The organism is Kitasatospora sp. NPDC001683 (genome assembly GCF_053596495.1).
On the sequence record NZ_JBSFGK010000064.1, the window covers coordinates 1 to 45,772 of the forward strand.

The 45,772-nt window shown below is 73.4% G+C and carries 38 protein-coding genes, 1 tRNA gene and 3 pseudogenes; 26 read left to right on the forward strand and 16 right to left on the reverse strand.

Translation table 11 applies throughout. The features are described 5' to 3' along the window. The first annotated feature begins 344 nt into the window (after window positions 1-344). The 8 genes from ACWCYO_RS28455 (at window position 345) to ACWCYO_RS28490 (ending at window position 9,725) form a co-directional block, all read left to right on the forward strand. Entirely contained in the window at window positions 345-1,538 is a 1,194-nt protein-coding gene (locus tag ACWCYO_RS28455) for an ROK family transcriptional regulator (protein WP_270143392.1), read from the forward strand. A gap of 96 nt (window positions 1,539-1,634) precedes the next feature. After that, the gene (locus tag ACWCYO_RS28460; protein WP_449785787.1) at window positions 1,635-2,990 is read left to right on the forward strand and encodes an ABC transporter substrate-binding protein; all 1,356 of its coding nucleotides are present in this window, start codon (window positions 1,635-1,637) and stop codon (window positions 2,988-2,990) included. A gap of 24 nt (window positions 2,991-3,014) precedes the next feature. Then, window positions 3,015-4,013, forward strand: a complete 999-nt coding sequence (locus tag ACWCYO_RS28465) for a carbohydrate ABC transporter permease (protein WP_270143393.1) — start codon at window positions 3,015-3,017, stop codon at window positions 4,011-4,013. A gap of 45 nt (window positions 4,014-4,058) precedes the next feature. Beyond that, entirely contained in the window at window positions 4,059-4,958 is a 900-nt protein-coding gene (locus tag ACWCYO_RS28470) for a carbohydrate ABC transporter permease (RefSeq protein WP_449785788.1), read from the forward strand. A gap of 38 nt (window positions 4,959-4,996) precedes the next feature. Beyond that, the gene (locus ACWCYO_RS28475) at window positions 4,997-6,277 is read left to right on the forward strand and encodes a 6-phospho-beta-glucosidase (RefSeq protein ID WP_449785810.1); all 1,281 of its coding nucleotides are present in this window, start codon (window positions 4,997-4,999) and stop codon (window positions 6,275-6,277) included. Window positions 6,278-6,387: 110 nt separating this feature from the next. Then, window positions 6,388-7,407 (forward strand): N-acetylglucosamine kinase, encoded by a 1,020-nt coding sequence (locus tag ACWCYO_RS28480; RefSeq protein WP_449785789.1) that lies wholly within the window; start codon window positions 6,388-6,390, stop codon window positions 7,405-7,407. A 205-nt stretch (window positions 7,408-7,612) separates the two neighbouring features. After that, window positions 7,613-8,224, forward strand: a complete 612-nt coding sequence (locus ACWCYO_RS28485; protein WP_270143396.1) for a hypothetical protein — start codon at window positions 7,613-7,615, stop codon at window positions 8,222-8,224. A 394-nt stretch (window positions 8,225-8,618) separates the two neighbouring features. Continuing rightward, window positions 8,619-9,725 (forward strand): hypothetical protein, encoded by a 1,107-nt coding sequence (locus tag ACWCYO_RS28490; protein ID WP_449785790.1) that lies wholly within the window; start codon window positions 8,619-8,621, stop codon window positions 9,723-9,725. Between the two features lie 210 nt (window positions 9,726-9,935). Here the strand turns inward: ACWCYO_RS28490 and ACWCYO_RS28495 are convergent, their stop codons facing one another. Together ACWCYO_RS28495 and ACWCYO_RS28500 are read right to left on the reverse strand one after the other, a co-directional pair. Continuing rightward, on the reverse strand, window positions 9,936-10,592 hold the full coding sequence (locus ACWCYO_RS28495) for a response regulator (RefSeq protein WP_449785791.1): 657 nt from the start codon (window positions 10,590-10,592) through the stop codon (window positions 9,936-9,938). Next, window positions 10,589-11,887 (reverse strand): sensor histidine kinase, encoded by a 1,299-nt coding sequence (locus ACWCYO_RS28500; protein WP_449785792.1) that lies wholly within the window; start codon window positions 11,885-11,887, stop codon window positions 10,589-10,591. The genes ACWCYO_RS28495 and ACWCYO_RS28500 overlap by 4 nt, the downstream gene beginning before the upstream one ends. A 134-nt stretch (window positions 11,888-12,021) precedes the next feature. Between ACWCYO_RS28500 and ACWCYO_RS28505 the strand changes: the two genes are divergently transcribed. Both ACWCYO_RS28505 and ACWCYO_RS28510 read left to right on the forward strand, forming a co-directional pair. After that, window positions 12,022-12,933 (forward strand): ABC transporter ATP-binding protein, encoded by a 912-nt coding sequence (locus ACWCYO_RS28505; protein ID WP_449785793.1) that lies wholly within the window; start codon window positions 12,022-12,024, stop codon window positions 12,931-12,933. Further along, window positions 12,930-13,772 carry an ABC transporter permease gene (locus tag ACWCYO_RS28510; protein ID WP_449785794.1) on the forward strand — a complete coding sequence of 281 codons (843 nt, stop codon included), beginning with the start codon at window positions 12,930-12,932 and terminating at the stop codon, window positions 13,770-13,772. Before ACWCYO_RS28505 ends, ACWCYO_RS28510 begins: the two co-directional genes overlap by 4 nt. Before the next feature lie 12 nt (window positions 13,773-13,784). Here the strand turns inward: ACWCYO_RS28510 and ACWCYO_RS28515 are convergent. The 4 genes and pseudogenes from ACWCYO_RS28515 to ACWCYO_RS28530 all read right to left on the reverse strand — a co-directional run bounded on the left by ACWCYO_RS28515 (window position 13,785) and on the right by ACWCYO_RS28530 (window position 16,417). Next, window positions 13,785-14,349, reverse strand: a pseudogene (locus ACWCYO_RS28515) (DUF4291 domain-containing protein). 49 nt (window positions 14,350-14,398) lie between these two features. Beyond that, on the reverse strand, window positions 14,399-14,962 hold the full coding sequence (locus ACWCYO_RS28520; protein ID WP_270143408.1) for a hypothetical protein: 564 nt from the start codon (window positions 14,960-14,962) through the stop codon (window positions 14,399-14,401). Between the two features lie 40 nt (window positions 14,963-15,002). Continuing rightward, on the reverse strand, window positions 15,003-15,581 hold the full coding sequence (locus tag ACWCYO_RS28525) for a hypothetical protein (RefSeq protein ID WP_270143410.1): 579 nt from the start codon (window positions 15,579-15,581) through the stop codon (window positions 15,003-15,005). A gap of 71 nt (window positions 15,582-15,652) precedes the next feature. Next, window positions 15,653-16,417, reverse strand: coding sequence for a tyrosine-protein phosphatase (locus tag ACWCYO_RS28530; RefSeq protein WP_270143411.1), 765 nt, complete (start codon window positions 16,415-16,417; stop codon window positions 15,653-15,655). Between the two features lie 390 nt (window positions 16,418-16,807). On the opposite strand from ACWCYO_RS28530, the pseudogene ACWCYO_RS28535 reads away from it, so the two are divergent. From ACWCYO_RS28535 to ACWCYO_RS28570, 8 genes and pseudogenes are all read left to right on the forward strand, one after another. Then, window positions 16,808-16,960: pseudogene (locus ACWCYO_RS28535) on the forward strand (transposase); the annotation flags it as partial. A gap of 19 nt (window positions 16,961-16,979) precedes the next feature. After that, window positions 16,980-18,095 carry a PucR family transcriptional regulator gene (locus tag ACWCYO_RS28540; RefSeq protein ID WP_270143412.1) on the forward strand — a complete coding sequence of 372 codons (1,116 nt, stop codon included), beginning with the start codon at window positions 16,980-16,982 and terminating at the stop codon, window positions 18,093-18,095. A 206-nt stretch (window positions 18,096-18,301) separates the two neighbouring features. Then, window positions 18,302-19,075 (forward strand): hypothetical protein, encoded by a 774-nt coding sequence (locus ACWCYO_RS28545; RefSeq protein WP_449785795.1) that lies wholly within the window; start codon window positions 18,302-18,304, stop codon window positions 19,073-19,075. A 156-nt stretch (window positions 19,076-19,231) separates the two neighbouring features. Next, window positions 19,232-21,247 carry a flotillin family protein gene (locus ACWCYO_RS28550; protein ID WP_449785796.1) on the forward strand — a complete coding sequence of 672 codons (2,016 nt, stop codon included), beginning with the start codon at window positions 19,232-19,234 and terminating at the stop codon, window positions 21,245-21,247. A 30-nt stretch (window positions 21,248-21,277) separates the two neighbouring features. Next, window positions 21,278-25,990: a DNA repair ATPase gene (locus ACWCYO_RS28555; protein WP_449785797.1), complete on the forward strand. Its 4,713-nt coding sequence runs from the start codon at window positions 21,278-21,280 to the stop codon at window positions 25,988-25,990. Window positions 25,991-26,069: 79 nt separating this feature from the next. After that, window positions 26,070-26,843, forward strand: coding sequence for an ABC transporter ATP-binding protein (locus tag ACWCYO_RS28560; protein ID WP_270143420.1), 774 nt, complete (start codon window positions 26,070-26,072; stop codon window positions 26,841-26,843). After that, window positions 26,837-29,398 (forward strand): FtsX-like permease family protein, encoded by a 2,562-nt coding sequence (locus ACWCYO_RS28565; RefSeq protein ID WP_449785798.1) that lies wholly within the window; start codon window positions 26,837-26,839, stop codon window positions 29,396-29,398. The genes ACWCYO_RS28560 and ACWCYO_RS28565 overlap by 7 nt, the downstream gene beginning before the upstream one ends. A 340-nt stretch (window positions 29,399-29,738) precedes the next feature. Then, on the forward strand, window positions 29,739-30,593 hold the full coding sequence (locus tag ACWCYO_RS28570) for a class I SAM-dependent methyltransferase (RefSeq protein WP_270143424.1): 855 nt from the start codon (window positions 29,739-29,741) through the stop codon (window positions 30,591-30,593). On the opposite strand, the gene ACWCYO_RS28575 is transcribed toward ACWCYO_RS28570, so the two are convergent. The 7 genes from ACWCYO_RS28575 to ACWCYO_RS28605 all read right to left on the reverse strand — a co-directional run bounded on the left by ACWCYO_RS28575 (window position 30,577) and on the right by ACWCYO_RS28605 (window position 37,528). After that, window positions 30,577-30,735 carry a hypothetical protein gene (locus ACWCYO_RS28575; RefSeq protein ID WP_449785799.1) on the reverse strand — a complete coding sequence of 53 codons (159 nt, stop codon included), beginning with the start codon at window positions 30,733-30,735 and terminating at the stop codon, window positions 30,577-30,579. The two genes, ACWCYO_RS28570 and ACWCYO_RS28575, sit on opposite strands and share 17 nt — an antisense overlap. Window positions 30,736-30,964: 229 nt before the next feature. Then, on the reverse strand, window positions 30,965-32,626 hold the full coding sequence (locus ACWCYO_RS28580) for an FAD-dependent oxidoreductase (RefSeq protein ID WP_449785800.1): 1,662 nt from the start codon (window positions 32,624-32,626) through the stop codon (window positions 30,965-30,967). A gap of 58 nt (window positions 32,627-32,684) precedes the next feature. Further along, window positions 32,685-33,599 (reverse strand): AurF N-oxygenase family protein, encoded by a 915-nt coding sequence (locus ACWCYO_RS28585; protein ID WP_270143430.1) that lies wholly within the window; start codon window positions 33,597-33,599, stop codon window positions 32,685-32,687. A gap of 358 nt (window positions 33,600-33,957) precedes the next feature. After that, window positions 33,958-35,214, reverse strand: coding sequence for an RNA polymerase sigma factor (locus ACWCYO_RS28590; protein ID WP_449785801.1), 1,257 nt, complete (start codon window positions 35,212-35,214; stop codon window positions 33,958-33,960). Then, the gene (locus ACWCYO_RS28595) at window positions 35,211-35,573 is read right to left on the reverse strand and encodes a YciI family protein (protein ID WP_270143433.1); all 363 of its coding nucleotides are present in this window, start codon (window positions 35,571-35,573) and stop codon (window positions 35,211-35,213) included. Before ACWCYO_RS28595 ends, ACWCYO_RS28590 begins: the two co-directional genes overlap by 4 nt. 280 nt (window positions 35,574-35,853) lie before the next feature. After that, the gene (locus ACWCYO_RS28600) at window positions 35,854-36,846 is read right to left on the reverse strand and encodes an RNA ligase family protein (protein ID WP_449785802.1); all 993 of its coding nucleotides are present in this window, start codon (window positions 36,844-36,846) and stop codon (window positions 35,854-35,856) included. Window positions 36,847-36,889: 43 nt separating this feature from the next. After that, on the reverse strand, window positions 36,890-37,528 hold the full coding sequence (locus ACWCYO_RS28605) for a TetR/AcrR family transcriptional regulator (protein WP_449785803.1): 639 nt from the start codon (window positions 37,526-37,528) through the stop codon (window positions 36,890-36,892). Between the two features lie 105 nt (window positions 37,529-37,633). On the opposite strand from ACWCYO_RS28605, the gene ACWCYO_RS28610 reads away from it, so the two are divergent. Further along, complete coding sequence (locus ACWCYO_RS28610) at window positions 37,634-39,037, forward strand: amidase (RefSeq protein WP_270143438.1); 1,404 nt, start codon at window positions 37,634-37,636, stop codon at window positions 39,035-39,037. 69 nt (window positions 39,038-39,106) lie between these two features. On the opposite strand, the gene ACWCYO_RS28615 is transcribed toward ACWCYO_RS28610, so the two are convergent. Then, window positions 39,107-39,901, reverse strand: a complete 795-nt coding sequence (locus tag ACWCYO_RS28615; RefSeq protein ID WP_449785804.1) for a flavodoxin family protein — start codon at window positions 39,899-39,901, stop codon at window positions 39,107-39,109. Between the two features lie 134 nt (window positions 39,902-40,035). On the opposite strand from ACWCYO_RS28615, the gene ACWCYO_RS28620 reads away from it, so the two are divergent. The 3 genes from ACWCYO_RS28620 to ACWCYO_RS28630 all read left to right on the forward strand — a co-directional run bounded on the left by ACWCYO_RS28620 (window position 40,036) and on the right by ACWCYO_RS28630 (window position 42,188). Beyond that, on the forward strand, window positions 40,036-40,935 hold the full coding sequence (locus tag ACWCYO_RS28620) for a LysR substrate-binding domain-containing protein (protein WP_449785805.1): 900 nt from the start codon (window positions 40,036-40,038) through the stop codon (window positions 40,933-40,935). A 55-nt stretch (window positions 40,936-40,990) separates the two neighbouring features. After that, entirely contained in the window at window positions 40,991-41,206 is a 216-nt protein-coding gene (locus ACWCYO_RS28625; protein WP_449785806.1) for a cold-shock protein, read from the forward strand. A 319-nt stretch (window positions 41,207-41,525) separates the two neighbouring features. After that, window positions 41,526-42,188 (forward strand): DUF4097 family beta strand repeat-containing protein, encoded by a 663-nt coding sequence (locus tag ACWCYO_RS28630; protein WP_449785807.1) that lies wholly within the window; start codon window positions 41,526-41,528, stop codon window positions 42,186-42,188. Between the two features lie 48 nt (window positions 42,189-42,236). On the opposite strand, the gene ACWCYO_RS28635 is transcribed toward ACWCYO_RS28630, so the two are convergent. Together ACWCYO_RS28635 and ACWCYO_RS28640 are read right to left on the reverse strand one after the other, a co-directional pair. Then, complete coding sequence (locus ACWCYO_RS28635) at window positions 42,237-42,422, reverse strand: hypothetical protein (protein WP_449785808.1); 186 nt, start codon at window positions 42,420-42,422, stop codon at window positions 42,237-42,239. 497 nt (window positions 42,423-42,919) lie between these two features. Then, window positions 42,920-43,003: transfer RNA gene (locus ACWCYO_RS28640), tRNA-Leu, on the reverse strand. A 253-nt stretch (window positions 43,004-43,256) separates the two neighbouring features. On the opposite strand from ACWCYO_RS28640, the gene ACWCYO_RS28645 reads away from it, so the two are divergent. The 4 genes and pseudogenes from ACWCYO_RS28645 to ACWCYO_RS28660 form a co-directional block, all read left to right on the forward strand. Next, the gene (locus ACWCYO_RS28645; RefSeq protein WP_449785809.1) at window positions 43,257-43,679 is read left to right on the forward strand and encodes a hypothetical protein; all 423 of its coding nucleotides are present in this window, start codon (window positions 43,257-43,259) and stop codon (window positions 43,677-43,679) included. Window positions 43,680-43,926: 247 nt separating this feature from the next. Further along, window positions 43,927-44,823, forward strand: coding sequence for a LysR family transcriptional regulator (locus ACWCYO_RS28650; protein ID WP_270143450.1), 897 nt, complete (start codon window positions 43,927-43,929; stop codon window positions 44,821-44,823). Window positions 44,824-44,863: 40 nt separating this feature from the next. Next, entirely contained in the window at window positions 44,864-45,130 is a 267-nt protein-coding gene (dmpI, locus tag ACWCYO_RS28655) for a 4-oxalocrotonate tautomerase DmpI (protein ID WP_270150950.1), read from the forward strand. A 453-nt stretch (window positions 45,131-45,583) separates the two neighbouring features. Further along, window positions 45,584-45,772 (forward strand): annotated as a pseudogene (locus ACWCYO_RS28660) (AMP-binding protein); the annotation flags it as partial.

Genomic DNA, 45,772 nt, shown 5'->3' on the forward strand with positions numbered 1-45,772 from the left:
CATCGGCCGCGACGGCGAGGTGCGCCTGTCCGACTTCGGCCTCGCCATCGAACTCACCGGCACCCACGGCCACTGCGCCCCCATGGGCACCCCCGCCCCATGTCGTTGGGTGTCAAGCGGCAATGGGTTGGTCGTGGGCGTGGTGTCTTTGATGTGCCACCCCCTTGTTCGAGGAGGGGCCGCCCCCGCTCCGGCGGGGCCTCGGGTTGCCGGTAACGCTTCGGCATCCGACGGTTCGGCGGGCATTGACACCCCGCCGAGGGGGACCGTACGGTCCTGTACCAAGCGACTGGAAAGTTTCCTAACAGTTCACGTCGATCGGTCGGGAGGGGAGGATTCCGGGCATGACCAAGAGCACCGCCAAGGCTCCCCTCGCCGGCACCCCCAGCCTGTTGCGCGCCATCAACGACCGCGCCGCCCTCGAACTGTTGCTGGAGAACGGGCCGCTGTCCCGTACCCAGATCGGGGCGCTGACCGGGCTCTCCAAGCCCACCGCCTCCCAGCTGCTGGCGCGGCTGGAGGCGGCCGGGCTGGTGGTGCCGGTGGGTACCACCGAGGGTGGGCCGGGGCCCAACGCGCAGCTGTACCAGGTGAATCCGGCGGCCGGCTACGTCGCCGGGGTGGACGTCACCAACAGCGGGATCAGGGTCGCCGTCGCCGACATCACCGGCGGCACGGTGGCCGAGCACAGCGTGTCCACCAGGGGCGTACCGGCCGCGGAGACCGTGCCGGGGGTGGCCGCCGCCGTGGCCGAGACGGTCCGCGTCGCCGGGCTGCCGGCGGGGAGCCTGCGCACCGTCGCGATCGGCGTCGGCGGAGCGCCGGATCCGGTGACCGGCAAGCTGCACTACGCCTCCCACCTGCCCGGTTGGCACTCGCCCAGACTCGTCGAGGAGCTGACCGAGGCGATCGGCGCGCCGGTGTCGATCGAGAACGACGTGAACCTGGCCGCGGTCGCCGAGCAGGTCTCCGGCGCGGCGGCCGGCTTCGAGGACTTCGTCCTGCTCTGGGCCGGGGCCGGCGTCGGCGCCGCGATCGTGCTCGCCGGGCGGCTGCACCGCGGCTTCACCGGCGGCGCCGGCGAGGTCGGCTACATGCCGGTGCCCGGCTCACCGGTCGAGTGGGACGCCCGCCGCCGCAAGTTCGGCGGCTTCCAGGCCCAGGTCGGCGCACCCGCCGTCCGGGCCCTGGCGCGCGAGCACGGGCTCGGCGCGCCCAGCGCGGAGGAGTCGATCGCCAAGGCCCTGGAGACCCCGGGCGCCGGTGACGCCTTCCTCACCGAACTGGCCGGACGGCTCGCCGTCGGACTGTCCGTGATCGTCGCCGTGGTCGACCCCCAGCTGGTGGTCCTCTCCGGCGCGGTGCCGAGCGCCGGCGGAATGCGGCTGCGCGCGCTCGTCGAGGACGAACTGGCCCGGATCTGCCTCGCCCGTCCGGAGATCCGCAGCAGTGCCCTGCCCGGCTCGCCCGTCCTGCTCGGCGCCCTGCAGCGTGCCCTCACGGACGCCCGCGAGTCGGTCTTCTCCACCCACTCCTGATCCACTCCCCGCGCTCCTGCACCCACCGCTCCCCGACCCCCTACGCGGGCCACGAGGCGATGACGCCTGCCCGCGCACCCCCAGGAGGACCTCGAAGTGCACCCCACCACCTCCCGCAGAGGCCGCCGCACGATCGCCGCCGTCGCCGGCGGCGCAGTCCTGGCCCTGTTCGCCTCCGCCTGCACCGGTTCCAGCGAGTCGGGCGGCAGCGACGACTCCGCCAGCGGCAAGGACGTCACCATCACCTTCTGGCACGGCTGGAGCCAGGACAGCGAGGTGAAGGCGATCAACGACACCATCGCCGCCTTCGAGAGGGCCCACCCCAACATCCACGTCAAGCCGGTGGGCAACGTCGCGGACGACAAGGTCAACCAGGCCCTGCGGGCCGGCGGCGACGACGCGCCGGACGTGGTGTCCTCCTTCACCACCAACAACGTCGGCATGTTCTGCTCGACCAAGGCCTTCGTCGACCTCAAGCCCCAGCTGCAGAAGAGCGGCATCGATCCGGCCAGGACCTTCCCGGCCGCGATGCTCGACTACACGCGGTTCCAGGGCAACCAGTGCTCGCTGCCGCTGCTCGGCGACGCCTACGGGCTGTACTACAACAAGAAGGCCTTCGCCGCGGCCGGGATCGCGAACCCGCCCAAGACCTTCAGCGAGTTCGCCGACGACGCCAAGAAGTTGACCATCGCCGACGGCGACTCGTACAAACAGCTCGGCTTCATGCCGCTGTACCACGGCTACGAGTCCACCACCGAGCACTTCCTCGGCCAGTACGGCGCCACCTACTTCGGCGCCGACGGCAAGTCGAACCTCGCCACCGACCCCAAGGTCGCGGCGATGCTCAACTGGCAGAAGGGCCTGGTCGACCAGCTCGGCGGCTACGCCAAGCTGGACAAGTACCGGGCCACCTTCGGCGAGGAGTTCAGCGCCAAGAACCCCTTCCAGACCGGCCAGGTCGCGATGGCCATCGACGGCGAGTGGCGCACCGCCTCACTCGCCGAGAACAAGCCCGACTTCGACTGGGCCACCGCGCCGTTCCCCGTCCCGGACGACCAGGCCGCAAGCTACGGCCGCGGCTACCAGACCGGCACCATCGTCGGCATCGCCAGCACCAGCAAGAAGCAGGCCGCGGCCTGGGAGTTCGTCAAGTTCCTGACCACCGACACCGACGCCGTGGTCGACTTCGCCAACGCGATCCACAACGTGCCCAGCACCTTCGACGCGCTCAGCTCGCCGAAGCTGGTCAGCGACCCCAGCTTCAAGACCTTCCTGGACGTCGCCAAGAACCCGAACTCGGGCACCACCCCGGCCAGCGTCAACGGCGGCGGCTACATCGTCTCCCTGCAGAACCTCGGCTACGACATCGAGTCGGGCAAGCAGACCGACGTCCAGGCGGGCCTCGCCGCCACCGCCAAGCAGATCGACACCGACATCGCCCAGGCGAAGTAGCGGGAACGGCCCACGGAGCTCCCCATGTCACTCGCGTTCGGCACCCGCAAGGGCGCTGGGGCGACCACCCCGGCGGCGCCCGCCACGCAGCACCTGCTGCGCCGGAAGCGCCGCCGGGAGACGGCCCGCACCCTCGCCTTCCTCTCCCCCTGGCTGATCGGGGTCAGCGTCTTCTTCGTCTACCCGCTGGTCTCCACCGCCTACTTCTCCCTCACCCAGTACAACGGCTTCGGCGCCCCGGCCTTCAACGGCCTCAAGAACTGGGACTACGTCCTCGACGAGCTGCCGACCTTCTGGCAGGGCCTGCGCAACACCCTGTGGCTGGTGCTGGTCATGGTGACCCTGCGGGTCGCCTTCGGCCTCGGCATCGGGCTGCTCATCACCAAGGTCAAGACCGGCGCCGGCTTCTTCCGCACCGTCTTCTACCTGCCCTACCTGGCCCCGCCGGTGGCCGCCACGGTCGCCTTCGCCTTCCTGCTCAACCCCGGCACCGGCCCGCTCAACCACCTGCTCGGCGAACTCGGGCTGCCGCAGCCCGGCTGGTTCGCCGACCCGGACTGGTCCAAGCCCGCGCTCACCCTGCTCGCCATGTGGGGCATCGGCGACCTGATGGTCATCTTCATGGCCTCGCTGCTGGACGTCCCCCAGGAGCAGTACGAGGCGGCCGAACTCGACGGCGCCGGCCCGTTCCAGCGGTTCCGGTACGTCACGCTGCCGAACATCTCGCCGATCATCATGTTCGCGGTGGTCACCGGGGTCATCCAGACCATGCAGTACTACACCCAGGCGATCGTCGCCGGGAAGGTCGCCAGCGGCATCGCCGGCAACTCCGGGCAGCAGTTCGAGCCCGGCTATCCCCAGGGCTCCACCTGGACCCTGCCGCAGATGGTCTACAACCTCGGCTTCCAGCGCTTCGACTACGGCGCCGCCTGCGTCGTCGCCCTGGTGCTGTTCGCCATCTCGATGGCCGTCACCTCGATCCTGCTCCGCCGCCGGTCCGGCTTCATGGCGAGCGACGACTAGCGCCACGACCAGAGCGACGACCAGCGGACGGATGAGGACCCTGTCATGACTCCCAGCTCCACACTGACCGAGCCGCCGGCCCGCACCGCCGGCGGCAGCGCCGCCGCCCGGGCCGCCCGGCGCCGCGCGCTGCTCAACTGGGTGGCCGTGCACGCGCTGGCGATCGCCGCCGCGCTGTTCTTCCTGCTGCCCTTCGTCTTCGTCTTCCTCACCTCGGTGATGAACGACCAGCAGGCGCTCACCACCGACTACTGGCCCGCCTCCTGGAACTGGGGCAACTACGGCAAGGTCTGGGACACCCCCGGCTTCCTCACCTGGTGGCGCAACACCCTGGTGTACGCCGGCGCCGGCACCCTGCTCACCGTCCTCTCCAGCCTGCCGGTCGCCTACGCGCTCGCCAAGTTCCGCTTCCGCGGCCGCAACCTGGCGCTGATGGCGGTCATCGCGATGATGATGCTGCCGCCGCAGGTCACCGTCATCCCGATGTACCTGTTCTGGGCCAAGCAGATGGGCCTGGGCGGCTCACTCTGGCCGCTGATCACCCCGATGGCCTTCGGCGACGCGTTCTCGATCTTCCTGCTGCGCCAGTTCCTGCTGACCATCCCCAAGGAGTACCTCGAGGCCGCCCGGACCGACGGCTGCGGCGATCTGCGCACCCTCCTGCGAGTCGTCCTGCCGATGGCCAAGCCGGCCATCGCCGCCGTCGCCCTGTTCCAGTTCTTCTACTGCTGGAACGACTACTTCGGCCCGCAGATCTACGCCAGCGACAACCACGAGGCCTGGACGCTCAGTTACGGCCTGGAGTCGTTCAAGGCCGCCCACCACACCAACTGGAACCTCACCATGGCCGCCACCCTGCTGGTGATGGCCCCGGTGATCGTCCTCTTCTTCTTCGCGCAGAAGGCCTTCATCGAAGGCGTGACACTGACAGGGGTCAAGGGCTGATGTCCGCACTGAAGACGTCCGCGCCGAAGACGTCCGCACTGAAGTTGGCCATCGTCGGCGGTGGTTCGACGTACACCCCGGAGCTGATCGACGGCTTCGCGCGGCTGCGCGACACCCTGTCGATCGGCGAACTGGTGCTGATCGACCCGGCCGCCGAGCGGCTGGAGCTGATCGGCGGCCTCGCCCGGCGGATCTTCGCCCGGCAGGGGCACCCCGCCGCGGTGTCGGTGACCACCGACCTGACGGCGGGCGTCGCGGACGCCGACGCCGTACTGCTCCAACTGCGGGTCGGCGGCCAGGCCGCGCGCAACCAGGACGAGACCTGGCCGCTGGAGTGCGGCTGCGTCGGCCAGGAGACCACCGGCGCGGGCGGGCTCGCCAAGGCGCTGCGCACGGTGCCGGTCGTCCTGGACATCGCCGAGCAGGTCCGCCGGACCAACCCGGACGCCTGGGTCGTCGACTTCACCAACCCGGTCGGCATCGTCACCCGGGCCCTGCGGAACGCCGGCCACAAGGCCGTCGGGCTGTGCAACGTCGCGATCGGCTTCCAGCGCAGGTTCGCGGCCCACCTGGGGGTCGACCCGGAGCTGGTCCGGCTGGACCACGTCGGGCTCAACCACCTCACCTGGGAGCGCGGGGTGACCCTGCTGGACTCCCCCGGTTCGGTGAACGGGCGGGAGGTGCTGCCCTCGCTGCTGCGGGACTTCGGCAGGGAGATCGCCGACGACCTGCACCTGCCGCAGGCCTTCGTCCAGCGGCTCGGTGTGGTGCCCTCGTACTACCTGCGGTACTTCTACCAGCACGACCCGGTGGTCGAGGAACTCAAGGCCCAGGGCTCGCGCGCGGCGCAGGTCGCCGAGATCGAACGGCAGTTGCTGGAGCTGTACGCCGACCCCGCGCTGGACACCAAGCCCGAGCTGCTCGGCAAGCGCGGCGGGGCCTTCTACTCGGAGGCCGCCGTCCAGCTGATCTCGGCCCTGCTGGGGACCGGCGGCGGGACGTCCGTCCAGGTGGTCAACACCCGCAACGAAGGGGTGCTGCCCTTCCTGCCGGACGACGCCGTCATCGAGGTCCCGGCCGAGGTGAACGCCGCCGGGGTGCGGCCGCTGCCGCAGCGGCCGGTCGAGCCGCTGTTCGCCGGACTGATCGCCGCCGTCACCTCGTACGAGCACCTCGCGCTCGACGCCGCCCTGCACGGCGGACGCGACCGGGTCTTCGACGCCCTGCTCGCCCACCCGCTGGTCGGCCAGATCGAACTCGCCGACCAGCTCACGGACCGGCTGCTCGCCCACAACCGCGAGCACCTCGCCTGGGCCTGAGCGCCCGGGTGCCCGGCCCGCTCGAGACGGCGGGCCGGGCACCGCGAGGAGACCGACCAACCCCGGCCGGGGCTCCGCGGCCGGGCCACGTACGAGCCGCGGGGACCTCGATGACCCACCAGCCCGAACCACTCCTGCCCGGCGTCCTCGCCATCGACGCGGGCAACTCCAAGACCGACGTCGCCCTGATCGGCGCCGACGGCACCGTCCTCGGCACCGCCCGCGGCGGCGGCTTCGCACCCCAGAAGATCGGCGGCGCCGCGGCCGTGGCCGGCCTCGCCCCCCTGGTCGAACAGGCCGCCGCGGCGGCCGGCCACCCCGGCTTCCGCGGCGTGCTCACCAGCCACGTCAGCGCCTGCCTGGCCAACGCCGACCTGCCGGTCGAGGAGGAGGCGCTGCGCGCCGCCCTCGAATCGCACCCGTGGGGCCTCAGCAACACCGTCGTCAACGACACCTTCGGCCTGCTGCGGGCCGGCACCGACGGCCCGCGCGGGGTCGCGGTGGTCTGCGGCGCCGGGATCAACTGCGTCGGCCTGCTGCCGGACGGGCGCACCGCCCGCTTCCCGGCGCTCGGCGAGCTCACCGGCGACTGGGGAGGCGGCGCCGGGCTCGCCGTCAACAGCATGTGGCACGCCGTACGCGCCGAGGACGGGCGGGGCGGGCCCACCGCACTGGCCCGGGCCATCGCCGAACACTTCGGCCTGCCCAGCGCCGGGGCCGTCGCCGAGGCCGTCCACCTCGGGCACCTGCCGACCACGCGGCTGCACGAGATCGTCCGGGTGCTGTTCGCGGTCGCGGGCGAGGGGGACGTCGTCGCCCTGGAACTGATCGACCGGCAGGCGGACGAGATCGTCCGGCTGGCCGTGGTGGCGCTCGGACGGCTGGAACTGCTGGACTCGCCCGCCCCGGTGGTGCTCGGCGGCGGGGTGCTCGCCTCCCGGCAACCGCTGCTGCTCGACAACCTGACGGCGCGGCTGGCACGGGCCGCCCCGCTGGCCGAGCCTCGGGTGGTCGTGGCGCCGCCGGTGCTGGGGGCGGCGCTGCTGGGGCTCGACCACCTGGGCGCGGGCGCGGCGGCGCAGGCTCGGGTGCGCGGGGTGTACGAGGCGCGGCGGGTGATCGCGGCCTGAGGCCGTGTCGATCCGAGCCCGCGTGGGCCTTTGAGACCTCCCGCCCCGCCGGATCCGCACATCCGGTGGGGGCGGGAACCGTTCGGCCGGGGGCGGGAACCGTTCGGTGGGAACGGGACCCGTTCGGTAGGGCGGGAACTGTGCGGCGCGCGCCGGTCGTGTACCCGGGTGCCGACCACCACCGACGCCCGGGGAGACTTGTGCCATGGCCGTGCCCCGCATCCTCCTCGCCGCCGCCGCACTGACCGCGACCGCCCTGGCCGGTCTCACCGGCTGCACCCCCGCCGACTCCCGCCCGACGGTGGCCGCCGCCTCCTCCGCCGCGGCCCTCGCCGACGACGGCGCGGACGACCCGCTGGACGACGATGACGACCTCGCCGACGACGGCAGCTACGCCGCTGCCGGTGCCGTCGCCGCCCCCGAAGCCCCCGAGGCCGCCGAGACCCCCGCCCCGGAGTGCACGGCTCCGGTGGTCACCCCCGGCCACCAGGTGCTGATCGTGGTCGCCGCCGGCCCGGCCGAACTCACCGCCCAGCCAGCCCGTTTCGCCTGCACCCCGCCGCACTACGAGCCCACCGGCACCCCCGTCCACTACGGCTTCGCCGCGGCCGGTGTCACCGCCACCCTGGTCGACCGCCCGCACGAGGAGGCGGCCAAGCCCGTCGAGCTGGACGAACTGGTCACCCACCTCAACGACTGCCTCGCCGAACGCGACCCGGCCGACCCCTACGCCTGCTACGGCAACGCCTACGACGTGGTCCTGGACTCGCACGGCCGGATCATGCGGATCTCCGAGGTCGAGGTGCCGACACCGTAGGGCACCGGGCCGGGGCTGGGAAGGGGGCCGGGGTGGGCGATTCGTGCAGGTCGTGGGGAGGGCAATACGGTGTAAAAGCCCCCTTCAACTGTTGAGATTCGCCGTCGCTACGCGCATCAACGTGTTGTCAGCTGGGGGCTTTTGGCTTTCGATACGTTTTTCGGGGCCGTCCTTGGGGTTGGTCTTACTATCGGCGTCGTTGACCCGGTTTCGACGGCGGTGCTTTGCTTCCCGCCGTCGGCAGTGAACCGGTCCCCCATCCCCGCTTCGCTGACTGTTCATGACGAACGGTCGGTGGCAACCGGTTCGCCGTCGTCGCTCCTCCCCATTTGTCCCCCACGGTGTCGCCGCGCCCTACCGGTGTGCGGTCGGCATGTAGAGAGGAACCCTCACGATGGGCATGTCCCCCACCTCCCGCCGGGCACGAGTCCGGGCCCTGACCGGGCTCAGCGCGCTGGCGCTGGCCGCCACCGGTTTCGCCGCCGCCCCGGCCGCCCAGGCCGACCAGCCGGGCAGCGAGTTCGCCGGCCAGAGCCGCCCGTACCGGCACGGCGTCGTCCCCACCAAGGAGGCGAGCAAGACCGCGTCGGCGCAGCGCACCTCCAACCTGCACTTCGGCGGCGGTGTCGACGGCATCGGCGTCACCACCGGCGCGCCGAAGGTCTACGTGATCTTCTGGGGTTCCCAGTGGGGCACCGCGGGCACCGACGCCAACGGTTACACGACCCTCTCCGGTGACCCGTCGGGCGAGGCCGTCCGCGCCCAGCAGCTGTACAAGGGCCTCGGCACCAACAACGAGACCTGGTCCGGCGTCATGACCCAGTACTGCGAGGGCATCACCAAGGGCGCCACCAGCTGCCCGTCGACCGCCGCGCACGTCGGCTACCCGACCGGCGGCGCGCTGGCCGGCGTCTGGGTGGACAACTCCGCCGCCGCCCCGGGGCAGGCCACCGGCAACCAGATCGCCAACGAGGCCATCAAGGCCGCCGGGCACTTCGGCAACACCACCGCGGCCGCCAACCGCAACGCGCAGTACGTGGTGCTCTCCCCGACCGGCACCCACCCGGACGGCTTCAACACCTCGACCGGCAACTTCTGCGCCTGGCACGACTGGAACGGCGACACCACGCTGACCGGCGGCGCGGCCACCTCGCCGTACGGTGACGTGGCGTTCAGCAACGACCCGTACGTGACCGACATGGGCACCTCCTGCGGCCAGAACTACGTCAACAGCGGCACCGCGGGCCTGCTGGACGGCGTGACCATGGTGTTCGGCCACGAGTACTCGGAGACCGTCACCGACCAGAACCCGGCCGGCGGCTGGACCGACTCGACCGGCTACGAGAACGCCGACAAGTGCGCCTGGAAGGGCACCGGCGGCGTCGGCGGCGCGCAGAACGTGGCCTTCGCGACCGGCTCGTTCGCGATGCAGGGCACCTGGGCGAACGACTACAACGGCGGTGCGGGCGGCTGCGAGATCTCGCACCCGATCGTCCCCTGACCTGAGCAGCGCCCCCGAGCAGCGTGGGGCAGCTCGGGGATCGTCTGATCCGGTGGATCCGAGCGGGCTGAGGGGTCTCGTGCCCTGAGGATCCGGAGCGGGGGAAGGCGCCGGGGTGGGTTTGTGCGGGCCCACCCCGGCGCTTCGCGCTGTCCGCGGCACCTTTCCAGGACGGCGCCAGGGCGGCGCGACGAGGGCGCCGGGACGGCGCTAGGACGGCGCGACGAGGCCGAACTCGTAGGCGTGGATGACCAGGTGGACCCGGTCGCGGGCGTCCAGCTTGGTGAACAGTCGGGCGACGTGCGCCTTGGCGGTGGCCACGCTGATGGTGAGTTCCTCGGCGATCTCCGTGTTGGACAGGCCGCGGCCGACCAGGGTGAGCACCTCGCGCTCGCGCTCGGTGATGCCCTCGGCGGACTTCCGGGGCCGGGCGGAGGCGTCCGGGCGGGCGGCGAACTCGCCGATCAGGCGGCGGGTGATGCCCGGGGCGAGCAGGGCGTCGCCGGCGGCGACCACCCGGACGCCGTCCAGGATGGTCTCCAGGGCGAGGTCCTTGACCAGGAAGCCGCTCGCCCCGGCGCGCAGCGCGCCGTACACGTAGTCGTCGTCGTCGAAGGTGGTGAGGACGAGCACGTGGGTGGGCAGTTCGGGGTCGGCGAGGATCCGGCGGGTGGCCTCGATGCCGTCCATGCCGGGCATCCGGATGTCCATCACGGCGACGTCGGGGCGCAGCCGGGTGACCAGTTCGACGGCCTCGGCGCCGTTGCCGGCCTCGCCGACCACCTCCAGGTCGGGGGCGTCGGCGATGAGCACGCGCAGGCCGGTGCGGATGAGCGGCTGGTCGTCGACCAGGACGACGCGGATCACGGTCCCACCTCCAGGGCGGATTCTTCGGTTCTTCCCGATGGTGCGGGTGTTGCGGAAGTTTCAGCTTTTTTGGAAGATTCGGAAGTTTCGCCTACTTCGGACAATTCGGGGTCTTCGGATGCTTCGGGCGCCTTGGGGATCGGCAAGCGCGCGGCGACCCGGAAGCCGCCCCCGGGGCGCGGGCCGGCGCTGAACTCGCCGTGCAGCAGGGCGACCCGCTCGCGCATGCCGGCCAGGCCGTAGCCGGTGCCGGGGGTGTGGGTGGGCGTGCCCGCGCCCAGATCGACGACGGTGACGGCGAGTCGCTCCGTGCCGTACTCGACCGTGACCTGGCAGTCGCGGGTGCCGGAGTGCTTGACCACGTTGGTGACCGCCTCCTGGACGATCCGGAAGGCGGCGAGGTCCACCTCGGGCGGCAGGGCCCGGGCTTCGCCGCCGCGGGTGAGCGCGACCCGCACCCCGGCGCCCGCCGTCTTCTCCACCAGCCGGTCCAACTCGGCCAGCCCGGGCGCGACTTCCAGCGGCGCGGACTCCCCCTCGCCCCGCCGCAGCGCGCCCAGCATCCGGCGCAGACCGGCCAGGGTCTCCCGGCTGGTGGCCTCGATGGCGTCGAGCGCGTTGCGGGTCTCGGCGGGCTGGGTGTCCATGACCCGGCTGCCCATGCCGGCCTGGATCGCGATGATGCCGATGTTGTGGGCCACCATGTCGTGCAACTCGCGGGCGATGCGCAGCCGTTCGGCGGTGACGGCCTGCTCGGCGGCGCGGCCGCGCAGGGCCTCGGCGTGGGTGCGGCTCTGGCGGACGGTGTTGCCGATCAGCCAGGCGATCAGGACGGTCGCGGCGAGGCCCCCGTAGGCGTACGGGTTCACGACGTAGCCGTTGACGGCGCCCCAGACGTACAGCCCGGCGAGCAGGGCCAGCGGCATCCCCGTCGCGATCGCCGACACCGGGCGGGACCGGGTGACCACGCAGTAGGCGACCACCGCTTCCGCGATCAGGAACTGCACCGGCGCCGTCACCGGGACCTCCCACATCCCGAGCGAGTAGACGCCACCCGCCAGCGCCACCGCGACGGCCGCCAACGGCAGCGGGACCAGCAGGAACGCCACCAGGGTGGTGACCACGGCGGTGACCACCAGGGGCATGTCCTCGGTGTTGCCGTGGTAGTCGAAGAGGTGGCGCAGTTCCTCGGCCCGGGTGAAGAACCGGAACACCACGATGCTCGTCCAGAACGCCGCCACCCACACGCCCGCGGGCAGGCGCCTGAGCAGGGGCGGGCGGGGTTCGGTGATCATGGCGCGATGGTAGCGGCGGGCGGTGCGGCGGCGCATTGGCCCGCGGGAGTAAGCCCGGGGGCGGGGGCGGCCGCTCCCGGTTGTGTCCCGCCGCCCGATGTCCGACCACGGCCCCGACCGGCACCGTTGTCCCCGTGATCGAGATCGAGCGACTGACCAAGCGGTACGGCGCCACCACGGCCGTCGACCAGTTGACCTTCACCGTCCGGCCGGGCGCCGTCACCGGTTTCCTCGGCCCCAACGGCGCGGGCAAGTCCACCACGCTGCGGATGGTCCTGGGCCTCAACGCCCCCACCGAGGGCACCGTCACCGTCGACGGCGTGCCCTTCGCGGGCCGGCCGCGCGGACTGCGGCACATCGGCGCCCTGTTGGACGCGAGCGACGTGCACGGCGGGCGCAGCGCCCGGGCCCACCTGTCGGCGCTGGCCCGCAGCAACCGGATCCCGCTCGGGCGGGTCGACGAGGTGCTGGCCGAGGTCGGGCTCGGCAAGGCCGCCGGGCGGCGGATCGGCGGCTTCTCGCTGGGCATGAAGCAGCGCCTCGGCATCGCCGGCGCCCTGCTCGGGGACCCGCCGGTGCTGCTCTTCGACGAGCCGCTGAACGGGCTGGACCCGGAGGGCGTGCTGTGGGTGCGCGGGCTGTTCCGCCGGCTCGCGGACGAGGGGCGGACGGTGTTCGTCTCCAGCCACATGATGGCCGAGATGGAGCACACCGCCGACCGGCTGGTGGTGATCGGCCGCGGCCGGCTGATCGCCGACCAGAGCCTGGCCGAGTTCTCGGCCCGCAACGCGGAGACCTCGGTGGCCGTCCGGGCACCCGAACTGTGCTCCCTGGTCGAGGCGTTGCGCACCGAGGGGGCCGACGTCGTCACGTTGGAGCCACAGTTCGGTGTCGTCACCGGCCTGCCCGCCGAGCGGATCGGCGAACTCGCCCTGCGGCACGGCGTGGTGCTGCACGAGCTGGCCACCCGGACGTCGTCCCTGGAGTCAGCGTTCATGTCCCTGACCGCAGACAGCGTCGAGTACCTGGCGGGAGAAGCCCGATGAGCACCATGACCGTTCGCCTGACGGAACCGGCGCCCCGGTTCACCGACCTGCTCGCCGCCGAGTGGATCAAACTGCGCTCGCTGCGGTCGACGTACTGGGTGCTGGCGCTCGCCTCGCTGGTCGCGATCGGGATCAACCTGAACGCGGTGCACAGCGACCTGACGTACATCGACCATCCGCCGGCCCCGATCCCCGGCCTCCCGCCGTACCGGTACGACGCGCTGCGCCACAGCCTCAGCTTCATCGCCTGCGACCTGATGGCCGTCGCGGCCGGCAGCCTCGGGGCGATCACCGTGTTCGGCGAGTACGCCACCGGCCTGGTCCGCGCCACCTTCGCCGCCGTGCCCGACCGGCGCGGGGTGATCGCCGCCAAGGTGCTGCTGATCGGCGGGATCACCGCGCTGGCGGGTGCGGTGGTGTCGACGGTGTCCTTCTTCGCCTGCAACGCCATGCTGGCCTCCCGGCACGTCGGGCTCTCCATCACCGAAGGGGTCAGCCTCCAGGCCGTCCTCGGCTACGCGGCGATCGTGCCGGTCAGCGCGCTGGTCGGGATGGCGCTCGGCGCGCTGCTGCGACACGCCACCGCCTCGATCGTGTCGCTGGTGATGCTGTTCTTCATTCTGCCGCTGATGTTCACCGGGGACCGCTACCGGTGGCTGAACGAGATCGGCTCCCACCTGCCGCTGGCCCCCGTCACCCGGCTCACCTACAACCCCGACTCCTTGACCACGATCAGCAAGTGGGCGCCGGGCGTGCTCGACTCGTGGATCACCGTGGCGGTGTGGGCGGCCGTCTCGATCGCGGTGACGATGATCGTGGTACGGCGCCGGGACGTCTGAAGTCCCCTACGGTCACCGGATGTCGAGGCGCTGCGCGGTCTCGGCGGGCAACTGGTAAGGACGTTCGGGCGGCAACAGCCGCTGCGCCTTCGCCGGCTGCCCACCGCGGACCAGCGCGGCGATCCGCTGTACCTGCGGCGTGAGGTCGGTGAGTTCGGTGACCCACTCCTCCGCGAAGGTGCGGATCAGCGACCGGCCGATGCCCACCTGGATGCTGTACTGGTTCAGCGCCGCCCCGCGCAGCGTCCGCTCCGGATCCCACTGCACGTGGACCTCGGCGCCGGCCAGCTCGTCCGGGTGGGCGGTGGTGAGGACGGCGCGGGACAGTGCCTCCTCCCCAGCCCGCGCGGGTGATCCGGACCGCCAACACCCTGGTCTGGCCCGGCTTCTGCGCCCAGTTGCTGCGGTGCATCAGCCAGCGGAACGAGGGCTTGATCCAGGTCATCCGGTGGAAGCTGAACGGCGACACGAAGCGGCCCGCCGCCAGGGCGGCGTCGGCGACGGCCGGCGGGTAGGCCTGGTAGAGCACGATCGTGCGGGCGTCGTGGTCGGCGCGGATCTCGCGCAGTGCGGTCATCGGGGCAGCCTCCAGGTTGGAGCGGGGCCGCGCAACGGGATTGTCGGGGTCACGGGATGAGCTGGGCGCCGATCACACCGCGCCCGGCCTCGACGGCGGCGCGCCAGAACGGGACGACGGCGTCGAACAGGCCTGGGACGTCGTCCGAGTCGCCCAGCACCGCGTACGCCCGCTCCTTCGCCGCCGCCCGCGCGGCCTCGTCCAGGTCGAACACCGCCTCCACGGCGGGCAGCGACGCCCGCACCTCCTCGGGGGTGAGGACCATGTCCCCGAACCAGCCGGGCAGGCCCGCCATCCGCTCGGGCCCGAGGGCGTGGGCCAGGCCGAGCACCGGGTAGCGGTTCCGGGCCGAGACGCAGACGGCCGGGCCGATCTCCTTGCCGCAGTCGTTCCAGGCCTCGTACAGCATGTTCGGGTCCGTCCCGAGCGGGCCGGACACCAGCCACTCCAGCTCGTCCGTACTCAGCCCGCCGCCGTGCTCCCAACGCCGCCGCAGCGCGGCGTTCCCCGGATCCGCGGCGTGCTCGTCGAGCAGCGCCCGCAGCCTCGGGCCGTGCCGCTCGACGGCGGCGGCGGGGGCGGGGACGAGGAACCACATGCCGGAGTAGCTCATGGCCCGTCAGGGTAGGCCCGGGCACCGACAGCGGGACCGGTCACGGGGTGACCTGGGCGGCGAACAGGCCCTTCCCGGCCCGGACGACGGAGCACCAGAACGGGACCATGCCGTCCAGCAGGGCTTCCGGCTCGTGTGCGCCGAAGCCCTCGGTCAGCGCCTCGGGCGCCCGCCGCAGTACGCGTTCCCGCTCGGCGTCGTCCAGGTCGAACACCGCCTCGACGGCGGGCAGGGCGGCCTTCGCCTCCGCCGGGGTCAGCAGGAAGTCCCCGAACCAGCCCGGCAGGCCGGCGAACCGCTCGGGGCCGAGACCGTGGGCCAGGCCGGCGATCGGGTAGCCCTTGCGGGCGGAGGCGGCGAGGTACGGATCGCCCTGGTCGTAGGCGTCGCACACGTCCATGAAGACGTCGAGGTGGTCGTCCAGCGGGCAGGCCCCGGTGAGCTCCATGAAGGCGTTCCAGTCGGCCACCCCGAGTTCCCCGGCCTCCCAGCGTCGGCGGAGGTCCCTGATCCCGGGCTGTCCGGCGTGCTCGGCCAGCACCGGGTGCACCAGCGGCGCGAAGCGCTCCACGTCGGCGGCGGTCAGGGGCAGCAGGACCCAGAGGGCGGTGAAGCTCATGGCCGGCACGCTAGCGCCTGTCACCGACAACGAGGCTCCGGTGGCGTGGAGTTGGCGGCCGGCGCGGCGCCTCAGGCCGCGGTGGCCGCGGCCTTGGCGCGGAAGGCGCCGAGGGTGGCGGCCGGGACGCCGCAGGCGGGGAGGAAGGACGAGGCGCCGCCGTGGCGGGTGCGGATGCGGTCGAGGAAGACGGACATCGCCTCGGCCGGGGCCTGGAGCAGCGGGGCGGGGATGGTGAGGTGGCGGCCCTCGGAGTCGGTGACGCGGCTGGCAGTGCCCTGGTCGTTGAGGGCGGTGCGGTGGCGTTCGGCGAGGTTGGCGAAGATCTGCGGGAGGGCGTCGGCGGTGCGGGCGTAGTCGGCGACGATGCGCTCGGCGGGGACGCCGAGCAGATCGAGCAGCAGGGCGGTCAGCAGGCCGGTGCGGTCCTTGCCGGCGGCGCAGTGCAGCAGGACCGCGCCGGGGCGGATGGTGGCCTCGACGGCGACGGCGACGGCCTCGGGGGCGGACTCGGCGAGCAGCAGGTAGAACTCGCCGAGGTCGGCGGCGGTGGTCATGGTCGCCATGTGGGCGGTGAGGGCGTCGGTGGCGGGGTTCACCGGGGCGGCGACCACGGCTATCCCGGCGGCCTCGGCGGCGGCCCAGTCGGCGGGCCGGGTCTCGCGGGGATCGCGCAGGTCGACGACGGTGCGGATGTCGCAGGAGCGCAGCTGGGCGACGATCTCCTCGTCGGCGGCCGGGTACGGCTGGGCGGAGCGGTACAGCACGCCGGGGCGGATCCGCAGGCCCTCGGGGTCGCTGAGGACGGCGGAGTCGCGGAAGTTGACCAGGGACATGCGAGGGGCCTTTCGGTGGAGCCGCGCGGCAGAGAGGGAGACGTCCAAACGCCTAGACGTCTAACCCCTCACCCGGGTACCGGGCAAGCCGCGGCCCACGGGCCACCCTTCCATCCCACCCCCGTCGGCCCGCCGCGGCGACCCGGGGACGCCTTCGGGCTTGGATCGAGCCCGTGCCGACGAAGCCCCCGGATAGCCCCTCCAGTACTCCCTGGAACACCCCTCTGTACAGTCGACTGGCCCGGCGGCTCCAGGCCGTGGTGCAGATCCGCCGGGGCATGGACACCTTCGTCCGTCCACCCGCCGTGCGGGTGTCGATCAGGTGGACTCTGGACCTGGCGCGGGCCGCCGGGGTGGTGAGCAGCTCGCGTTCGAGTGTTGATGAGTGGCGAGGGAAACCGCCCCCGCGTACCCGGACCACGGACACGGTCCGTCGGCGCCGGACGCGGCCGGAACGCGGTGGACCAGAACGCCCAAGACCGTTCGGGGCGTTCGGCTGAGTACGGTCTCTGGAGACAGGACCCACTCCCGCTCAGTCTTTAGGAACGGTTGGCAGGACACGGTGACCGAGACGAACGAGTGCGACATACCCACCGAGCTGACCGAGGCGTACCTCGTCCTGCTCGCCGACGTCTCCCGTACCGGGCGCCTGCTGCGCCGGGACGAGCTGGAGGGGCTGCGCCGCCTCGGCGAGCAGTGTGCCGAGGCCGGTTACGGGCTGCGCGAGGTGGTCTCGCACTGCCTGGCCGCGGCCCGGCGGGCCTGGCAGACCCTGCCCGGGACGACCGCCGCGGCCAGCGTCGGCGAGCTGCGCCGGATGGGCGACGCGGTGCTGGCCGCCACCGACGCCGCGCTGGCCGCGCTCGGCGAGGGGCACGAGCGGTCCCAGCGCCTGGCGGTCCGTCAGGAGGAGGCGGCCAGGCGGGAGTTCATCGACGACCTGTTGCACGGCCGCAGCGACCTCGGCCTGCTCGCCGAGCGCGCGGAGCGGTTCGGGCTGCGGCTGGCGGGCGCGTACACGGTGGCGGTGGCGGTCGGCGACGAGGCGTTCGCGGACGTCCATCCGCTGGTGCACCGGGTGGAGCGGGAGCTGACCGGGCGGTTCGGCGAGCGGGACGTGCTGCTGGCCAGCAAGGACGGCCGGCTGGTGTGCATCGCCCCGGACTCCGAGCGGGCCGTGCTGGAGGCCTTCGCCGACCTGACGCTGCGCCCCGGCCCCGGTTACCACCCGGTGCTGCGGGTGGCGACCGGCCGTCGGCACTCGGGCGCGAGCGGGGTGCTGCGCAGCTACGACGAGGCGCTGGACGCGTTGGACTACGCCCAGCGGCTGGGCCTGTCGGCCTGCCGGCTGCGGGCCGAGGAGCTGCTGGTCTTCCCGGTGCTGATGCGTGACCGGGCGGCGATCGCCGACCTGGTGCGCAGTGTGCTCGGCCCGCTGACCGAGGCGCGCGGCGGCGCCCGTCCGCTGCTGGACACCATCGCGGTGCAGGCGGAGGCGGCGTACGTGAACGCGGAGGCGGCGCGCCGGCTGGGCCTGAGCGTGCGCACGCTCGGCTACCGGCTGGAGCGGATCAAGGCGCTCACGGGGTACGACCCGGCGGACGCGCTGCAGCGCTTCACCCTGGAAACGGCGGCGATGGGGGCGCGGCTGCTGAACTGGCCGGAGCAGCCGCTGTAGGGCGCTCCCCGAAGGGGCCGGCAAACCCCGGATGACCTGCCCGGGGCCGTCCTGTTGCCCGACTGTTGCAGTGTCACGGGGAGCGTTCGTACCAGGGTGTCAAAAGGCCGTAAAGATTGCCGGATCCTGGCAATGTGCGGACGCCTCCCCCACTGCCATGATCTCCCCGGCGCCGATGTGCGGTGCCGGGGGAAGGGCGGGGGAGCATGGCCGGGACGGGGGACTTCTTCGCGGCCGCGCTGGCCTTTCCGACGGCGCTGTTCAGCTTCGCGCTGGTGGTGGTCGTCGGGTACTGGCTGCTGATGCTGATCGGCGGCCTGGGGTTCGACGCCCTGCACGGGGGGCACGGCGTCGGGCACCACCTGGGTGCCGGGCACGCCGGGGGGCAGGTCGGCCCGGTGGGTCACGTCGGACACGGTGCCGGGGGGCACGGTGTCGGGGGGAGCGTGGCCCACGGGACGTCCGTCGGGCACGGGGGCCACGGGACGTCCGTCGGGCACGGGGGGCACCCCGGCGGCCACCACGGGGGCGTGCTGGACGCGCTGGGGCTGGGCGGGGTGCCCGCGACGGTGGCGGTTTCGCTGCTGGTCGCGCTCGCCTGGTTCGTCAGCCTGGCCGGCACCGTCCTCACCTCGGGGGCACCGGCGCGCGGTGGTGTGTTCGCCGTCGCGCTGGTCGCCTCCTGGGCGGGCACCCGGGTGCTCGTCCGGCCGCTGCGGCGGCTGTTCCCGGAGGACCGGCCGATCACCCGGGGGGACTTCGTGGGCCGGGTCTGCGTGATCCGCACCGGCCGGGTGACCGCCGACTTCGGGCAGGCCGAGGTGACCGCCGAGGACGGCTCCACCGCGACCGTCCAGGTCCGCACGCCGGGCGCCGAGCCGGGTCTGACGGCCGGGCGCACGGCGCTGATCTACGACTACGACGCGGACCACGAGCACTTCCTGGTCGCACCGTTCGACCCGTCGCCGCCAGGCCTCTGACGTTCAGTCGGGCACTTCGGTCACTTCGGCGAGTTCGGTGACTTCGGCCACTTTGATCACTTCGGTGACTTCGGTGACTTCGGCCGCTCCAGTCAATTCAGTCAATTCTGAAAATTCACACACCTTCGCACCACCATCTCGTCAAAGGACTCCGTGATGGACACCATCGCCGTGGGTTTCGGCGTACTCGTCGCCGTCGTGCTGCTCATCCTGCTCGCCGTACTGCTCTTCGTGGGCCGTCTGTTCCAGAAGGTCGAGCAGGGCAAGGCACTGATCGTCTCCCGGACCAAGAAGGTGGACGTCACCTTCACCGGTGCGATCGTCCTGCCGATCCTGCACAAGGCCGAGCTGATGGACATCACCGCCAAGACGGTGGAGATCCACCGGACCGGCCGGGACGGTCTGATCTGCCGGGACAACATCCGGGCGGACATCCGGATCTCCTTCTTCGTCCGGGTGAACAAGACCGTCGAGGACGTCGTCAAGGTGGCGCAGTCGATCGGCACCGCCCGGGCCAGCGACCCGCAGGCGATCCAGGACTTCTTCGCCGCCAAGTTCGCCGAGGCGCTCAAGACCGTCGGCAAGCAGCTGGACTTCACCGACCTCTACACCCACCGGCACGAGTTCCGGGACCAGATCATCGCGGTCATCGGCACCGACCTCAACGGCTACACCCTCGAGGACGCGGCCATCGACCACCTCGAGCAGACCCCGATGAGCCAGCTGGACGGCGACAACATCCTGGACGCCCAGGGCATCCGCAAGATCACCGAGCTGACCGCGATCGAGCACGTGCGCACCAACGAGTACCAGCGCAACGAGGAGAAGGAGATCACCCGGCAGAACGTGGACGCCCGGGAGACCGTCCTGGAGCTCGAACGCCGCCAGGCCGACGCCGAGATCCGCCAGCGCCGCGAGATCGAGACCCTGCGGGCCAAGGAGGACGCGGTGATCGCCCGGGTGCAGGAGGAGGAGCGGCTGAACGCGCAGACCGCCTTCCTGCGCACCGAGGAGCTGCTCGGGGTGCAGCGGGAGAACCAGGCCCGCGAGGTCGCGGTGGCGCAGAAGAACCGCGAGCGGGTGATCGCGGTGGAGAACGAGCGGATCGAGAAGGACCGCCTGCTGGAGGTCGTCGGCCGCGAGCGGGAGACCGAGCTGGCCGTGATGGCCAAGCAGAAGGAGGTCGAGTCCCGGCGCCGGGAGGTCGCCGACGTGGTCCGCGAGCGGGTCGCGGTCGAGCGCACCGTCGCCGAGCAGGAGGAGGCCGTCAAGACGCTGCGGGCCACCGAGGAGGCCGAGCGGGTGCGCAAGGCGGTCGTCATCCAGGCCGAGGCGCAGGCGCAGGAGAAGCTCGTCAAGGACATCAAGGCCGCCGAGGCCGCCGAGCAGGCCGCCTCGCACAAGGCCCGCGAGTCGCTGGTGCTGGCCGAGGCCCGGCAGCAGGCCGCCGAGCTGGACGCGGCCGCCAAGGTCAAGCTGGCCGAGGGCGTCCGGGCGGAGGCCGCCGCCGAGGGCCTGGCCCGGGTGCAGGTGCGCGAGCAGGAGGCCGCGGCGGTGGAGAAGGTCGGCCGCGCCGAGGCCGCCGTGCAGACCGAGAAGGCCAAGGCGGCCGCGCTGGAGGTCGGCGCCAAGCTGAAGGCGGAGGCCGAGGGCCTGACCGAGAAGGCCGCGGCGATGGCCAAGCTGGACGAGGCCTCGCGCGGGCACGAGGAGTACCGGCTGCGGCTGGCCGCCGAGAAGGACGTCCGCCTCGCCGGACTGGAGGCGCAGCGGCAGATCGCCGAGGCGCAGGCCGCGCTGGTCGCGACCGGACTGGAGAAGGCGAAGATCGACATCGTCGGCGGGGACTCGGTGTTCTTCGACAAGCTGGTGCAGTCGGTGACGGCCGGCAAGAGCGTGGACGCCTTCGTCGGCCACTCGCAGACCGCCCAGGCGCTGGCCGGGCCGTGGCTGGACGGGCGGGCCAGCTTCACCGAGGACCTCACCCGGGTGCTGTCCTCGGTGTCCAGCGCGGACGTGCAGAACCTGACGGTCTCCGCGCTGCTGCTGAAGCTGATCGGCGGCGGTGGCGAGCAGGCCGGCCAGCTGCGGCAACTGCTGGAATCGGCCAAGAAGTTGGGGATCGCGGAGACGCCGATCGGGGCGCTGGCCTCGGCGAACGGCAGCAAGTAGTCACCCCCTGAGAACCCGAGGAACCTGACCGTGGACGCCCACGACACCCGGCTCGACGCCGGCAGCTACGAGGTCCTGCGCGACCGGCTCGCCCGGGCCGCCGCCGAACTCGCCGACCGCGCCCGGGCGTTGAACGCCCGCCGGGTCGAGGAGTTCGGCGGCGGGGAGCTGCGGCTCACCGGCACCGGCCGGCTCACCACCGCCCGGCCCTGCCTGCCGCAGGACCTCACCGCCGCCGGCGGGCTGCTGCTGCTCGGCACCCGGCCCGCCGAAGTCACCGACGGCGGCGGTGACTTCACGGACGTCCTCGGTCTGCACCACCCGGACCTGTCCCCCGCTCCCGCCGAGGGCACCCTGCTGGACGACCCGCGGCTGCGCCAGGACCTCGCCGACCTGCGCCGCTACTTCCGCGACGCCCGGCTGGAAAGGCTGCGCCCGGTCGGCGGCCGGCTGCTCGCCGTCTTCCGCACCGGCCCGGCCGCCGCCGACGTCCGGGTGCTGCGCTGGCGCCTCGACGACGACCGGGTCAGCTACCAGGACGGGCGCGGCGAGCGCGACCACGCCCCCGCCGAGGGCCAGCAGCTCGACTGGACGGCGCTCACCCGGGACGACCAGCTGCCCGCCGCCCCCGGCAGCGCGCCGCGCGCCGACCTCGCCGGCGAGCTCCACCTCGGCGTGGACGGCGGCCGGCTCACCCTCACCACCCCCGACGGCCGCGAACTGCACCACGAGCCGCTCGCCGAGGCCCTGCAGACCCTCGCCGACACCCGGACCGCCCACGCCCGGCTGGGCACCCTGCTGCTGGTGCGGGTGCGCCCGTACCAGGAGGAGACCGTCCGGCACCTGGTGGTCCACCTGCCCACCGGGCGGGTCACCCGGATCGACGCGCTCGGCCAGGCCTGCCTGCGGCTGCCCGCCGACCAGGGCGTGGCCTTCCCCGGCGGCTGCCACCTCGCCGACGGCACCGTGCGCGTCTTCGACCAGCCGGTGGACGGCCTGGTGTACGAGCGCACCCTGCTCTCCCCCAACGGCGAGGACGTGCTGTACGAGTTCCGCTCCCCCTCCGACGGGCACACGCTGCTCCAGCCGTACAACTCCGTCCGCCAGGAGCCCGCCGCCCCGCTCGCCTGCCAGGGCTACGCGCTGCTCGAGGACGGCACCCTCATCGCTCTGCGCCCGGCCGAGGACGGCCCCACCCGGCTGCATCCCGTCCAGCTGTGGCAGAGCCCGTTCACCAGTGAGCGTCATGCCGCCCAACAGCCGTCCGGCACCGGCCCGTTGGCCCGGGTCGGCAACGCCGACCTGGTCCGCGGGCTGGCCGACTGCCTGGCCCTGGCCCGGCTGGCGGCGGCCGGCGCCGACACCCCGGCCGGGCACCGGGCCGTGCTCGCCGCCTGCACCCGCACCGCCGACCGGCACCACTGGCTCGGCCAGGACGGCCTCGGCGACCTGGCCGCGCCGCTCACCGAGATCCGCGACACCGCCCGGCAGGTGATCGCCGAGTACGAGGCGATCGCCCAGCTCACCGCGCACGCCGCGGCCCGCACCGAGGAGACCGCCGAGCACGTCGAGGGCCTGCTGCGCACCGCGCGCGGCGAGACCCTCGCGGACGCCGCCGAGTGGGTCGACCGGCTGGCCGGGCTGCGCCGCGCCCAGGGCCGGGTCGAGGCGCTGCGCGACCTGCCGCGGGTGGACCGGGAGCGGATCGACGCGCTCGCCGAGCACCTCGCCGAAGGGTTGGCCGAGGCCGCCGGCCGGGCGGTGGTCCAGCTCGCCGAACCCGCCGCCTTCGAGCCGCACCGGCGCCGGGCGGGCGAACTGGCCGAGCAGTGCGCGGCCATCGCCACGGCCGCCGAGGCGGAGCCGCTGTCGGCGCGACTGAGCGAGCAGAGCGAGGCCCTGCAGACCGTCTCGGAGCTGGTCGGCACCCTCGACCTGGCCGACGCCACCACCCGCACCGCGATCCTGGACCGGCTCGCCGACGTGCTCGGGCTGCTCAACCGGGCCCGCAGCACGCTGACCGTCCGCCGCCGCGAGCTGCGCACCCGCGAGGCCGCCGCCGAGTTCGCCGCCGAGACCGCGCTGCTCGCCCAGGCCGTCACCGCCGCCCTCGCCGCCGCCGACACCCCGGAGGCCTGCGACGACCAGCTCGGCCGGCTGCTGCTGCGGGTCGAGCAGCTGGAGACCCGCTTCGCCGACGCCGACCCGGCCCTGGGCGAACAGCTCGCCGACCGGCGCACCGAGCTCCACGACGCCCTCACCGCCCGCCGCCAGCACCTGCTGGAGGAACGGGCCCGCCGGGCCGACCGGCTGGCCGGCTCCGCCGAGCGCGTCCTCGACACCCTGCACCGGCGCCTCGCCGCCCTCGACACCGTCGCCGAGATCGACGCCGCGCTGGCCGCCGACCCGACGGCCGTCAAACTCCGCGATCTGGCCCGGCAGTTGACCGAGCTCGGCGACCGGGTCCGGGCCGAGGAGCTGGCCGGCCGGCTGCGCGCCGCCCGCGGCCGCGCCCACCGCGCGCTGCGCGACCGCGCCGAACTCGCCGGGGACGGCCCCGGCACCCTGCGGCTGGGCCGCCACCTGTTCGCGGTCACCACCCAGCGCCCCGAACTCACCCTGCTGCCCTGGCACGGCCGCCCCGCCTTCACCCTCACCGGCACCGACTACCGCTCCCCCGTCACCGACCCGGCCTTCGCCGCCACCGAGCGGTACTGGAACCGGCCGCTGCCCTCCGAGACGCCCGCGCTCTACCGCGCCGAGTACCTGGCCGCGAGCCTGCTGCTGGCCGCCTCGCCGGAGGCGCTCGCCGATGAGACCGACCTGCTGGAGTACGTCCGCCGGGCCGCCGAACGGCGCCCGGACGAGGGCTACCAGCGCGGGGTGCACGACCACGACGCCGCCCTGGTGCTCCGCGCCCTGCTCCGACTCGACGCCGAGGCCGGCCTGTTGCGCCACCCGGCGGCCGCCCGGGCGGCGGCCCAGCTGTACTGGGCGCACGGTACGGACGAGCGGCAGCGGCTGGTCTGGCACACCCGGGCCCGCTCGCTCGGCCTCGCCCGTCAGGCGTACGGGCCGGTGCCGGCGCTGTCCGCATTGGCCGCATTGGCCGCCGAACTGTCGGACGCCGTCGCCGGGTTCGTGCCGGACGCGGCGGGCGCCGGGGACTACCTGGTGGCCGAACTCGCGGCCGCCGCACCGGCCTTCGCCCACTCGACGGGCGCGGCCGCGCTGCTGGAGAAGTTCCACGCCGCACCCGAGTCAGCCGGGCTGACGGAGGCCCTGGCCGCGCTTCCCGAGGAGCCCTCGCTGCTCCCCGTACGGCGCCAACTGGTTGCGGCCTGGCTGGAGTCGGCCGCTCCGGGCGCCGACCCCGGCGACCTCGCCGAGGCCGCCGCCGTCCTGCTCTGCCCGTCGCTGCCGCGGCGCCCCGCCGAGGGCGCCGTCGGCACCCGGCTGACCGGGCTGCTCGGCGATCATCCGCGGCTCTCCGGTGGCGCGCTGGACCTACGGCTGGACGAACTACTCGGCCGGGTCCGCGAGTTCGAGGCCGTCGAAGTCCCCGGCTACCGCGCCTACCAGCGGTTGCGCGGCGACCTGCTGGCCGCCGAGCACGCCCGGCTGCGGCTCGACCAGTACCGCCCCGCGCCGCTCAACGGCTTCGTCCGCAACCGGCTGATCGACCAGGTGCACCTCCCGCTGGTCGGTGACAACCTCGCCAAGCAGCTCGGCACCGTCGACTCCGGTGGGCCGGTGGACCGCAGCGGCCTGCTGCTGCTCGTCTCCCCGCCCGGCTACGGCAAGACCACCCTGGTCGAGTACCTCGCCGAGCGGCTCGGCCTGCTGCTGGTCCCGGTCAGCGGCCCGGCGCTCGGCCACCGGGTGACCTCGCTGGACCCGGCCGAGGCCCCCGACGCCACCGCCCGCCGCGAGCTGGAGAAGCTCAACTTCGCCCTGCACGCGGGCGACAACGTGCTGCTCCACCTGGACGACGTGCAGCACACCTCACCCGAGTTCCTGCAGCGCTTCATCCCGCTGTGCGACGCCCAGCGCCGGATCGACGGCGTCTGGGACGGCGAGGCCCGCGAGTGGGACCTGCGCGGCAAGCGCTTCGCCGTGGTGATGGCCGCCAACCCGTACACCGAGTCCGGCCGGCTGTTCCGGCTGCCCGACATGCTCGCCAACCGGGCCGACGTCTGGAACCTGGGCGACGCCGTCGCCGGGCGCGAGGACCTCTTCGCGCTCAGCTTCGTCGAGAACGCGCTGCCCGCCAACCCCCACCTGGCCCCGCTCGTCACCGCCGAGCGCGCCGACCTGGACACCCTGCTCGCCCGGGCCGCGGGCACCCCCGGCGGCACCCTGTCCGGCGCCTGGCCGGCCGCCGAGGTGGAGCGGATGACCGCCGTCCTGGCCGGGCTGCTCCACCTGCGCTCCACCGTCCTGGCCGTCAACCGGGCCTACCTCGCCTCCGCCGCCCAGGACGACCGCGCCCGCACCGAACCGCCGTTCCTGCTCCAGGGCTCCTACCGCAACATGGCCAAGCTCGCCCAGCGCCTCGACCCCGCGCTCACCCGCCCCGAACTGGACGCCCTGCTCGCCGACCACTACCGCGCCGAGGCCCAGCCGCTCGGCGCCGACGCCGAGGCCCAGCTGCTGAAGCTCGCGGAGCTGCGGGGCACGCTGACGCCGGAGCAGGCGGAGCGCTGGGCGGAGCTGAAGCGCACCTGGCGGAGGCGGGAGTGAGGGGGTGTAGCTGGCTACACCCCCGGAACTGAACCCATGGTCATTGAGCCGCCCCGATCCGGCGCGATGAAATATGATCATGAACGCCGCGCACTTCGCCGTTGAACTCCGCTCCGTCCGCCGGACCTACCGGCGCGGGCCCGAACCCGTCGTCGGCCTGGACGACGTGAGCGTCGGGTTCCCCTTCGGCACCTTCACCGCCGTCATGGGCCCCTCCGGCTCCGGCAAGTCGACCCTGCTGCGGTCGGCCGCCGGGCTGGAGGCGATCGACGGCGGCGAGGTGCGGGTCGACGGCACCGTCCTCGGCGGGCTGCGCGACAAGGAGCTGACCGTCCTGCGCCGGGAGCGGATCGGCTTCGTCTTCCAGTCCTTCAACCTGCTGCCCGCGCTGACCGCGGCCCAGAACGTGGCGCTCCCGGCCAAGCTGTCCGGCCGCCGCCCCGCGCCGGCCGAGGTGACCGCCGCGCTGGCCGCCGTCGGCCTCGCCGACCGGGCCGGGCACCGGCCGGGCGAGCTCTCCGGCGGTCAGCAGCAGCGGGTCGCCATCGCCCGGGCGCTGATCACCCGCCCGGCGGTGCTACTGGCCGACGAACCGACCGGTGCGCTGGACACCAGGAGCGGCCGCGAGGTCCTCGCCCTGCTGCGCGGGATGGCCGACGACCCCGGCCGGGCCGTGGTCATGGTCACCCACGACCCCTTCGCCGCCTCCTACGCCGACCAGGTGCTCTTCCTCCGGGACGGCCGGCTGGCCGGCTCGCTGGAGCGGCCCACCGCCGAGCAGGTCGCCGCCCGGATGACCGCGCTGGAAGCCCACTCGGCGAAGGCTCACGCGTCGGAGACCGTGGCGTGCTGACCCTCGCTCTCGCCTCCGTCCGGCTCCGCTGGGCCTCGTTCGTCGGCAGCTTCGTCGCGCTGGCCTGCGGCGTCGCCCTGATGGCCACGTCCATCCTGGTCATCGCCGCCACCGTCGACGTCCCCGACCAGGGTCGCCAGCGCTTCTCCGAGGCCCCGGTCCTGGTGACCGCCGACCTGAACGTGGACTTCAAGCCCGCGAACGGGGACGTCCAGCCGACCCCGGTCCCCGCCCAGCCCGGTCTGCCCGCCGGGCTGATCGCCGCCGTGGCCGCGACCGGCCGCACGGTCGAGGACCACACCTGCTACGCCCAGCTCCCGGACGGCCCGAGCGACCAGGTCGCACGCGCCTGGTCCAGCGCGGCCCTGGGCGGCTACCGGCTCACCGCCGGCGCCGCCCCCGCCGCCGACGACCAGGTGGTCATCGGCGGCGGCCGCCCGGAGCAGGTCGGACAGCGCGTCCGGTACGTCACCGCCGACGGCGTGCACAGCGCGACGGTCTCCGGCGTCACCGAGGCCGAGGCGTTCGAGCACGCCGTCTTCTTCACCGACGCCCAGGCCGCCCGGTACTGCCCCGCCGTCGGTGTGCTGGCCGCCTTCGGCCCCGCCGACGCGGTGCGCCGGGCCGTGGACTCGGCCGGCGGCGCGAACGTCGCCCGGGTGCTCACCGGCACCGAGCGCGGCCAGGCCGACCCTCACCACGCCGAGGTCGGCAGCCGGCTGGAGAACGTGCAGACCCCGCTCGGCCTGTCCGCCGCGGTCTCCGCCGGCACCGCCGTGTTCGTGGTGGGCGGCACCTTCGCGCTGTCGATCGCCCAGCGCCGCCGCGAACTCGCCCTGCTGCGGCTGATCGGCGCCACCCGCCGGCAGCTGCGCACCCTGGTCAACCGGGAGGCCCTGGTGGTCGGCGTGCTGGCCTCCGCCGCCGGGTGCGCGCTCGGCGCGGCCGGGGCGGCGCCGGCCGGCCGCTGGCTGGTCGACCACGACCTGGTGCCGGCCGAGTTCACCGTCCCGGTCACCTGGTGGGGGCTGCTCGTCGCGGGCTCGATCGGGCTGCTGACCGCGATCACCGGCGTGGTGTTCTCCTCGGTGAAGGCCGGGCTGATCAGCCCCGGCGAGGCACTCGCGGAGGCGGACGCCGAGCGGACCTCGCGCCTCGCGCTGGCGTTCCGCTGGGTGAGCGGCCTGCTGGTGCTGGGTGGCGGCATCGCGGCCCTCGTGCTGACGGCGAGCAGCTGGCCGGACACGGCGGCCGACGTCGCCGACTCGCTCTCCCTGCTGCTGGCGATCGTCGCCGGCTGCGTGCTGCTGGCCGCCGTACTGGCCGGACCGGCGATCCGGCTGCTGACGGTGCTGCCCGGGCTGGTGGCCCGACTGCGCGGCCGCGCCGCCGAGGACGGCGGCGGCATCGTCTGGGCCACCGCCCGGCAGAGCTCGCTGAGCGCCTTCCGGCGCACCGCCGCGACCACCACCCCGGTGGTGCTGATCATCGCCTTCGCCGGGTGCCTGCTCGGCAGCATCGACACCATCAACCGCTCGCAGGTCACCGAGGTCCGCCACCAACTCTCCGCCGCCGACCTGGTCGTCACCCCGGCCGGCACCCCCGGTCTGAGCCGGGCCGTGGTGGAGCGGGTCCGCTCGGTCCCGGGAGTGCAGTCGCTGCTGATCACCCCGACCTCCGTCATGGCGCCCGTGGCCGACGGCCAGGCCCTGGTGGCCTTCCGCGCCGCGACGGCGGACCCCACGGCGCTGGCCGAGGTCGACCGGCTCCCGGTCGTCGCCGGCTCGCTCGCCGACCTCGGCCCCGACTCGATCGTGCTCAGCCGCACCTGGCCCGGCTCGCCCGCGGTCGGCGGGCGGGTGTCCGTCCGGCTGGCCGACGGCACCCCGCGGGACCTGCGGGTCGCCGCCCTGCTCGGCACCGGTGCCGAAGCCGTCCAGGCCTGGGTGACCGGCCCGAACGCCGTCACCGGCGGTGTCGGCGGCCCGGCCCTGGCCGGCCGGATCGACCTGCGGCTGCTGCCCGGCACCGACCGCGCGCAGGCCACCGCCGCGCTGCGGACGGCCGTGGACGGGCTGGGCGCCCGGCTCACCACCCCCGAGGAGGTCTGGTCCGCCGCCACCGACAGCACCGAGCGGGATTCCTGGAACGCCCTGCTGATGATCCTCGGCCTGGCGATCTGCTACGCCGCCATCACCCTGGCCAACTCCCTGGTGATGACGGTCACCGACCGCCGGCAGGAGCTCTCCCTGCTGCGCCTCGCCGGCGCCACCAAGGGCCAGGTGCTGCGCACCGTCGCCCTCGAAACCCTGATGTGCGTCGCGGCCGGCACCCTGCTGGGCGTCCTCGGCACCGCGATCAGCGTGGGCGGCTCCTGGGCCGCCCTGACCAACCTGGTCGGGCCGACCCCCGCGGTCATCCCCTGGACGGTCATGGCCGCCCTCGCCGCCGCCTGCGCGGTGATCGCCCTGACGGCGGCGGTGCTCCCGGCCGCCCTGACCCTGCGCGACCGCGACGGCCAGGCCGTCCTCCGCGGCGCGGCGGGCGCGGCCTGAGCCGGTAGCGGCAACCGCAAGTGCCGGTGACCCCAAGGAGGTTGCCGGCACTTCACGTTCCGGGGTGTGATTACCGCCCGCCCGCGCAGTCCGTCCGTCCGGCATCAGGTCCGCGAGGCGTTCCGGCAGGTCCGGCGGCAGGTCCGGCAGGTCCGGCTCGATCGGGCGGTGGCCGAGCAGGGCGCGGGCCCGGAAGGGGAGCAGAGCAGTCGGTGTCCGCCGGGCGCCGGGACCCCCTGGTCGGCTGATCACCTGGTCCGACGAGCCCACCATCCCTCACGGCGGCGCAGCCCCGTGGCGCCGCCGGGAGTGGCCGCCGGCCCGCGGCTAGCGTGTCCGCATGGCCGCTCAGGAACTCGACCTCGCCGCGCTTCGCCGGGTGTACGGACGCACCGGCAGCCGGTGGTTCTACACCCGGGTGGCGCGCAACGCCCGGCACTGGGGATGGACCGAGCCCGGGCAGTCGAAGTGGCGACTGTGGCGGGCGCAGCGCCGGTTGGAGGACGTGCTCGGCCAGAAGCTGGCGCTGCCCACCGGGTCCCGGGTGCTGGACGCGGGCTGCGGGGCCGGGGTGGTGGCCCGGGCGATGGCGACCCGGTTCGGGCTGCTGGTCACCGGGGTCGATGTGCTGGACTTCCACCTCGCCGAGGCCTGCCGGCTGAGCGCCCGCGCCGCGCTGGCCGACCGGACCGTCTTCAGCTGGGGCGACTATCACGAACTCCCCTTTCCGGACGACGAGTTCGACGGCGCCTACTCGATGGAGACGCTGGTCCACTCCTATCACCCGGCCCGCGCGCTGGCCGAGTTCCACCGGGTGCTGCGTCCGGGCGGGCGGCTGGTGCTGCTCGGCCCGATGAGCACCGGACCGGTGGAGGAACTGCCGCCATCCGCCCGGGCGTTGCTCGAACCGTACCTGGACGCGATGGCCATGACCGGCGCCCGGTTCTACCACGCCGGCAACCTGTCGCAGCTGCTCACCGGCGCCGGCTTCGAGGTCGAGGAGGCGCTGGACGCGACGCCGTACTACACGCCCACCACGGAGGCGGTGCACGCGTACTTCCGGCTGCCCTGGGAGGTGCTGCGCCGCTTCGGCGATCCGGCGCGGTGGCTCAACCTCCGCTCCACGGTGGAGATGTACGACGTGCGCGAGTACGTCGCCTGGTACGTTCACACCGCCGTCAAGCCGTCGAGGTGATCCCGGCGTCCGTCGAGCCCGGGGGTGCTTGGGCCTCCGAGGCCACCGAGGCGGCCAGCGACTCCCAGACCGGATCGGGCAGCCCGGGCACCGAGCGTCCCTCCGACTGCCACAGGCGGGCCAGTTCGGCATAGATGGGCACCTCCGGGTCGGGTTCCGGAGGATGCCCCGCCCCGTGCAGGATCGTTTCTTCGGCTGGCCAACGCCACGCGGCCGACGCCACCCCAAAACTACTCACATCCACCCAACGCGCCCCACCCGCACCGGGTCACGGCCTCGTCAACCGGGCGGCCCGCGCGTCCACCCCGCGCGGGCCGCCCGTACGCGCCTCAGCGCCTAGGCGCCACGCTTCAGCGCCGAGGTGCCACGCTTCAGCGCCGCCGGCCCGCCGCCAGCAGCTCGGCCACCGTCGCCAGCTTCACCCGCGGCCGCCCCTGCGCCGCGCCCCGCTCGCGCTCCGCCCGGTCCACCGCGCGCAACTCCTTCAGCCCCACCGCGTCCGGCCGGCGCCGCCGAACCAGCCGCTCGAACTCCGCCCGCCCCGCCGACGGCACCGGCAGCGCCCGGGCCAGCGCGTCGTCCAGCAGCGCGTCCACCGTCTCCCGGGCGCAGGCCCGGTTGGCGCCGATCCCGCCGGACGGCCCGCGCTTGGCCCAGCCCACCACGTACGCGCCCGGCAGCGCCCGTCCGGTGGACGGGTCGACGACCCGGCCACCGCGCTGGGCGACCGTCCCGGTCCGCTCGTCGAACGGCAGCCCCGGCAGCGGCACGCCCCGGTGCCCGATCGAGCGCACCACCAGCCCGGCCCGCAGGGTGTCCCGTTCCCCGGTGGCCGCGACCGGCTCGCCGTCCGCCGTCAGCGTGGTCCGCTCGACGGTCAGCCCCGAGACCCGGCCGCCCTCCTCGGTCAGTTCGACCGGTGCCGACCGGAAGCGCAGCACGATCCGCCGCCCCGGCCCGGGCTCGGCGGCCCCGTCGTACGGCACCAGCGGCAGGCCGGCGAGCAGCCCGGCCCGCGAGTCCGGCGCGGCCGACTCGATCGCCGCCCGCACCTCCGGGTGGTCCTCGACCACCAGCTCGACGCCCGGCAGCCGGCCCAGCGCCAGGAACTCCGGCCTGGTCCAGGCCGCCTGCTCGGGCCCGCGCCGGGCCAGCAGCACGACCTCCCGGACCCTGCTGCGGCGCAGCGCGGCCAGGGCGTGGTCGGCGATGTCGGTGGTGGCGAGCCGGTCGGGGTCGGTGAGCAGGATGCGGGCGATGTCCACCGCGACGTTGCCGTTGCCGACCACCACCACCCGCTCGGCGGACAGCTCCACGGTGTCGGCCGGCACCGTCGGGTCGGCGTTGTACCAGCGGACGAAGGAGGTCGCGGGCAGGCTGCCCGGCAGGTCCTCGCCGGGCACGCCGAGCCGTCGGTCGGCGGCCGCGCCGACCGCGTACACCACCGCGTGGTGGTGGGCGGCCAGCTCCTCGTGGGTGACGTCGGTGCCGATCTCCAGGTTGAGGTGCATCCGCAGCCGCGGGTCGTGGAAGACGCTCGCGAAGCTCTCGGCGATCCGCTTGGTGGACTGGTGGTCGGGGGCGACGCCGTGCCGCAGCAGGCCGCCGGTGACCGGCAGCCGGTCGATCATGGTGAGCTCGGCGCCGGTGCAGCGCAGCAGTTCCTGCGCGGTGTAGCCGGCGGAGGGGCCGGTGCCGACCACCGCGATCCGCAGCGTGCCGAGCTCGCCGGGCAGGCTGCGCGGGAAGCTGGGCGCGCCCCAGGCGTGGTCGTTGGGGTGGTCGCGGAACCAGTCCCGGTTGAGGCCGCCGAAGACCACGTCCGGCCCGCGCAGCCGGTCGACCGGGAACACCGCGTCGACCGGGCAGGCGTCCGCGCAGGCGCCGCAGTCGATGCACGCCCGCGGGTCGATGTACAGCATGTCGGTGCGGCCGAACTCCGGTTCCTCCGGGGTCGGATGGATGCAGTTGACCGGGCAGACGGACACGCACGAGGCGTCGTTGCAGCAGGTACGGGTGATCGCGTAGGCCATGGCCGGAGTGGGGTCCTCGCTGTAGCTGATACGTAGCCGATGCGCAGCCGGTGCGCCGTCAGAGCATGTGCACGCGGCGGTAGACGGCCGCCGAGCGGCTGGTGAGCAGCCCGGCCTCGGCGAGGAAGGCCATCAGGTGCCGCGAGCTGTTGCGCATCATCGCCTTGCGGTGCTCGTTGCCCTTCACCTCCTCGAGCGCCCGCGCGACGTCCAGCCCGGCGGCCTTGTACACGCCCGGGTGGACCATGCTGCTGACGATGACGTACGCGCCGATCGCGATGCCGGTGGCCGAGGTGCGGCGGCGGGCCGGGCCGGCGTGGCGCATCCGTTCGCGGATCTCCTGCCGGGCGAACTTCATGTGCCGGGACTCCTCGACCACGTGGATCCGGGAAGTGCCGCGGACGATCTCCAGGACGTTCTCGCCGCGCATCCAGTCGCGCTGCATGACGTCCAGCACCTCCTCGGCCACCAGGATGCCCCCGTAGGCGAGTTCGCCCTTGGCGAGCGCCTTGAAGGCGCGCCCGGCCTGGGCGATCACCTTGTTGGGCCGGTAGGCGGGGACGCCCATCTTCTGGCAGGCGCGGGCGAACATGATCGAGTGGCGGCACTCGTCGGCGATCTCGGTGAGCGCGAACTGGAACTCGGCGTTGGCGGGGTCCTTGAGGTACTGGTCGCGCAGCACCATCTGCTGGAGGATCATCTCGAACCAGATGCCGGTGTTCATGATCGAGCAGACCTCGTGCCGGGTGAGGGTGACCCGCTGCCGCTCGGTCATCTCGTCCCACAGCCTGGTCCCGTAGAGGGTGCTCCACTCGGGGTTGAGGCCGTAGTGCTCCTCCGGGAGGGGGGCGTCCCAGTCGATCTCGGTCATGGGGTCGAAGGAGAGGGTGGCGGCCGACTCCAGCAGCCGCTTCGAGACGTCGTCGTCGGCCGCCGTGTGGCCGTGCTCGGTCGCCTGCCGGGGGAGAGCCATGGCTGCCTCCAGGTGCCTGCTCCTGCGGGTTCCCGCTCGCCCGCTTATTAGACGGACAGTACAATAAGAGCCCGTCCCGGAGAACCCCTCGCGCAGGGGCGAACCGGCGCGAAGCCGGGCGGCGTGCGCCCCTCCTCGCCGACCCGCGCCCGACCCGCGCCCGGCCCCGCGCGGTTCAGCGGAAGGCGGCGGCGTTCCGGCGCACCCAGGCGGCGAAGCCGCGGGCCCAGCTCGCGTGGGAGGTCCGCTCCGCCGACTTCCCACGCGCCCACCCCACGCCCAGCACCCGGAACGCCCATTCCAACCGACACCCCCACGGCGCCCGGCGAGAAGTCGGCCGGGCCGACTTCTCGCGCGGTCAGCGGGAGACCAGCGCCCGGCGCGCCGCTTCTGTGAGGTACCGCCGTTCCGGGGCGCTCGGGGTGCGGGAGGCGGCCTGGCGGTAGGTCTGGGCGGCGGCCCGGGGGTCCGTGCCGAGGCGGGCGAGGAGGTGGGCGCGGGTGGCGAGGAGGCGGTGGTGTCGGGTGAGGCGCTTGTCGGCGGCCAGGTCGTCGAGGAGGGTCAGCCCGACGGCCGGGCCGTGGACCATCGCCACCGCGACGGCCCGGTTGAGCGCGACCATCGGGTTGGCGTCGAGGCGCAGCAGCAGGTCGTACAGTGCCAGGATCTGCGGCCAGTCGGTGGCGTCCGCCGTCCGCGCCTCGCTGTGCACGGCGGCGATCGCGGCCTGGACCTGGTACGGACCGGCGGTACCGGACGGCAGTGCGGCGGCCAGCAACTCCATCCCTTCGGCGATCAGTTGGGCGTCCCAGCGGCCACGGTCCTGTTGCTCCAGCGGTACCAGCTCCCCGTACGGCCCGGTGCGGGCGGTACGGCGGGCGTCGGTGAGCAGCATCAGGGCGAGCAGCCCCGCCGTCTCGGCGTCGCCGGGGGTGAGGCGCAGCAGCAGCCGGGTCAGCCGGATCGCCTCGGCGGCCAGCCTCGGAACGGTCAGCTCCTCGCCGCCGCTGGCCGTGTAGCCCTCGTTGAAGACCAGGTACAGCACGTGCCGCACCTCGCGCAGTCGCTCCGCCCCGCTCTGCCCCTCCGGGAGTGACAGCCCGCCGCCGGACGCTTTCAGCGTCTGCTTGGCCCGGCTGATCCGCTGCCCCATGGTGGCCTCCGGAACCAGGAAGGCGGCCGCGATCTGCGCCGTGGTCAGACCGCCGACCGCGCGCAGCGTCAGCGCGATCCGGCTCGGTACGGACAGTGCCTGGTGGCAGCAGAGGAACAGCAGGGCCAGCGAGTCGTCGGCGGTCGGATCGGCGGCGTCGGCAGCGGGTGCCAGCAGGGCGGACTGCGGGGTGGCCAGCGCGATCGCCTCCTCCCGCCGACGGCGGGCCGCCTCGCTGCGCACCTGGTCGACCAGCCGCCGGCCCGCGACGGTGACCAGCCACGCCAGCGGGCTCGCCGGCACCCCGTCCGCCGGCCACTGCACGGCGGCGGCGAGCAGCGCCTCCTGCACGGCGTCCTCGCAGGCGTCGAAGGATCCGCCGTGGCGCCGTACGAGCACGCCGAGGACCTGCGGCGCCAGTTCGCGCAGCAGGCCCTCGACGGGCGCAGGGGGGATGCTCACCCGTTCGCCGGCGACTCGTGCAGGATCGGCCACAGTTCCACCGGCTCGACGTCCGCGAACGGCATGTCGGCGGCGATCTGCTGGGCGCGCTCCAGGCTTTCGCAGTCCAGGAGGTAGAAGCTCGCCAGGTACTCCTTGGTCTCCAGGTAGGGCCCGTCGGTCACCACCGGCACCCCTTCGGCGCGCCGCACCAGCTGCGCGGCGGCCGCGTCCGCGAGCCCGTAGGCGCCGAGGAGTTCGCCGGTGTCCCGGTACTTGCCGTTGAACGCCTCCTGCTTGGCGATCGCCTCGGGCCAGGCCTCGGCGGGGAAGGAGTCCCACTTGGCCTGGTTGCCGTAGATCATCGCGACGTACTTCACGGTGCTGCTCCTCTGCTGTCCCGCACGCCCCTTCGGCGCGCTGTCACCTCTCAGTCGGAGCGGCGGGCCGGGACTTCGACATCGGTCGGGAACTTCTTCGCAGGAATTTCCGCGTCAGCCGATGTGCGCCCTGAGGTGCCGCAACACGGCCTCGGCCGGCGGCCCGACCGGGGGCTCGATCCGGGTCGGTTCCTCCGGGTAGGCGCGGGCCGACTCGAACCGATCGGCCGCGCAGTGGAGTTCGGCTCGCGAGACGAGTGCTGCGGCGGTAGCGAGGCGGTCAGGAGTTGCGCCGGTCCGCTGCGTCGAAGGCGGCGAGGGATCGGGCTCCGGGTTCGAGGGCCAGGCACAGGGCCGACAGGACGGCGTGCTCCAACCCGCCCAGGGCCTCGGCGAGTTCCTCGGCCACATCCTGGGCGATCTCCGCCGCCACCGCATCCGCGGCCGTACGCGGCCCGAGCTTGCTGACGGCGGCCGCCGCACGGGTGGGGGTGAGCAACGCCGAGGCCTGGACGAGCAGCCAGGCGGGGACGCCCGCCGCGCCTTCCGGCGGTGGGAGGTACGGGCGGGCGCCGTCGTACCGTTCGTCCTCGGCGAAGGCCTTCTGCTTGACCTTGATGAGGGGACGGGCCGGGTCCGACTCGCGCCACTCCCCCGCCGGCTTGAGCACGTACCCCTCGGCGAGGTTGTCCGCCGGCTCCGGCAGCCCGAGGAGCGCCGGCACCCGGCTCGGGAAGGCAACGGGCAGCTCCCGCAAGGCATTCAGCGAGCCGCGTCCGAGCAGCGGCACGCAGGTGAGCCCGGCGGCGGACGCGGCGGCCCGGAGTTCGCGGTCGGGGACCCACCACCGGCCCTCGTCCGTCCGCACCGTCGCGTCGAACGGCAGCCAGCGCAGCCCGGGCGCGTACCAGACGCCGGTCTGCACCGGTTCGACCCCGGCGACGGCGGGCACGTCGGGGTGCGGGTAGCGGCCGCCGGCCAGTTCGCCGTACACGGTGACGACGGCCGACTCCCCCCACCTCGCCCGCACCACCGCCGCGAAGCGCCCGGCGGCGACGAGGAGTTGCGGCCAGATCCGGCTCACGCCGAAGAAGGCGTCGAGTTCCTCGTCGCCCAGCAGGTCACGCCGCTTGGCGGGCCGCACCGAGGCACCGTCGCAGACCACGGCGAAGTGCGCGCCGTGCACCTTCTCCGTCGCGATCCACTCGCGGCTGCCGGGCGCGCCGGAAGCTCCCCGGGCGGGGATCTTCGGGTAGGGCTTCAGCTCGGCCACGAACAGATCCTCGCCGCACCGCCCGCCCGCCGGCAACGGGAATTCAGCGCCCGGCAGTCGTACCGGCCGCCGCCTCCCACAACCCGGCCAGCTGGGCGTGCAGCAGGTCCTCCGCCTCGGCCGCCGTCCGGTGTCCGATCAGCACGTGCGCGGTGAGTCCGTCGGCGAGGGCGAGCAGGGTACGGGCCGCGCTCCGGGCTTCCCGCCGAACGGCGGTGGCGGTGGCATCGGCGGCGTCGGCGGCGCCCGAGGCCTCCGCGATGAGCCCTGCGAGCAGCCCTTCCAGGTCGGCGTAGCTGGTCCGCAGCCCCGCCGCCAGGGCCGGGTTGACGGCGGCGGCGGCGAGGAAGGCGAGCCAGATCCGCGCCTCGGCCCGGTGCTCGTCGCGCAGCAGGGCGACCTCGCCGACCACGTGTCCGACCGTGCTCTCGGCGGACTGGGCGGGGCTGCCGACGACCCGGCCGTGGGCGCGTTCGGTGACGCGTGCGCCGATGTGGGCGAGGGCGAACTGCAGCATCTCCTCCTTGGTGCGGAAGCAGCGCTGGACGGCGCCCATGGAGACGTCGGCCCGGGTGGCGACGTCCCGCAGGGTCACGCCTTCGAAGCCCTGGGCGTCGATCAGCGCGCACACCGCCTCGGCGATCCGTCGGCGCCGCTCCTCGTGGTCGACCTGTTTCGGCATACCGCCACTTCCCGCATCCGGACTCGAAATTATTCCGATGCAAGCGTATCGACTCTCCGGCTAAGGTTCCGATGCAACCGCATCGGAACAACCTCAGGAGGCCCCATGTGGAAACTCCCCGCCACCGCCATCGCCGCCGCCGTCCGCAGCGGTGAGGTGTCCGCGCGCGAGGTGGTGGACGCCCACCTCGCCCGGATCGCCGAGGTCAACCCGCAGGCCAACGCCGTCACCCAGCTCCTCGCCGACCGCGCCCGCGCCGCCGCCGAGGAGACCGACCGGGCCCGGGCCGCCGGTGAGCGGCTCGGCCCGCTCGCCGGGGTGCCGTTCACGGTCAAGGAGTGCACCCGCATCGAGGGCGTCCCGACCACCTTCGGCACGCCGCGCTTCCGCGAGTCGACCGCCCCCGCCGACGCCATCCCGGTGGCCCGGCTGCGCGCCGCCGGGGCGGTCCCGATCGGGCACAGCAACATGCCGACCCTGATCCTGGCCGGGATGCACACCCGCAGCGAGCTGTACGGCGACACCCGCAACCCCTGGGCGCCCACCCGCACCCCCGGTGGCACCAGCGGCGGCGACGGCGTGGCGGTGGCCACCGGCATGGCCGCACTGGGGCTCGGCAACGACTCCGGCGGCTCGGTCCGTATCCCGGCCGCCTTCTGCGGGGTCGCCGCGCTCAAGCCGACCACCGGCCGGTTCGCCGCCGACCAGCGGATGCTGGGGCCGGACGATCCCGGACCGGCCTCCCAACTCCTGGTCACGGACGGCCCGTTGGCCCGTACGGTGGCCGACCTGCGGCTCGCGTACGAGACCCTGGCCGGGCCCGATCCGCGCGACCCGCGCGCCGTCCCCGCCCCGCTGTACGGCGGACCGCCGCAGAACCCGCGGGTCGCCGTGGTCACCGACCCGGGTGGCCACGGCGTCCACCCCACCGTCCGCCGCGCCGTCGCGGCCGCCGCCGAAGCCCTGCGCGACGCCGGGTACCGGGTGGACGAGGTCTCCGACGTCCCCCGGCTGGACGAGGCGCTGAAGGCCTACCACCAGCTCACCGCCACCGAGTTCGCCCCCAGCTGGCCCGCCGTGCGGCAGCTGCTGGGCGAGGGCGGCGACCGCTACATCGAGCTGACCATGCGCGACAACCCGCCCGTCGACTCCGCCGGGCTGATCCGGCTGATGAGCACCTGGATGAACATCCGCCGCTCCTGGACGGAGTTCCTGGACGCGTACCCGCTCCTGCTCGGCCCGGTCTTCACCGAGCCGCCGGTCGAACCCGGCCTGGAGTCCCGGGACCAGGCGGGGCGGGACCGGGTCGCCACAGCCATGCGGCTCTGCTCGGTCACCAGCTTCGTCGGCGTCCCGGCCGTCGCCGTCCCCACCGGGCTGGACACCGACGGCCTGCCCACCGGCGTGCAACTGATCGGGCGCCCGTTCCGCGAGGACCTCTGTCTGGCCGCCGCCCAGCACGTCGAGGACCGGCTCGGCACCCTCACCCCGATCGACCCCAGGCCGTAGGGGGGCGGGAACGACGGACCGGGCCCCACCCGGGTGGGGACTCGCCCCGCGGCCACCGGCACCCGGCCGTCAGCGCCCGGCCGGTGCGGCGTCCGCCTCCCGCAGGGCGGCGGAGAGGGCGCGGGCCTCGTGCTCGGTCATCCGCGGGGTCTCGTACGGCACGGCGTTGACCCAGCGCTGGGTCAACCGGGCGATCCGCTCGCCGTAGCGCCGCGCGGTGAGCAGGTCGCCGCGCGACCCCGCCTGCTCCGGGCCCTGATCTGCGTGGCTCTGGCTCATCAGGCCCAGCCAGGAGCCCAGCCGGTTCACGTCGTCACGGGTGCCACCGCTCCAGTTGTTGCCCGGCATGTCGCCCACGCCGATCCACTGCATGCCCAACTGCGCGGCGAACACCGCCAGCTGCTGCAGGACGGCCAGCTTGTCGCCGCTCTGCGAAGCGGACATGGTGAACCCGCCGGCCAGCTTGTCCTTCCAACCCTGGGTGACGAACGGAGTGAACGCGGCCTCCATGAACGCCTTGAACACCGCCGACACGCTGCCCATCAGCGTCGGGCAGCCGAACACGACCGCGTCGGAGCGGGCGAGCAGCGCCAGCACCTCCGGGTCGTTCCAGCGGCCCGCGTTGACGTCCTCGGCCCGGAGCTCGGCGAGGTGCACCTCGGCGCCCGGCACCAGCCGCGCGCCCTCGGCCAGGTGCTCGGCCAGGACCCGGGTGTGCCCGTGCACCGAGTGGTAGACCACCGTCACCGTGACGGTCGGCGCGTCGTACGCGCGGTCAACGCCCTGCTCGCGGTCAATGTCCTGCTCGCGGTCAACGCCCTGCTCGCGGTCAACGTCCTGCTGCTCAACGTCATTGAGTGCCATGTCGATTCACTGCTTTCGTCGGCGGGAGAACCCCTGTCTGCCCACCCATCCCAGCCTGCGCGCGGCACGGCATCAACGCCGAAGACCGGCACACAGCGATCGGCCGTACCGATCGATCGCATTAGCCTTGCGCTGTGGACAGGATCGAACTGGAAGCGTTCGTCGCGGTCGCCGAAGAACTCCACTTCGGCCGTGCCGCCGCCCGCCTGCACCGGGGGCAGCCCACCGTCAGCGACGCCGTCCGACGACTGGAGACCACCCTGGGCGGGCAGCTGTTCCACCGCACCAGCCGCCGGGTGTCCCTCACCGACCTCGGTGCCGAACTGCTGCCCGACGCCCGCGCCGCCCTCGCCCAGCTGCGCCGCTTCCAGCAGCGCGGACGCGCCCTGGCCGCCGGCGACCGGTCCGGCACCACGCTCGTCGTCGGCCACGCCGAATACACCGGCCACCAGCTGCTGTTGCGCTGCCTGCCGCAACTGCGCGACCGCTTCCCCGGCGTGACGATCGTGCCCGAGGCCATGCCGACCACCGCCCTGCTCACCGCCCTGCGCGCCGGGACGATCGGGCTCGGCATCGGCTGGGCGACCGACGGCGTCACCGGCGTCCGCGCGCGGGTGCTGTCCACCGAACGGTTCACGGCCCTGGTCCCCGAGGCCCACCCGCTCGCCGACCGCACCGAGTTGAGCGCCGCCGAACTCTCCACCACCGGCCTGCTCACCTGGCCCCACCAGATCAACAGCGGCCTCTGCGACCGCCTGCTGACCGCCTTCCGGATCGGCGGAGCCGACCTGCGCATCATCCGCACCGCCGACAGCGTCCACGCCATCGCCGCCCACGTCGCCGCCGGAACGGGCATCGGCATCACCGTCGAGTCCGCGCTCGACCACCAGCCTCCCGGCCTGCGCGTCATCCCCCTCACCGGCCCCTCCACCACCGCCGACCAGGTCGTCCTCACCCCCACCGACCCCTCGGACCCCGCCGCCGCCCTGCGCGACCTCCTGCTGCACGCCTCGGCTACTCTTCGTGTCGGCTGACATCCTCTGCGTGAGAGGATCTCGGCACAGTGCGATCCGATCCCGAGGAGTGGGCATGGCCGAGCGCCAGAACGGCACCGTGAAGTGGTTCAACGACGAGAAGGGCTACGGCTTCATCACCCCGGAAGCCGGCCCCGACCTGTTCGTCCATTTCCGGGCGATCGAGGGGAGCGGCTTCAAGTCCCTGGTGGAGGGTCAGAAGGTCACCTTCGAGGTCACCCAGGGCCAGAAGGGCATGCAGGCCGACAAGGTCCGGCTCGTCACGGAGTAGCACGACGGCGGACCTCTCGCGCGCCCGGACGGTGTCGACCGTCCGGGCGCGCGTTCGTTCCCTCGGCGGTACGGCCGAGTTGCCGCAGACGCTCCTCCCATCCTCTCCGGCATAGCGTTCACCATCATTCATTGCAATGATTCCCTCGAGGGCCGTTGCGTTACGCTCCAGCGCATTGCAATGATTTACCGTCATTGACCTGCATTTACAGCCACTTCACGCCTTTCTGTAGTTGCCAGAACAATGAACGCAACGTAGCGTTTCCGGCGTAAGAAACAGCAGGCCGAAGCGGCCCACCCCACCGAACGAGGAGCACACCATGCAGAACTTCGACACCCCCGCCGCGATCACCGCGATCCTCGACGTCCCGGCCGGCCGCGTCCGGTTCGCCGCCTCCGACCGCACCGACACCGTCGTCGAGGTCCTCCCCGCCAACCCCGCCAAGAGCCGCGACGTCGAAACCGCCGAGCAGGCCGTCGTGACCTACGCCGACGGCGTCCTGCGGATCCGCACCGCCGAGCCCAGGAACGTGCTCCTCGGCCCCGGCGCCCTGGCCATCACCGTCCAGCTGCCCGCCGGCTCCCACGTCGAAGCCAGGACCGAGAGCACCGAGCTCCGCTGCGCCGGCCGCCTCGGCGACGTCGCCTACCGGGGCGCGTACCGCCAGATCAAGGTCGACGAGGCCGCGAGCCTGCGCCTCACCGCGGTCGACGGCGACATCGAGGTCGGCCGGATCAACGGCAACGCGGACATCAGCACCTCGCGCGGCGACATCCGGATCGACGAGGCCGGGCGCGGCGCGGTCGCGCTCAGCACCATGTCCGGCAGCATCACGATCGCCGCCACCGCGGGCGTCTCGGCCACCCTGGACGCAGGCACCGACCACGGCCGGATCAGCAACTCCCTCAAGAACGACGGCAGCGCCGAACTCCGGATCCGCGCCACCACCTCGAGCGGCGACATCACCGCCCGCAGCCTCTGACGGACACCGGACACCGGTCGCCACGGTGCACCAACGGGTTCCGGGTCCCTACTTGGACCGCAGCCCGTCCAGGACGCCCTGCACCTGCTGGGTCACGGCCGGCGGCAGCGTGCCGAACCTCAGCGACTCGCCCGTCGCCTGGCCCGGCCCGCTGACCGCGTACGACGCGAAGCTCGCCATGACGGCGGTGCCCTCGCCGCGTTCGCAGAAGTCGAGGTAGCCGAAACCGACCACGGGACAGCCGTTCCTGACCGGCTTCCGGTAGTCGAGCTTGACCGTCAGCCTGCTGCCCGAGCTCTCCACCGTGCGGGTCGCGGCCCTCGTGCCGGCGCTCTGGGTGCTCGGGGCCGCGTCGGAGTCACCGGCGCGGTGAACGCGCCGCTGACCTTGCGCGCCGCCGTGACCTCCAGCCGGAACCGGGCCCGGAACTCCGCGTCCGCGGCCAGCTCGCGCCGGATCACCTTGACCGCCACCTGACGGCCGGACACCGACCGGGCGCGGTAGACCACACCGATCCCGCCCGCGCCGAGCCTGCCCTCCAGGAGGTAGCCGCGGATCGTTCTACAACAAGCTCACGTGCCGAAACCCCCAAGGCATGCACGGCCGACCGATCCGGCCTAGTGGGCACGGGTTCGCGCCCGGGGCGCGGCCTCCGGGAACCCGACGGGCCGGCCGCCGCCCCGGGAAAACAAAGCGGCCGGTCGATCCGAAGATCGACCGGCCGTTCGCTGTGCGCGAGGGGGGAGTTGAACCCCCACGCCCTTTCGGGCACTGGAACCTGAATCCAGCGCGTCTGCCTATTCCGCCACCCGCGCATCTGGGTGATGGGTTAACTATAGACCATCTGGAGGGGTGCCTCTGACCACCACCTGGGCGTGGACGGGGCGCTGTCCCTTGTTTGCCCTGACCGGCCGATTGCCACGATGATGTGCCGCCACTACGAAGCGGGAGCGCGCGAGCATGGACATCCAGGTCGATTACGAGGCCACCACCGAGGACATCGTCGCCTCCGTCGTGGCGAACGCGGCCGCCCGGCTCTAGCTCCGGTGGGCCATCGTCGGTCTGTGGTTGCTGCTGACGGCGGCCTTTCTGGCCGCGGGCAGCACCTGGTTCGCGATAGCGGCGTTCTTCTTCGGGTTCGTGCAGGTGGTGAACATCACCGCGGGCGGCAGGCGGATGGGTCTGAAGGTCGCCCCGCGCTACGTCGGGCCGACGGTCGTCAGGCTCACCGACGACGCCCTCCACCTGAAGACGCCGACCCTGGACCGCACCATTCCCTGGTCCTCGGTCAACAAGGTGGCGCACAACCCCGTGGCGTGGACGGTGCTGTCACAGAAGATGGGCACCCCGCCGCTCTCGGCGACGGTGCTCAAGGCGCCGTTCACCGAGGCGCAGCGCGCCGAGTTCGACGCCTTCCTGGCCCGCCTGCCCAAGGTGAGCCACAAGGGCCGCAGCACGAACGACCAGCTCGTGCGACCGGCCGCCGGATAGGCGAGTACAGCCGACAGCGGTGAACTCACCACATCCCAGCGATCGGACGCCACTTGACGGGTCCGATGATGCCCAAGGTGTGCCGGTCGGGTTCGCCCTCTGGGGGCGACGGGTCTCCTGGATGGCAGTTCCCCGTGTCGGAGCGACTGCAGCGCAACCAGCTCGTGATCGATGAGTTCCGATCCGCCGGGCCTGGCGCCCCGGCCTGCGAGCATGGGCCCTCCGACACATCGAGCTGGGGGACCTCATGGAGCTACGGCAGCTGCGCTGCTTCGTCGCCGTCGCCGAGGAGCTGCACTTCGGCCGGGCCGCCGAGAAGCTGCTGCTCGGGCAGCCCGCCGTGAGCCAGCAGGTGCGGCGGCTGGAGCGGGAGTTGAAGGTCGAGCTGTTCGACCGCTCGCCCCGGTACGTCCGGCTGACGCCGGCGGGCGAGCGGTTCCTACCGGCCGCCCGGAACGTCCTGGTGGCCGAGGACGCCGCCCGCGCCCTCGCCGCCGATCTGGCCGTGCCCGCCGTGCTGCGGCTCGGCACCGTCACCGGGCTCGGCGAGCGGCTCGACCTGATCCTGGACACCTACCAGCGGCAGGCCCCCGGGGTGCGCGTGGAGCTCCAGTCCGTCCCGGTGCGGGAGCGGCTGGCCCGGCTGTCGGACGGGCGCCTCGATGCCGCCTTCGTGCGCGGGGCGATCGCCGGGAGCAGCCCCGAGCTCCGCTTCCTGCCGGCCTGGGAGGACGAGTTGGTGCTCGCGCTGCCCGCCCGGCACGCCCTCGCCGACCGGTCCGAGGTCGATCTCGCGGACCTCGCCGACCTGCCGCTCCGGCTGATCGACCGTCGCGACAACCCGGCGCTGGTGGACCTGGTGCTGGGCGCTTGCGCGCAGGCCGGCTTCCGGCCGGTCCTCGGCCCGGCGCACGGCGCCCTGCAGGACACCCTGGCCTCGATCGGCACCGGAACCCCGATGTGGACGGTGGTGTACGCCGCCAACGCCCGGATGACGAACACCCACCGGGTCGCCTTCCGACCCTGCCGGACCAGGCTGGCGCTGCCGACCTCGATCGCCGTACGACGCTCCGCCCCGCTCCCCCGGCTACTCCTGGAAGCCTGCCGCAGAACACCCCCGACCTGGGACGATCAGGATTCGTGATCGCTGTCAGAGCGATTCGGGTCTGGGTGCGGGCGGCCGGATCGGGTGGACTGTTCTCAGCCGGGGAAACCGGCGGAAGAGCCGGGCGGAAGAGCCCGGCAGGACAACCCGTCAGGAGCCGAAGATGCCGATCGTCACCATTCAGCAGGGTCCGCGCGACGTCGAGCAGAAGCGCGAGCTGGTCAAGAAGGTCACCGAGGCCTTCGTGGAGGCCCTGGAGGTCCCCGCCGAGAGCGTGTTCGTGTGGATCCAGGAGTACCAGCCGGAGAACTGGGGCGCCGCCGGCAAGCTCACCGCCGACCGGTAGCCGCCGCAGGCCGGTCCCGGGTGTTGAGCGGGCCCGCCGGAGAAGTCCCGGCGGGCCCGCCCCCGAGAAGACGGCCCGCGACCGCACCGAGCACCGGATCGGCTCCTCGCCCCCCGCAGTCCCGGCTGGCGAGCTTTCTCGCCAATTCCGACCGCTTCGACCTCGACCCGCGCACGTTGCAACTCCCGCCGATCGACGGAACCAGCACCGGCGGGCTTCGGCTCGACGGCACGCCCGTTCCGGTCGAGATCCACCACAGCCTGGGCTGCCGCAGCGCACTCATCCCCCAACTCCCGGGCCAGGACGGCTATGTGATCGTCACGCGCCAGGCGAGCACTGGGCCGCCGTCACCGATCCGACCCTCCGCCCGCCGACGGACCTCCCGTCAGACTTCTGACCCGACATGGCCTGAACTCGACAACGCCGGACGAGGGATGGGGTTAGCCTGACGACATGGTTGCAAACTACAAGGAAGAAGTGGCCATGACCGACCAGGAGTTCGTCAGCGCACCCGCCTTGATCCTCCGGTCCCTTGCCTCCGACCCCCACCGGCGGGCCATCACCACCGCCGACGGCGTCGAGATCACCGCCGGCGACTTCGCCGCCGCCACCTACCGCCTCGCCCACGAGCTCCTGGCCCGG

Bases quoted from the DNA above. Each gene is read 5' to 3' on its own strand.
- ACWCYO_RS28480 (WP_449785789.1), top strand. From the start codon at position 6,388: ATGACCCACCAGCCCGAACCACTCCTGCCCGGCGTCCTCGCCATCGAC.
- ACWCYO_RS28455 (WP_270143392.1), top strand. From the start codon at position 345: ATGACCAAGAGCACCGCCAAGGCTCCCCTCGCCGGCACCCCCAGCCTG.
- ACWCYO_RS28530 (WP_270143411.1), bottom strand. From the start codon at position 16,417: ATGTCCCTGGTCAACTTCCGCGACTCCGCCGTCCTCAGCGACCCCGAG.
- ACWCYO_RS28580 (WP_449785800.1), bottom strand. From the start codon at position 32,626: ATGGCCTACGCGATCACCCGTACCTGCTGCAACGACGCCTCGTGCGTG.
- ACWCYO_RS28510 (WP_449785794.1), top strand. From the start codon at position 12,930: ATGAGCACCATGACCGTTCGCCTGACGGAACCGGCGCCCCGGTTCACC.
- ACWCYO_RS28570 (WP_270143424.1), top strand. From the start codon at position 29,739: ATGGCCGCTCAGGAACTCGACCTCGCCGCGCTTCGCCGGGTGTACGGA.
- ACWCYO_RS28650 (WP_270143450.1), top strand. From the start codon at position 43,927: ATGGAGCTACGGCAGCTGCGCTGCTTCGTCGCCGTCGCCGAGGAGCTG.
- ACWCYO_RS28465 (WP_270143393.1), top strand. From the start codon at position 3,015: ATGTCACTCGCGTTCGGCACCCGCAAGGGCGCTGGGGCGACCACCCCG.
- ACWCYO_RS28485 (WP_270143396.1), top strand. From the start codon at position 7,613: ATGGCCGTGCCCCGCATCCTCCTCGCCGCCGCCGCACTGACCGCGACC.
- ACWCYO_RS28550 (WP_449785796.1), top strand. From the start codon at position 19,232: ATGGACACCATCGCCGTGGGTTTCGGCGTACTCGTCGCCGTCGTGCTG.
- ACWCYO_RS28625 (WP_449785806.1), top strand. From the start codon at position 40,991: ATGGCCGAGCGCCAGAACGGCACCGTGAAGTGGTTCAACGACGAGAAG.
- ACWCYO_RS28525 (WP_270143410.1), bottom strand. From the start codon at position 15,581: ATGAGCTTCACCGCCCTCTGGGTCCTGCTGCCCCTGACCGCCGCCGAC.
- ACWCYO_RS28490 (WP_449785790.1), top strand. From the start codon at position 8,619: ATGGGCATGTCCCCCACCTCCCGCCGGGCACGAGTCCGGGCCCTGACC.
- ACWCYO_RS28520 (WP_270143408.1), bottom strand. From the start codon at position 14,962: ATGAGCTACTCCGGCATGTGGTTCCTCGTCCCCGCCCCCGCCGCCGCC.
- ACWCYO_RS28545 (WP_449785795.1), top strand. From the start codon at position 18,302: ATGGCCGGGACGGGGGACTTCTTCGCGGCCGCGCTGGCCTTTCCGACG.
- ACWCYO_RS28630 (WP_449785807.1), top strand. From the start codon at position 41,526: ATGCAGAACTTCGACACCCCCGCCGCGATCACCGCGATCCTCGACGTC.
- ACWCYO_RS28560 (WP_270143420.1), top strand. From the start codon at position 26,070: ATGAACGCCGCGCACTTCGCCGTTGAACTCCGCTCCGTCCGCCGGACC.
- ACWCYO_RS28470 (WP_449785788.1), top strand. From the start codon at position 4,059: ATGACTCCCAGCTCCACACTGACCGAGCCGCCGGCCCGCACCGCCGGC.
- ACWCYO_RS28500 (WP_449785792.1), bottom strand. From the start codon at position 11,887: ATGATCACCGAACCCCGCCCGCCCCTGCTCAGGCGCCTGCCCGCGGGC.
- ACWCYO_RS28610 (WP_270143438.1), top strand. From the start codon at position 37,634: ATGTGGAAACTCCCCGCCACCGCCATCGCCGCCGCCGTCCGCAGCGGT.
- ACWCYO_RS28615 (WP_449785804.1), bottom strand. From the start codon at position 39,901: ATGGCACTCAATGACGTTGAGCAGCAGGACGTTGACCGCGAGCAGGGC.
- ACWCYO_RS28585 (WP_270143430.1), bottom strand. From the start codon at position 33,599: ATGGCTCTCCCCCGGCAGGCGACCGAGCACGGCCACACGGCGGCCGAC.
- ACWCYO_RS28605 (WP_449785803.1), bottom strand. From the start codon at position 37,528: ATGCCGAAACAGGTCGACCACGAGGAGCGGCGCCGACGGATCGCCGAG.